Source organism: Marinobacterium sp. MBR-111 (genome assembly GCF_040547585.1).
GTDB lineage: Bacteria > Pseudomonadota > Gammaproteobacteria > Pseudomonadales > Balneatricaceae > Marinobacterium > Marinobacterium iners.
The window spans coordinates 1-55563 of the sequence record NZ_JBEPQA010000013.1 but is presented as its reverse complement, the minus strand read 5'-3'; the positions used below and the strand labels follow the sequence as shown (position 1 = coordinate 55563).

At 55.7% G+C, this 55563-nt stretch carries 59 protein-coding genes and 1 tRNA gene (1 of these 60 only partly in view); 34 read left to right on the top strand and 26 right to left on the bottom strand.

Going from position 1 to position 55563, the window contains the following annotated elements; genetic code table 11:
* Both ppk2 and ABIE61_RS10735 read left to right on the top strand, forming a co-directional pair.
* Nucleotides 1–728, top strand: partial view of a polyphosphate kinase 2 gene (gene ppk2, locus ABIE61_RS10740; RefSeq protein WP_354409331.1) — the 3' portion only. 82 nt of this gene lie to the left of the window's left edge; 728 of the gene's 810 nt are visible here — the last part of the coding sequence; the start codon falls outside the window, past its left edge; its stop codon occupies nucleotides 726–728.
* 9 nt (nucleotides 729–737) lie between these two features.
* Entirely contained in the window at nucleotides 738–1298 is a 561-nt protein-coding gene (locus ABIE61_RS10735; RefSeq protein ID WP_091821686.1) for a cob(I)yrinic acid a,c-diamide adenosyltransferase, read from the top strand.
* Nucleotides 1299–1307: 9 nt separating this feature from the next.
* Here the strand turns inward: ABIE61_RS10735 and ABIE61_RS10730 are convergent, their stop codons facing one another.
* Nucleotides 1308–2852 (bottom strand): HDOD domain-containing protein, encoded by a 1545-nt coding sequence (locus ABIE61_RS10730; RefSeq protein ID WP_354409327.1) that lies wholly within the window; start codon nucleotides 2850–2852, stop codon nucleotides 1308–1310.
* 296 nt (nucleotides 2853–3148) lie between these two features.
* On the opposite strand from ABIE61_RS10730, the gene ABIE61_RS10725 reads away from it, so the two are divergent.
* Nucleotides 3149–3724 carry a Z-ring associated ZapG family protein gene (locus ABIE61_RS10725; protein ID WP_354409325.1) on the top strand — a complete coding sequence of 192 codons (576 nt, stop codon included), beginning with the start codon at nucleotides 3149–3151 and terminating at the stop codon, nucleotides 3722–3724.
* A gap of 34 nt (nucleotides 3725–3758) precedes the next feature.
* Here ABIE61_RS10725 and ABIE61_RS10720 read toward each other — a convergent pair whose 3' ends face one another.
* A complete protein-coding gene (locus ABIE61_RS10720; protein ID WP_354409322.1) occupies nucleotides 3759–4520 on the bottom strand; it encodes a Nif3-like dinuclear metal center hexameric protein in 762 nt (253 codons plus the stop codon).
* Between the two features lie 85 nt (nucleotides 4521–4605).
* On the opposite strand from ABIE61_RS10720, the gene ABIE61_RS10715 reads away from it, so the two are divergent.
* Entirely contained in the window at nucleotides 4606–5754 is a 1149-nt protein-coding gene (locus ABIE61_RS10715; protein ID WP_206839358.1) for a Do family serine endopeptidase, read from the top strand.
* Between the two features lie 72 nt (nucleotides 5755–5826).
* Here the strand turns inward: ABIE61_RS10715 and hisD are convergent, their stop codons facing one another.
* From hisD to ABIE61_RS10670, 9 genes are all read right to left on the bottom strand, one after another.
* Nucleotides 5827–7131, bottom strand: coding sequence for a histidinol dehydrogenase (gene hisD / locus ABIE61_RS10710; RefSeq protein WP_354409319.1), 1305 nt, complete (start codon nucleotides 7129–7131; stop codon nucleotides 5827–5829).
* Complete coding sequence (gene hisG, locus ABIE61_RS10705; protein ID WP_354409317.1) at nucleotides 7128–7778, bottom strand: ATP phosphoribosyltransferase; 651 nt, start codon at nucleotides 7776–7778, stop codon at nucleotides 7128–7130. The genes hisD and hisG overlap by 4 nt, the downstream gene beginning before the upstream one ends.
* Nucleotides 7779–7794: 16 nt before the next feature.
* The gene (gene murA, locus ABIE61_RS10700; RefSeq protein ID WP_091821708.1) at nucleotides 7795–9057 is read right to left on the bottom strand and encodes a UDP-N-acetylglucosamine 1-carboxyvinyltransferase; all 1263 of its coding nucleotides are present in this window, start codon (nucleotides 9055–9057) and stop codon (nucleotides 7795–7797) included.
* 19 nt (nucleotides 9058–9076) lie between these two features.
* Nucleotides 9077–9316: a BolA family protein gene (locus ABIE61_RS10695; RefSeq protein WP_091821712.1), complete on the bottom strand. Its 240-nt coding sequence runs from the start codon at nucleotides 9314–9316 to the stop codon at nucleotides 9077–9079.
* A gap of 85 nt (nucleotides 9317–9401) precedes the next feature.
* Nucleotides 9402–9704, bottom strand: coding sequence for an STAS domain-containing protein (locus tag ABIE61_RS10690; RefSeq protein ID WP_091821715.1), 303 nt, complete (start codon nucleotides 9702–9704; stop codon nucleotides 9402–9404).
* The gene (locus ABIE61_RS10685; protein ID WP_354409315.1) at nucleotides 9679–10353 is read right to left on the bottom strand and encodes an MlaC/ttg2D family ABC transporter substrate-binding protein; all 675 of its coding nucleotides are present in this window, start codon (nucleotides 10351–10353) and stop codon (nucleotides 9679–9681) included. The genes ABIE61_RS10690 and ABIE61_RS10685 overlap by 26 nt, the downstream gene beginning before the upstream one ends.
* Nucleotides 10350–10808, bottom strand: a complete 459-nt coding sequence (gene mlaD, locus ABIE61_RS10680) for an outer membrane lipid asymmetry maintenance protein MlaD (RefSeq protein WP_354409312.1) — start codon at nucleotides 10806–10808, stop codon at nucleotides 10350–10352. Before mlaD ends, ABIE61_RS10685 begins: the two co-directional genes overlap by 4 nt.
* Nucleotide 10809: 1 nt before the next feature.
* Nucleotides 10810–11592: a lipid asymmetry maintenance ABC transporter permease subunit MlaE gene (gene mlaE, locus ABIE61_RS10675; protein WP_354409419.1), complete on the bottom strand. Its 783-nt coding sequence runs from the start codon at nucleotides 11590–11592 to the stop codon at nucleotides 10810–10812.
* A 2-nt stretch (nucleotides 11593–11594) separates the two neighbouring features.
* Entirely contained in the window at nucleotides 11595–12407 is an 813-nt protein-coding gene (locus tag ABIE61_RS10670; RefSeq protein WP_206839346.1) for an ATP-binding cassette domain-containing protein, read from the bottom strand.
* A gap of 203 nt (nucleotides 12408–12610) precedes the next feature.
* Between ABIE61_RS10670 and ABIE61_RS10665 the strand changes: the two genes are divergently transcribed.
* Genes ABIE61_RS10665 through yjgA form a run of 12 tightly spaced genes read left to right on the top strand, consistent with a single transcriptional unit; the run spans nucleotide 12611 to nucleotide 21375 of the window.
* The gene (locus ABIE61_RS10665) at nucleotides 12611–13582 is read left to right on the top strand and encodes a KpsF/GutQ family sugar-phosphate isomerase (protein ID WP_091822833.1); all 972 of its coding nucleotides are present in this window, start codon (nucleotides 12611–12613) and stop codon (nucleotides 13580–13582) included.
* Nucleotides 13582–14121, top strand: coding sequence for a KdsC family phosphatase (locus ABIE61_RS10660; protein WP_091821725.1), 540 nt, complete (start codon nucleotides 13582–13584; stop codon nucleotides 14119–14121). The genes ABIE61_RS10665 and ABIE61_RS10660 overlap by 1 nt, the downstream gene beginning before the upstream one ends.
* On the top strand, nucleotides 14122–14685 hold the full coding sequence (gene lptC, locus ABIE61_RS10655) for an LPS export ABC transporter periplasmic protein LptC (RefSeq protein WP_354409308.1): 564 nt from the start codon (nucleotides 14122–14124) through the stop codon (nucleotides 14683–14685). It begins immediately after the preceding gene.
* Entirely contained in the window at nucleotides 14675–15187 is a 513-nt protein-coding gene (gene lptA / locus ABIE61_RS10650; protein ID WP_091821731.1) for a lipopolysaccharide transport periplasmic protein LptA, read from the top strand. The genes lptC and lptA overlap by 11 nt, the downstream gene beginning before the upstream one ends.
* Nucleotides 15187–15912 carry an LPS export ABC transporter ATP-binding protein gene (gene lptB / locus ABIE61_RS10645; protein ID WP_091821734.1) on the top strand — a complete coding sequence of 242 codons (726 nt, stop codon included), beginning with the start codon at nucleotides 15187–15189 and terminating at the stop codon, nucleotides 15910–15912. The genes lptA and lptB overlap by 1 nt, the downstream gene beginning before the upstream one ends.
* A gap of 51 nt (nucleotides 15913–15963) precedes the next feature.
* Entirely contained in the window at nucleotides 15964–17469 is a 1506-nt protein-coding gene (locus tag ABIE61_RS10640) for an RNA polymerase factor sigma-54 (RefSeq protein ID WP_354409304.1), read from the top strand.
* A gap of 51 nt (nucleotides 17470–17520) precedes the next feature.
* Nucleotides 17521–17811: a ribosome hibernation promoting factor gene (gene hpf / locus ABIE61_RS10635; protein WP_091821741.1), complete on the top strand. Its 291-nt coding sequence runs from the start codon at nucleotides 17521–17523 to the stop codon at nucleotides 17809–17811.
* Between the two features lie 21 nt (nucleotides 17812–17832).
* Nucleotides 17833–18294 (top strand): PTS sugar transporter subunit IIA, encoded by a 462-nt coding sequence (locus ABIE61_RS10630; protein ID WP_091821745.1) that lies wholly within the window; start codon nucleotides 17833–17835, stop codon nucleotides 18292–18294.
* Nucleotide 18295: 1 nt separating this feature from the next.
* Nucleotides 18296–19180, top strand: coding sequence for an RNase adapter RapZ (rapZ, locus tag ABIE61_RS10625; protein WP_354409300.1), 885 nt, complete (start codon nucleotides 18296–18298; stop codon nucleotides 19178–19180).
* Nucleotides 19173–19442 (top strand): HPr family phosphocarrier protein, encoded by a 270-nt coding sequence (locus ABIE61_RS10620; RefSeq protein WP_354409297.1) that lies wholly within the window; start codon nucleotides 19173–19175, stop codon nucleotides 19440–19442. Before rapZ ends, ABIE61_RS10620 begins: the two co-directional genes overlap by 8 nt.
* A gap of 53 nt (nucleotides 19443–19495) precedes the next feature.
* Nucleotides 19496–20845: a magnesium transporter gene (gene mgtE, locus ABIE61_RS10615; protein ID WP_091821753.1), complete on the top strand. Its 1350-nt coding sequence runs from the start codon at nucleotides 19496–19498 to the stop codon at nucleotides 20843–20845.
* Between the two features lie 11 nt (nucleotides 20846–20856).
* Nucleotides 20857–21375 (top strand): ribosome biogenesis factor YjgA, encoded by a 519-nt coding sequence (gene yjgA / locus ABIE61_RS10610; protein ID WP_091821756.1) that lies wholly within the window; start codon nucleotides 20857–20859, stop codon nucleotides 21373–21375.
* Nucleotides 21376–21380: 5 nt separating this feature from the next.
* On the opposite strand, the gene ABIE61_RS10605 is transcribed toward yjgA, so the two are convergent.
* The 6 genes from ABIE61_RS10605 to ABIE61_RS10580 are packed head-to-tail and all read right to left on the bottom strand — an operon-like array spanning nucleotide 21381 to nucleotide 29502.
* Complete coding sequence (locus ABIE61_RS10605; protein WP_354409292.1) at nucleotides 21381–24956, bottom strand: YhdP family phospholipid transporter; 3576 nt, start codon at nucleotides 24954–24956, stop codon at nucleotides 21381–21383.
* Nucleotides 24957–24968: 12 nt separating this feature from the next.
* Nucleotides 24969–26441, bottom strand: a complete 1473-nt coding sequence (gene rng, locus ABIE61_RS10600; protein ID WP_091821762.1) for a ribonuclease G — start codon at nucleotides 26439–26441, stop codon at nucleotides 24969–24971.
* A 34-nt stretch (nucleotides 26442–26475) separates the two neighbouring features.
* Entirely contained in the window at nucleotides 26476–27057 is a 582-nt protein-coding gene (locus tag ABIE61_RS10595; protein WP_206839321.1) for a Maf family protein, read from the bottom strand.
* 7 nt (nucleotides 27058–27064) lie between these two features.
* The gene (gene mreD / locus ABIE61_RS10590; protein WP_091821768.1) at nucleotides 27065–27550 is read right to left on the bottom strand and encodes a rod shape-determining protein MreD; all 486 of its coding nucleotides are present in this window, start codon (nucleotides 27548–27550) and stop codon (nucleotides 27065–27067) included.
* A complete protein-coding gene (mreC, locus tag ABIE61_RS10585; protein WP_242530091.1) occupies nucleotides 27543–28415 on the bottom strand; it encodes a rod shape-determining protein MreC in 873 nt (290 codons plus the stop codon). Before mreC ends, mreD begins: the two co-directional genes overlap by 8 nt.
* 49 nt (nucleotides 28416–28464) lie before the next feature.
* A complete protein-coding gene (locus tag ABIE61_RS10580; protein WP_091821774.1) occupies nucleotides 28465–29502 on the bottom strand; it encodes a rod shape-determining protein in 1038 nt (345 codons plus the stop codon).
* A 211-nt stretch (nucleotides 29503–29713) separates the two neighbouring features.
* On the opposite strand from ABIE61_RS10580, the gene gatC reads away from it, so the two are divergent.
* From gatC to gatB, 3 genes are read left to right on the top strand one after another with little or no spacing between them, the layout of a single operon-like run.
* Nucleotides 29714–30001: an Asp-tRNA(Asn)/Glu-tRNA(Gln) amidotransferase subunit GatC gene (gene gatC / locus ABIE61_RS10575; protein WP_091821777.1), complete on the top strand. Its 288-nt coding sequence runs from the start codon at nucleotides 29714–29716 to the stop codon at nucleotides 29999–30001.
* Between the two features lie 27 nt (nucleotides 30002–30028).
* Nucleotides 30029–31486 (top strand): Asp-tRNA(Asn)/Glu-tRNA(Gln) amidotransferase subunit GatA, encoded by a 1458-nt coding sequence (gene gatA, locus ABIE61_RS10570; protein WP_354409287.1) that lies wholly within the window; start codon nucleotides 30029–30031, stop codon nucleotides 31484–31486.
* 2 nt (nucleotides 31487–31488) lie between these two features.
* A complete protein-coding gene (gene gatB, locus ABIE61_RS10565; protein ID WP_354409284.1) occupies nucleotides 31489–32943 on the top strand; it encodes an Asp-tRNA(Asn)/Glu-tRNA(Gln) amidotransferase subunit GatB in 1455 nt (484 codons plus the stop codon).
* Nucleotides 32944–33087: 144 nt separating this feature from the next.
* Here gatB and ABIE61_RS10560 read toward each other — a convergent pair whose 3' ends face one another.
* Together ABIE61_RS10560 and rpe are read right to left on the bottom strand one after the other, a co-directional pair.
* A complete protein-coding gene (locus tag ABIE61_RS10560) occupies nucleotides 33088–33768 on the bottom strand; it encodes a phosphoglycolate phosphatase (RefSeq protein WP_354409281.1) in 681 nt (226 codons plus the stop codon).
* Nucleotides 33768–34442, bottom strand: coding sequence for a ribulose-phosphate 3-epimerase (gene rpe / locus ABIE61_RS10555; RefSeq protein WP_354409278.1), 675 nt, complete (start codon nucleotides 34440–34442; stop codon nucleotides 33768–33770). Before rpe ends, ABIE61_RS10560 begins: the two co-directional genes overlap by 1 nt.
* Between rpe and ABIE61_RS10550 the strand changes: the two genes are divergently transcribed.
* Entirely contained in the window at nucleotides 34429–35607 is a 1179-nt protein-coding gene (locus ABIE61_RS10550) for a DUF3530 family protein (RefSeq protein ID WP_354409275.1), read from the top strand. The two genes, rpe and ABIE61_RS10550, sit on opposite strands and share 14 nt — an antisense overlap.
* Nucleotide 35608: 1 nt before the next feature.
* On the opposite strand, the gene djlA is transcribed toward ABIE61_RS10550, so the two are convergent.
* The 3 genes from djlA to ABIE61_RS10535 are packed head-to-tail and all read right to left on the bottom strand — an operon-like array spanning nucleotide 35609 to nucleotide 38162.
* Nucleotides 35609–36427: a co-chaperone DjlA gene (gene djlA / locus ABIE61_RS10545; RefSeq protein WP_206839306.1), complete on the bottom strand. Its 819-nt coding sequence runs from the start codon at nucleotides 36425–36427 to the stop codon at nucleotides 35609–35611.
* An 11-nt stretch (nucleotides 36428–36438) separates the two neighbouring features.
* Nucleotides 36439–37116, bottom strand: coding sequence for an N-acetylmuramate alpha-1-phosphate uridylyltransferase MurU (gene murU, locus ABIE61_RS10540; protein ID WP_502915054.1), 678 nt, complete (start codon nucleotides 37114–37116; stop codon nucleotides 36439–36441).
* 8 nt (nucleotides 37117–37124) lie between these two features.
* Nucleotides 37125–38162 carry an aminoglycoside phosphotransferase family protein gene (locus ABIE61_RS10535; protein ID WP_354409271.1) on the bottom strand — a complete coding sequence of 346 codons (1038 nt, stop codon included), beginning with the start codon at nucleotides 38160–38162 and terminating at the stop codon, nucleotides 37125–37127.
* Nucleotides 38163–38279: 117 nt separating this feature from the next.
* Here ABIE61_RS10535 and ABIE61_RS10530 point away from each other — a divergent pair, with 117 nt between their 5' ends.
* The 5 genes from ABIE61_RS10530 to apaG are packed head-to-tail and all read left to right on the top strand — an operon-like array spanning nucleotide 38280 to nucleotide 44737.
* Nucleotides 38280–41234, top strand: coding sequence for an LPS assembly protein LptD (locus ABIE61_RS10530; RefSeq protein WP_354409268.1), 2955 nt, complete (start codon nucleotides 38280–38282; stop codon nucleotides 41232–41234).
* Complete coding sequence (locus tag ABIE61_RS10525) at nucleotides 41221–42513, top strand: peptidylprolyl isomerase (RefSeq protein ID WP_206839278.1); 1293 nt, start codon at nucleotides 41221–41223, stop codon at nucleotides 42511–42513. The genes ABIE61_RS10530 and ABIE61_RS10525 overlap by 14 nt, the downstream gene beginning before the upstream one ends.
* Before the next feature lie 2 nt (nucleotides 42514–42515).
* On the top strand, nucleotides 42516–43508 hold the full coding sequence (gene pdxA, locus ABIE61_RS10520) for a 4-hydroxythreonine-4-phosphate dehydrogenase PdxA (RefSeq protein WP_354409266.1): 993 nt from the start codon (nucleotides 42516–42518) through the stop codon (nucleotides 43506–43508).
* Nucleotides 43509–43511: 3 nt separating this feature from the next.
* The gene (gene rsmA / locus ABIE61_RS10515) at nucleotides 43512–44315 is read left to right on the top strand and encodes a 16S rRNA (adenine(1518)-N(6)/adenine(1519)-N(6))-dimethyltransferase RsmA (RefSeq protein WP_354409264.1); all 804 of its coding nucleotides are present in this window, start codon (nucleotides 43512–43514) and stop codon (nucleotides 44313–44315) included.
* On the top strand, nucleotides 44312–44737 hold the full coding sequence (apaG, locus tag ABIE61_RS10510; protein ID WP_502915053.1) for a Co2+/Mg2+ efflux facilitator ApaG/CorD: 426 nt from the start codon (nucleotides 44312–44314) through the stop codon (nucleotides 44735–44737). Before rsmA ends, apaG begins: the two co-directional genes overlap by 4 nt.
* A gap of 3 nt (nucleotides 44738–44740) precedes the next feature.
* On the opposite strand, the gene ABIE61_RS10505 is transcribed toward apaG, so the two are convergent.
* Nucleotides 44741–45598, bottom strand: coding sequence for a DUF72 domain-containing protein (locus ABIE61_RS10505; RefSeq protein WP_354409262.1), 858 nt, complete (start codon nucleotides 45596–45598; stop codon nucleotides 44741–44743).
* 76 nt (nucleotides 45599–45674) lie between these two features.
* Between ABIE61_RS10505 and ABIE61_RS10500 the strand changes: the two genes are divergently transcribed.
* The 4 genes from ABIE61_RS10500 to ABIE61_RS10485 all read left to right on the top strand — a co-directional run bounded on the left by ABIE61_RS10500 (nucleotide 45675) and on the right by ABIE61_RS10485 (nucleotide 47791).
* Nucleotides 45675–46499, top strand: coding sequence for a motility protein A (locus ABIE61_RS10500; RefSeq protein WP_354409260.1), 825 nt, complete (start codon nucleotides 45675–45677; stop codon nucleotides 46497–46499).
* Entirely contained in the window at nucleotides 46496–47293 is a 798-nt protein-coding gene (locus tag ABIE61_RS10495; RefSeq protein WP_354409257.1) for a flagellar motor protein MotB, read from the top strand. The genes ABIE61_RS10500 and ABIE61_RS10495 overlap by 4 nt, the downstream gene beginning before the upstream one ends.
* Nucleotides 47290–47661, top strand: coding sequence for a PilZ domain-containing protein (locus ABIE61_RS10490; protein ID WP_091821828.1), 372 nt, complete (start codon nucleotides 47290–47292; stop codon nucleotides 47659–47661). The genes ABIE61_RS10495 and ABIE61_RS10490 overlap by 4 nt, the downstream gene beginning before the upstream one ends.
* 53 nt (nucleotides 47662–47714) lie before the next feature.
* Nucleotides 47715–47791, top strand: a tRNA-Met gene (locus ABIE61_RS10485).
* A gap of 339 nt (nucleotides 47792–48130) precedes the next feature.
* On the opposite strand, the gene ABIE61_RS10480 is transcribed toward ABIE61_RS10485, so the two are convergent.
* Nucleotides 48131–48385, bottom strand: a complete 255-nt coding sequence (locus tag ABIE61_RS10480) for a helix-turn-helix domain-containing protein (protein ID WP_354409255.1) — start codon at nucleotides 48383–48385, stop codon at nucleotides 48131–48133.
* Between the two features lie 124 nt (nucleotides 48386–48509).
* Between ABIE61_RS10480 and ABIE61_RS10475 the strand changes: the two genes are divergently transcribed.
* The 5 genes from ABIE61_RS10475 to ABIE61_RS10455 all read left to right on the top strand — a co-directional run bounded on the left by ABIE61_RS10475 (nucleotide 48510) and on the right by ABIE61_RS10455 (nucleotide 53289).
* Nucleotides 48510–48746, top strand: coding sequence for a hypothetical protein (locus ABIE61_RS10475; protein WP_206839263.1), 237 nt, complete (start codon nucleotides 48510–48512; stop codon nucleotides 48744–48746).
* Nucleotides 48739–49950 (top strand): Arm DNA-binding domain-containing protein, encoded by a 1212-nt coding sequence (locus ABIE61_RS10470; protein WP_354409252.1) that lies wholly within the window; start codon nucleotides 48739–48741, stop codon nucleotides 49948–49950. Before ABIE61_RS10475 ends, ABIE61_RS10470 begins: the two co-directional genes overlap by 8 nt.
* Nucleotides 49951–49963: 13 nt before the next feature.
* Entirely contained in the window at nucleotides 49964–50626 is a 663-nt protein-coding gene (locus ABIE61_RS10465; RefSeq protein ID WP_354409249.1) for a TraI domain-containing protein, read from the top strand.
* A 359-nt stretch (nucleotides 50627–50985) separates the two neighbouring features.
* Complete coding sequence (locus ABIE61_RS10460) at nucleotides 50986–51606, top strand: hypothetical protein (RefSeq protein WP_354409247.1); 621 nt, start codon at nucleotides 50986–50988, stop codon at nucleotides 51604–51606.
* Nucleotides 51607–51750: 144 nt separating this feature from the next.
* Entirely contained in the window at nucleotides 51751–53289 is a 1539-nt protein-coding gene (locus ABIE61_RS10455; RefSeq protein ID WP_354409244.1) for a plasmid pRiA4b ORF-3 family protein, read from the top strand.
* Here the strand turns inward: ABIE61_RS10455 and ABIE61_RS10450 are convergent, their stop codons facing one another.
* Together ABIE61_RS10450 and ABIE61_RS10445 are read right to left on the bottom strand one after the other, a co-directional pair.
* Nucleotides 53290–54966, bottom strand: coding sequence for a sigma 54-interacting transcriptional regulator (locus tag ABIE61_RS10450; protein ID WP_354409241.1), 1677 nt, complete (start codon nucleotides 54964–54966; stop codon nucleotides 53290–53292).
* Nucleotides 54967–55064: 98 nt separating this feature from the next.
* A complete protein-coding gene (locus tag ABIE61_RS10445; RefSeq protein WP_354409239.1) occupies nucleotides 55065–55460 on the bottom strand; it encodes a hypothetical protein in 396 nt (131 codons plus the stop codon).
* Nucleotides 55461–55563 lie beyond the last annotated feature (103 nt).

Below are 55563 nucleotides of genomic sequence, written 5' to 3'. Positions count from 1 at the left end.
AAATTGAGTTGCTCAAGGTACAGCGCTGGGTACGAGAAACGGGGCAGAAGATTCTGATCATATTCGAGGGGCGCGATGCCGCAGGCAAGGGAGGTACCATCAAACGCTTCATGGAGCACCTCAATCCGCGTGGCGCCCATGTCATTGCACTTGAGAAGCCAACCGAGCGTGAGAGGTCGGAATGGTATTTCCAGCGCTATATAAAACACCTTCCCGCTGCTGGTGAGATCATCCTGCTCGACCGTTCATGGTACAACCGCGCAGGCGTCGAGCGTGTAATGGATTTCTGCACCCCGTCGGAATACCTGGAATTCATGCGCGAAGCACCGGAGCTGGAACGCATGTTCGTGCGCAGTGGCATTCGACTGTTCAAGCTGTGGTTTGAAGTCAGCCGAGAGGAACAGTTCACTCGTTTCCAGTCACGCCGTACCGACCCGCTCAAGCACTGGAAACTGTCTCCGGTTGATCTGGCATCGCTGGACAAGTGGGATGCCTATACCGAAGCCAAGGAATCGATGTTCTTTCATACCGACACGGCAGACGCCCCCTGGACCATTATCCGCTCTGATGACAAGAAACGGGCACGCCTGAACGCAATGCGCCATATTCTCAGTCATTTGCCTTATCCGGATCCGAATCCGGACATTCAGATCGAACCCGACCCTCTGATCGTACAAGCGGCACACATCAGCCTGCAACAGCGAAGCCCATCAACGGAGCAGAACTAAGGAACCCACATGAGTAATCGTCTCACTCGAATCTATACTCGCAGCGGCGACAGCGGTACTACCGCTTTGGCCAACGGCCAACGCATCCCAAAATATCACCCGCGCATCGAGGCACTTGGTGATGTGGATGAACTCAACAGCCTGCTGGGGCTGCTGCTGGCTGAGATTGACATGCCGGACAGCCTGTCACCGCTGTTGCAGCGCATTCAGAATGACCTGTTTGATATCGGCGGCGAGCTTGCCGTAGCGGACCCGGATTACACTGTAATCACACAGGAAGTGGTTCTATGGCTTGAGCAGCAACTGGATAGCCTCAACACCGAATTGCCGCCACTGGAGGAGTTTATTCTGCCCGGCGGCAACCGTGCAGCCGCTCAGGCTCACCTCTGTCGCTGTGTGTGTCGGCGCGCCGAACGCCGGGTTGTTGAACTGGCCGGTACCGACAGTGTCAACCCGCAAAGTGCAGCTTACCTCAACCGACTCTCAGACCTGCTGTTCGTGTGTGCCCGTACACTGAGCCGCCTCAATAGTGGTACTGAAGTACTTTGGCAGCCACGCCGACCAAAGTAGGCGCAGGTATTAACGCCGATGACGCAGGACCTCCAACCCAAGACGGGCCTGCACCAAAAACTGGTTGAATACCCGAAATTCCTGATCCTCGACAATACTCCCCGGTGTGATTTTATCGGCATAGATTAAGCCGATCACCCTGTCATTAACGACCAGAGGCGCCATGATGAAACCACGTGGATCCACCTGTTGCATGAACTCGGCTGGCAGCCGGTCACGCCAGCCCGGCTCATCGGTATCAGGCACCAGCAAGGTCATACGCTTATCCATCAGACGAAAGAACAGCGTAGCCCACTCATCATCGCGCCTTAGCTGAAAAAAATGACGCAGCGGTCGTCCATCGAGTCCCGACACCAGTTTTGCCCTGAGTTCCTTGCCTTCAGAACCGAGCATACAGAACGCCGAACGCTCCAAAGCACAGCTTTTTACAATCGCATCGACAGCCACTTCCAGCAGACTGGTGGCACCGGCCTGCTCACTGATGAGTTCGTTCAGCCGCTGCAGATAGATAAGCTGTTGTTCCATCCAGTGAGCTTTTTCATCCAACTGAGCCGATTCAAGCGGGGCCGGCACAACGTCAGGGTCGCGTCGGCGAGCCTCTCGGGAGTGGACATAATAGGCCAACTTGCGGGTAGCTTCGTCCAGTGGCGCATCTTCAGACGCCTCGACGCGAGGACTGATGGTACTGTTCCTGAGACCGTACTCATCAGCCAAATCACACACCTGACGAAACGCTTCGCTGACATGCAGATCCAGGCTGTCCACCGGTTGCCGGGTAGCTGATGCCAGATCCAGCATCAGCTCAGTGTAATCCAGGTCACCGGAAGTATCACGTCGATAGATCAATTCCAACAGATCATGACAGCCGGCGGCCAAGCGATGATTCAGCTTGTCCTTGCCGTGCAGTTGATCGGCTGACAGCGGATCCATCGCCTGTACTACGGTTTTTGGAAAGCCCCAGCTTTGCGCCAAATCCTGGCCTATGTCACTGAAGTGCCCACCCAGCGCCTGTAGCTGGATACGTGGCCACCCCTCTCGCTTGAGGGCACGCTGGCGCAGCATGTCGCGATAGGTATCCGGCAAGGTGAAGGCAACGATAATCTCCCCCAGTCCGTAGAGCAAACCACAGATATAGGTTTCCTCTATATCAACAGCCCCGGCCGCAGCGGCCATTTCCCGGGCGATGGACGCATTGAGAAAGGCACTGATCAGCAGCTGCTCGATCCCTGTATCCGGTTGCTCATCCCGAAAGCTTTCGATCAGCTTGAGGGTCATGCAGAGATTGTGAATCCGCTCAAAGCCAATCAGTACAACCGCTCTGGAAACGGCGCTTATTTTGCCCTGGCCTCGATTGTAGGTGTGGGTATTGGCTATCTTGAGCAGTTTGGCTGACAGGTTGGCATCTTTCATCACTGCCATGGCCAGAGCCATGGCATCACTTTGTCGGGAGCTGCTGACCTGACGAATACGATTCACCGTAGCACTGAATACAGGCAGGTCACCCAGACGATCCAGGCGGGCATAAATAGCGTTAAGTGTTTCCTGGTATTTCAATCTAGGCTGTCCTCACCGCAATATACTGTCGCAATTGGACGGCATTGTATCAGAGTTACCCGCCGATCACGCCTTGATCCAGCGGGTACAGAAGAGTCTCTTCTAAGCTGCACAACGGATACTCGCTGTGACTGACATCAAGCCAAGGCGCACTTGCACAGTATAGCTGAGGGCTACTCGACCAACCGCCTATGGACACGACTCTTGCGACAAGAATAATGGTTGATGCATGGGTTTCAGGATCGCTTTACTTTAATATGAAGGCGTTAACAGATTTTGTGAATGAGGACTGAGGCGTGGAACAAAGCAACATATGGATTATCACACTGATTGCCCTGGCGATCGGCGCCCTCATCGGTTATCTGCTGGGTCGTGCCGGTGGCTCTTCGAATCGCGAGCAAGAGCTTGTGGATGAATTGGACAGCGCCCGCAGCGAGCTTGAGCAGTACAGGACCAAAGTTGGTCACCATTTCGAGGAAACGGCCGAGCTGGTTAATGGTCTGAGCGAACAGTACCGCAAGGTGCACCAGCACCTCGCCAACAGCGCAGAGTCGCTTTGCCCAGGGCTACCGGCCTCAATGGCACTGCAGCATGAGGCACCGCCCAAACTGGGCCAGGACATTCCAACCGTGACAGATGCGCTTGATAACAGCGAACAGGAAGAGCTCCCGGAGCCACCGCGTGATTACGCTCCGAAGAAGTCCGACGAAGCGGGCACCCTGTCTGAAAGTTACGGCTTGAGCCGTAAAGAGCAGGCAGAAGCGGAAGAGCACACGAAAGCGCCTGCCGCCCATGATCCGACTGCTTACGGTGATGATGCACCGGAGGATGATTCCCATAAGCGTTCTTCAGAGCAGAAGCCAAAAAACTGACCCTTCCGCCCGCTTTATTAGGGTACTTCAGGGCTTACACCGGGTTGTCGATATCGACAAACCGGTGTTCCAGCCCGAACTGCTCAGCCAGATGTTCCCCAAGGGCCTGCACACCATAACGTTCGGTTGCATGATGGCCCGCACCGATGTAGTGAATTCCCGCTTCGCGCGCAATGTGCACCACCGGCTCTGAAATCTCGCCGCTGATGTAGGCATCCGCACCCTGTGCCAGCGCATGCTCAATCATCCGCTCTGCAGCCCCGGTACACCAGGCGACCGTTCGAATATCATGACTCCCGCCACTTATAACCTGCGGACTGCGACCCAATACATGGCTGATGCGCTGCTCCAGTGCCTGCAGTGAAAGACTTTGTGGCAGTCGACCCACATTCCCAATGGCCGGAGCAGAGCCCGGCTCAAGCGGCCCTTCTACCTCGAAACCCAGCAGCTCAGCCAATCTGGCGTTATTGCCCAACGTCGGATGCGCATCAAGTGGCAAATGATAAGCCACCAGGTTGATATCATGCTGCAGCAAAGTTTTCAGGCGACGCTGCTTGATCCCCGTCACAACCTGAGACTCGCCCTTCCAGAAGTAGCCATGGTGTACCAGTACCAGATCAGCCTGCCACTCAACAGCGACATCCAGCAGCGCCTGACTGGCTGTCACCCCTGTGAGAATACGGCTAATCCGGGAACGCCCTTCCACCTGCAGGCCGTTGGGACAATAATCGCGGAAACTGCCGACCTGAAGCAGCTGGTCACAATATTTCACCAGCTCATTGATATTCATCGACATCAATTCCTCCATCAATTTTCAAAACAGCTCGCGCAGCCGTATAATCAGTCCAGTCTGAAATGATGTACAGGTGCAATCAAGCAAGATGCGCAGAGTATCCTATCTCATCTGGCCAGTAGTAACCGGTATTCTTGCCGCTCTGCTGATACTGCAATTTTATCCACAGCTGATCTCACCGCCCGTCACCACTGTCGAGATCCGCGAGGCCGCCTCCTCTGAACTGACACTGCCAGCACGAGAAGGCGTGGTGTCCTATGCTGACGCGGTCGACAAAGCAGCTCCTGCCGTGGTGAACATCTATACACGCACACTGGTTCGCCAGCCAGTCAACCCTCTTTTGAATGATCCTTTCTTCCGCAATTTTTTCAATGCCGAGCAACTGCCACAACGCGACCGAATAGAGTCCAGCCTTGGCTCTGGCGTTATTCTTAACGAACAAGGATATGTCGTCACCAATAATCACGTTATCAGCGGGGCTGACAGTATCGTGGTGGCACTGCGTGATGGCCGAGAGGCACAGGCCAGCGTTGTCGGCCTTGACCCGGAAACGGATCTCGCCGTCCTCAAGATAGAGCTTACAGACCTGCCCAGCATCACTCTGGCGGCCAATGACGAGCTGCGCATCGGGGATGTCGCACTGGCGATAGGCAACCCCTTCGGCGTTGGCCAGACCGTTACCATGGGGATCATCAGTGCCACCGGTCGTAACCGCCTTGGCTTGAGCACCTATGAAGACTTTATCCAGACCGACGCCGCGATCAACCCCGGAAATTCTGGCGGGGCGCTGGTGGATGCACACGGCAACCTGGTTGGCATCAATACCGCCATTTTTTCCAAATCCGGAGGCTCGCAGGGAATCGGTTTTGCCATCCCCTCATCGTTGGCAAGACAGGTGATGCAGGATTTGATCAGCCATGGCCGTGTAATCCGTGGCTGGCTCGGCGTAGAGATTCAGGAACTGACCCCTCGGCTCGCCGAGTCATTCGGTGTTGGTGAGCGGCCTGGCCTGATTGTGGCGGGAATCTTCCGTAACGGCCCGGCCCACCAGGCAGGACTCCAGCCCGGCGATATTCTGCTGCAGGTTGAAGGCGAGCCGGTCTCCACCAGTCGCGCCACCATGAATCGTATCGCTCGCTTCAAGCCTGGACAGAAAATTGCTCTGGGTGTCCTTAGGGACGGTCATGAGATGATGGTTACAGCCAGCATTGGTGAGCGCCCACCCAGCCGTAACTGACACATCCGCCACTGAAACAGATAAAGGCTCCCTCGGGAGCCTTTATTGTGCACGCTGCATGCTGTTTTCGGATCAGTTCTTGATCCTGTACTCGGCCGAGCGCGCATGAGCGGTCAGGCTCTCGCCACGAGCAAGCACCGACGCCACCTTACCCATTTCCGATGCCCCATCGGCTGAGAACATGATCAACGATGAGCGTTTCTGGAAGTCATAGACTCCCAGAGGAGACGAGAACCGCGCCGTACCAGAGGTCGGCAGTACATGATTGGGACCGGCACAGTAATCTCCCAATGCCTCCGCTGTGTAGCGTCCCATGAAGATAGCCCCGGCATGACGAATCTGAGGCAGCAGTGCAACCGGGTCTTCCACAGACAGCTCCAGGTGTTCCGGCGCAATACGATTGCTCAGCTCTGCCGCCTGTTCCATATCGGCAACCTTGATCAGCGCAGCACGGTTCTGCAGCGAAATTTCGATAATCTCGCGCCGTTCCATGGTTGGCAGCAGCTTGTTGATACTGGCCTCAACCTGGTCCAGGTAGTCTGCATCCGGGCAGATCAGAATCGATTGCGCATCCTCGTCATGTTCAGCCTGCGAAAACAGGTCCATCGCAACCCAGTCCGGGTCTGTTTTGCCGTCGCATACCACCAGGATTTCGGAGGGACCGGCAATCATGTCGATACCAACAGCACCAAAAACGGCACGCTTGGCTGTCGCGACAAAAATGTTGCCCGGACCCACGATTTTGTCTACCCGCGGCACCGTTTCAGTGCCATAGGCCAGTGCAGCCACCGCTTGAGCGCCACCAATGGTAAACACACGGTCGACACCTGCCAGCGCTGCCGCTGCCAGTACCAGTTCGTTGAGAACGCCTTCAGGGGTGGGCACAACCATTATGATTTCACGCACGCCTGCCACATGGGCCGGCAGTGCATTCATCAGCACCGAAGAGGGATAGGCCGCCTTGCCACCGGGAACATAGATGCCAACACGGTCCATCGGCGTGATTTGCTGGCCCAGCATGGTGCCATCGGCTTCAGTATACTGCCAAGACTCACCCTTCTGCCGTTCATGGTAGCCACGCACACGGTCGGCTGCCTTTTCCAGTGCAGCGCGCTGCTCAGCCGGCAGGCCATCCAGTGCCTGCTGCAAACGCGCCTGCCCCAGTTCAAGATCCTGCATCGACCGGGCATTGGTGCGGTCAAAGCGGTTGGTGTACTCGACCAGTGCAGCATCGCCTTCGGTACGTACACGGCCAATCACTTCATTGACGATCGTGTTGACCTTGTCATCTGACACACTTTCCCACGCCAGCAAGCGGCTCAACTGCTGATCAAAATCGGACTGCGCCGCATCCAGACGTTGAACGGAGATACTCATGCTGCTCCCTCCCGACGTGCGTCGATCGCCTGCTGCAACTGATCCAGAATCGGCTGAATCAGTGCGTGCTTCATTTTCATTGACGGCTGGCCAACCACCAGACGAGAGCTGATATCCGCAATGTGCTGCATCGGCTCCAGGCCGTTGGCGCGAAGGGTGTTGCCGGTATCCACGATATCCACGATTCGGTCGGCTAGCCCCATGATCGGCGCCAGTTCCATCGCACCGTAGAGCTTGATGATGTCGACCTGCTGCCCCTGACGGGCAAAGTACTCTCGAGTCAGGTTGACGAACTTGGTCGCCACCTTCATACGCCCCTCAACCGCGGACGCATTCTTCATCCCGGCTACCATCAGCTGACATTTGGCAATTTCAAGGTCCAGTGGCTCATACAGTCCCTCACCACCATGCTCCATCAACACATCCTTGCCTGCCACTCCCATATCGGCACCGCCGTATTCAACATAGGTGGGCACATCGGTCGCCCGAATGACCACCAGCTTGATATGCGAATGATTGGTATCGAAAATCAGCTTGCGACTGCTGAATATGTCCTCAGCCGGGACGATATCGGCCGCTGCCAGCAGCGGCAGGGTCTCTTTCAGAATGCGCCCCTTTGACAGGGCGATGGTCAGCTGTTGTTTCATTGGCCTCTTCGCTCACTCAGCCCGGGACGCGGCGAATACGCGCGCCCAGCAGCTGCAATTTCTCTTCGATGCATTCATAACCGCGGTCAATGTGATAGATGCGGTCAATTTCGGTTTCGCCTTCCGCCACCAGGGCTGCAATCACAAGGCTGGCCGATGCGCGCAGATCGGTCGCCATCACAGGTGCACCTTGCAGCTTTTTGACACCTTCAATAATGGCTGTATTACCTTCTATGGAGATGTCCGCGCCCATGCGGATCATCTCCTGCATGTGCATGAAGCGGTTTTCAAATACGGTCTCGCGGATCTTGCCCACACCGATCGCAACCGCATCCAGTGCTGCAAACTGTGCCTGCATATCGGTCGGGAATGCAGGATAGGGAGCGGTTGTAACACTGACCGCTTTCGGCCGCTGTCCATGCATATCCAGGCTGATCCAGTCTGCACCGGTTTCAATCTCGGCACCGGCCTCTCTCAATTTTTGCAACACGGCATCGAGTGTATCCGGCCGTGTATTCTTGCACTTGACCCTGCCTCCGGTCGCGGCCGCAGCCACCAGGAAGGTGCCGGTTTCAATTCGGTCCGGCAATACCGAGTAACGACAACCCTTGAGTGATTCCACACCATGTACGGTAATGGTGTCGGTACCGGCCCCGCGCACATCCGCCCCCATCGCATTGAGGCAGTTGGCAAGATCGACCACTTCAGGCTCACGAGCAGCATTTTCGATGATGGTTTCACCTTCTGCCAGTGCCGCTGCCATCAGGATATTTTCTGTCCCGGTTACGGTTACCACATCAAAAAATACACGCGCGCCCTTTAGACGACCGTTGCTGCTGGCACGGATGTATCCGTTTTCAACGACGATATCGGCCCCCATGGCCTCAAGGCCGCGGATATGCAGATCAACCGGGCGGCTGCCGATGGCACAGCCCCCTGGCAGGGATACTTCTGCTCGACCGAAGTGTGCCAGCAAAGGCCCAAGTACCAGAATCGAGGCGCGCATGGTTTTTACCAGCTCGTAGGGCGCGCACAGATCGGTAATGGTACTGGCGTTGAGCTCAACGCTCAGCTTTTCATCAACAGTCAGATCCACTCCCATGCGGCGCAAAAGCTCCAGCATGGTGGTAATATCATGCAGATGGGGCAAATTGCATATAGTGACCGGCTCATCCGCCAGCAAGGTCGCGGCCAGGATCGGCAGTGCCGAGTTTTTGGCGCCGGAGATACGGACCTCTCCATTGAGGCAGGCACCGCCTTCGATAATCAGTTTGTCCATCGGTATTCCTGCTGGAAACTCAGTTCAGTGCGGCCCATTGTTCCGGGGTATAGGTCTTGATGGTTACGGCATGAATGGCGCCGCTGGCGATCTGTTCGGTGAGGCAGCCGTATACCAATTGCTGCTTCTTGACCGGTGTAAGGCCAGCAAATACATCACCGACTACGGTCACCTGAAAATCACAGCCTTCCCCAGCCGTGTAAGCGGTGCAACCGTCAAGCTGCTGTTCCAGAATCTGTTTTACTTCATCGGCCTGCATTCGCTACTCCCGTGCTGCAACGTGGTCTGTACTCTTAAAACTGGCGCTGATGATAACGAAAAGGGGGACAAAAGGCGATTGACCCTCAGCGCCGCACACCCTCAAGCCCGACCAACTCGGCAATCGAACAAAGATCTTGCGGCGGACTTTCCAATATCAGATTGACCCCTCTGCGTTTCGCTTCACGCTGGCACACCAGCCAAAGCGACAGCGCCGAGCTGTCGACGCGCCCCACGGCCTCCAGATTCAGTCGACGCTCCCCCTCGCGGGCAAAGAGTTCCTGCAGCAACGGCTCGCGCAGCGCCGGAACGGTCTGGAACGTCAAGTCACCGGAGACCCGGATAACGCCGTCGTTGCTGGTATCAAGCTTCGCTACTGTCAGTTTCATCCTGCCCGCCCGGCTGCTCCTTCAGGTTGACATCCTGCATCTGGTCAGCCCATGCCTCGATTGTGGCTGACATGGACCGGTTACGCTCATACAGATCAGCAAACTGATTACGGAAGGTGATACGCAGATTGATGCCATCCACCATCACGTTCACCAGCGTCCAACGATCCTGCTGACGCAACATGTAGTAGACCAGTGTGTAGGTCTGACCATTAGCGGCCTGCATATTGACGCTCACGACCTGTTTGTCAGGCTCGGGGCTTTCAGAGTCCGGAACCTGCATGTCGTAGTTACGCAACTCAAAGCCGGAAATCGATTTGGCATAGGTGCGCAGCAGGGTTGTCTTGAACACATCCGCAAAGCGATCACGCTCCTCATCAGATGCACGACGGAAATACTTGCCCATGACTTGACGCGCGATGTAGGGGAAATCAACCACCGGCGAGATGATGGTTTCGATTTCGCCCATCATCTTTTCGATGTTCTCTTCTCCGGTCAGGGCATCATTGTCCATCAACGCCAGCATGTCTCGGGTAGCGCTGTCGATTACAGCACTGGCCTCATTCCAGCTGCCCTCTGCCACCGCCGGCTGAATCACCAGCACCAGCAATGCAACCAGGGCATTCCTGCAGACTTTAACCATCATCATTCACCCACCTTGTTGAACAAGAACTTGCCGATCAGCTCTTCAAGCACTAAAGCCGATTGTGTATCTTCAATGTAATCACCGTCGCCAAGCACTTCTACATCCGCGCCCGGCACAACACCGATATATTGCTCACCCAAAAGTCCAGCCGTCAGAATACTGGCCGAACTGTCAGTAGTGAGGTAATCAACTTCGTTGAAAATCTCCATCTCGACTTCAGCCATCAACATGCGTGTATCAATACGGATCGCGGTCACCTTGCCGATCTGAACACCAGACATCGATACCTTGGCCCTTGGGGTCAGGCCACCTATGTTTTCAAAACGAGCATATATCTTGTACCCCTTACCCTGTTCAGACAGGTTCAGACCACTGACGTTCAACGCCAGCACAAGCAGGGCGGCGATACCCGCCAGCATGAACGCTCCCACACCGATTTCTACGGTTCTCATGCGCATTTCAGAGTTCTCCAAACATCAAAGCTGTCAGTACAAAATCGAGCCCCAGCACCGCCAGCGACGAGTACACAACCGTACGGGTCGTTGCCTGACTGATTCCTTCCGAGGTAGGGATACAGTCGTATCCCTGGAATACCGCTATCCAGGTCACCACCAGACCAAAACAAACGGCCTTGATAACGCCGTTGACAACATCATCGTAAAAACTGACCGACTGCTGCATGTTGGCCCAGAAAGAGCCTTCATAAATGCCCAACCAATCTACGGCGACCAGAGAGCCGCCCCAGATGCCCACAACGGCAAAGATCATGGCCAGCAATGGCATGCAGATGAACCCGGCCCACAGGCGTGGTGCGACAATACGGCGCAACGGGTCAACCCCGATCATCTCAAGACTGGCAAGCTGTTCGGTGGCCTTCATCAGACCGATTTCCGCTGTCAGTGCCGAACCTGCCCGACCGGCAAACAGCAGAGCCGCCACTACCGGTGCCAGTTCGCGTACCAGGCTCAGCGCAACCATCTGGCCAACCGCCTGTTCTGATCCGTAATCGACCAGGATGGTATAGCCCTGCAGCCCCAGCACCATGCCGATAAAGCCGCCGGATACGACGATAATCACCAGTGACAGCACCCCGACAAACCAGATCTGCTTGAGCACCAGTGGCAACATCACCAACGGCTGCGGCCTGGCCACCAGGGACTGGAACAAAACTTGGCTCGCCCGCCCAAGCGCCGCAAGTCTCGACAGGGACCGATGGCCCAGCCGCTGCAACATATTCAGCATCATTACCGTGTTTCTCCCAGCAGGTCCTGCATATAGTCCGGCGCCTTGTAATGGAACGGCACGGGTCCATCGGGCAGCCCCTGCATGAACTGGCGCACTTTGTCGGAATCCACATCGGCCAGTTCCTTCGGGGTGCCGCTGGCAATAACCTTGGCATCCGAAAGGATGTATATATAGTCCGCGATCCCGAGGGTCTCCTTGATATCGTGCGACACAATGATACTGGTATGCCCCAGCGCCTGATTAAGCCTGCGAATCAGGTTTACCAACACACCCATCGCAATAGGATCCTGCCCGGTAAAAGGTTCGTCATACATTACGATATCCGGATCCAGTGAGATGGCGCGCGCCAGGGCAACGCGACGCGCCATACCACCTGACAACTCACTTGGCATCAGTTCACGTGCTCCCCGCAGCCCTACCGCCTGCAGTTTCATAAGCACGATATCTCGGATCATTTCTTCGGGAAGATCGGTATGCACTCGCAGCGGAAAAGCCACGTTTTCAAACACATCCATGTCGGTAAAAAGCGCTCCGCTCTGGAACAGCATCCCCATGCGTTCGCGCACCTCGAACAGTTCACGCCGGCCCAGAGTCGGAATATTAAGATCATCCAGCAGAATATCGCCACGATCAGGGCGCAGCTGGCCACCGATCAACTTGAGCAAAGTTGTTTTGCCGGTACCGGACGGCCCCATGATAGCCGTCACTTTGCCGCGTGGTATTTTGATATCCACGCCATCAAAAATTGGCCGATCGCCACGGGAGAAACTCAATCCGCGGATATCAATAATGGCATCGCTTTCAGGCTTCATAGCGTCAGCATGGCTCCAGCTTCCGTTCAGATTCAGGCCTCTGTGACGGGCCCGCAATCCATACACAAAGGTGGGCAATATACCACAGCGACGGTTAAACTTGAACGTCTTCCTCAGGCTTGTCAGACATGCGTTAGGCGCCCCGGCCACTCTGGGGTAGAATGCCGTTTTTGGCAGACACAACTGATCAGGTGATACCGACCATGACTCAAAGCGACTACCTCCGATCCGGCCAGCAGACCATCCGCCTGGAACTGGAGGCGGTACAGGAGTTGCTGAACCACCTTGACGAGCATTTCAGCCAGGCCTGTAATCTGATGTTCAATTGCAAGGGTCGTGTCATTGTGACAGGTATGGGCAAGTCTGGGCACATCGGCAACAAGATAGCCGCCACCCTCGCCAGTACCGGCACTCCGTCGTTTTTCGTTCACCCTGGCGAAGCCAGTCACGGTGATCTCGGCATGTTTACCGGCAACGATGTCGTGCTGGCCCTGTCCAACTCAGGCGAAACCGCTGAACTCATTACCATTCTGCCGCTGATCAAACGAATGGGAGCCCCCATGATCAGCATTACGGCGAATGCCGATTCCACCCTCGCGCACAGCGCGGATGTCAATCTGCACATCCCCGTCGATCGTGAAGCCTGTCCACTGGGGCTTGCTCCAACTTCCAGTACAACGGCACAGCTGGTATTGGGTGATGCATTGGCCATTGCGCTGCTCGAAGCCCGCGGCTTCAGCAGCGAAGACTTTGCCTTCTCACACCCAGGTGGCAGTCTTGGCCGACGGTTATTGCTGAAAGTCGACGACATCATGCACACCGGTGAGGACATTCCTCAGGTCCAGGCCAGCACCTCGGTGCGTGAAGCACTGCTGGAAGTCACACGTAAACGCTTGGGCATGACGGCCGTGACCGATCCACAGGGTAAATTGCTGGGTGTCTTTACTGACGGTGACTTGCGCCGCACACTGGATCAGGAGATCAACCTCGCCAGCACACCCATTGCTGACGTGATGACAACCGAATGCACACGTGTATCTCCCGGCATTCTGGCCGCCGAAGCCCTCAGCCTGATGCAGCAGCGCAAAATCAACGCATTGTTGGTAGTTGACGAGCATGATCGGCCGGTCGGCGCCCTCAACATGCATGACATGCTGAAAGCGGGAGTCATCTGATGCATCTGGACAATTTTCCCACCTCATTGCGTGAGGCACTGAGTAATATCCGCCTGGCAGTGTTCGATGTCGACGGCATTCTGACAGATGGCCGCCTCAACTTTCTGGCTGATGGCCGCGAAGTCAAAAGCTTTCACACCCTCGACGGCCTCGGTATCAAGCTGCTGCATCGCTGTGGCATCGAGACGGCCATCATCACGGGGCGCCGTTCGCCCCAGGTGGAGCAGCGAGCTGAAGCGTTGGGCATCACCTATCTGCGCCAGGGACGAGAAGACAAACTGGTCGCACTGGATGAACTGTGGCAAACCAGTCGACACAGCGCCGCCGATACCGCCTATATCGGAGACGACCTGCCCGACCTTGCCGCCATTCGCGCCTGCGCCTTTGGCGCCTGTGTACCCAACGGTCACCCACTGGTGCGCAAAGAGGCGGATTGGTGCAGCAGTGCCGCTGGAGGCAAGGGAGCCGCACGGGAGTTTTGCGAGTTGATTCTGGCCGCACAGGGTAAACTCAGCGCCATCTACGACGAGTACCGCTGAATGCTGCAAAGTCGACTGAGACTCTCCATCGCCTTGATCCTGCTGCTGGTGCCCCTGCTCTGGTGGGGGTTTGCCTCTACCCGGCTGAACGACGAGCCTTTACTGGACAAGGGTGCCGCTCGGATCGACTTTTTCGTCCGCGAGGCCCGGATCACGCGCTGGAACCAAAGCGGCGAAATGGCACAGGCACTGAGTTCTCCTCTGATGCGCCACTACCCTGAGCCAGGTGAGATGCTGCTGGACAACCCAACCACCCTAATACCCCGCGAGCAGAGTGGTGAGTTCCGTATTTTGGCACAGGAAGGCCGTATGCCCGACTCACAGGAACGCATAGTACTTGCAGGGGATGTACAGCTTCATGATAATCCGCCTTCAGGCAGTGCCAGCGAGATGCTGACCGAGCGACTGACACTCTACCCTCCACGCGACTATGCCCACACAGACCTGCCAGTCAGGGTAATACGCGGCCTGGACCATATGGAAAGCCAAGGCATGGAGGTCTTTTTTGACGAACAGCGGGTTGAGCTGCTGTCCGAGGTAAAAGGTACATACCATGCGAATTAACCGCCCTGTGTTGCTGACCACCCTGCTGCTGAGCCTGTCCGCCAGCGTGCAGGCACTGCCCGAGGATCGCAATCAGCCAATCAACGTCTCGGCTGACCGCGCCAGCATGAATGAGCGTACCGGTATCACCGTATACACAGGCGATGTGGAAATAATTCAGGGCAGCATGGAAATTCGTGGTGAGCGCGTTGAACTGCACCGTGCAGCTGACGGCAGCATTGACCGCATTATCTCCACCGGCAAGCCGGCCAGATTTCAGCAGCAGCCATCTGCCGATCAGCCCCTGACCAAGGCCTACGGTGAAAGGATGGAGTACCGGGTCAAGCAACAAGAGGTTACCATCACCGAAAATGCACGCGTCGATCAGTCCAAGGATACCTTCACCGGAGAGCGGATCGTTTACAATATGGCGCGTGCGGTGGTGAACGCTTTCGGCAGCGACCGCGAGGGCGGCGAACGGGTCAAAATGGTGATTCAGCCCAAGCCGACGGGGACCAACTGATGGCGACACTGGAAGCCTTGCACCTTGCCAAAAGCTACAAGGGGCGCCAGGTGGTACAGGATGTATCCCTGCAGATGGAAACGGGCCAGATCGTTGGTCTGCTGGGACCCAACGGTGCCGGCAAGACCACCTGCTTTTATATGATCGTGGGGCTTATCCACGCCGACCGGGGACAAATCCGACTGCACCAGGACGACGTTACCCGCCTGCCCATGCATGAGCGCGCTCGCCGCGGTATCGGCTATCTGCCTCAGGAAGCTTCGGTGTTTCGGAAGCTGAGCGTACATGACAACCTGATGGCCATTCTGGAAACTCGCAAGGAGCTGAACACCTCGGATCGTAAGGCATTGCTGGAGCAGCTGCTGGAAGAGTTCCACATTACTCACCTGCGCAATAGTCTGGGTATGGCCCTGTCTGGCGGAGAGCGTCGACGTGTTGAAATCGCACGGGCCTTGGCAACCGAGCCTGACTTTATCCTGCTGGACGAACCCTTTGCCGGCGTTGATCCAATCTCGGTCAGCGATATCAAACAAACCATTCGCCACCTACAGTCTCGCGGCATTGGCATTCTGATCACCGATCATAACGTGCGCGAGACACTCGACATCTGCGAACGAGCATATATCGTAAGTGAAGGGGGGATACTCGCACAGGGCACACCGGCCGAGATCCTGGCTAACGAACAGGTTCGCCGTGCCTATCTGGGCGAGCAGTTTTCCCTTTGATCCTGAGTCGTCAATCATGTACATCCACTCCGTCCACCTGGCAGCTCTGATATGAAGCAATCGTTACAACTCAAGATCGGCCAGCATCTGACGATGACACCCCAGTTGCAACAAGCAATACGTCTGCTGCAACTGTCAACGCTGGACCTGCAGCAGGAGATCCAGGAAGCCCTGGAGAGCAACCCACTGCTGGAAGTCGAGGAGGAACTGGACAGCGCCGAAGAGACCCAGACTGAAGCCCGTGATGATCGTCACGACGCCTCTGCCGACAGCCTCTCTAACGACACCGCTGACGAGGACAGCTGGGACGAAAACGCACTGGAAGAGCGCTGGAATGATGAAATCCCTCGTGAGCTGTCCACCGACAGCAACTGGGATGATACCTTCCAGCACCAGAGTACACCCGGTCCTGCCCGTGATGATGACTGGGAACCCGGTGATAACGATTCGGCCGAAGACAGCCTTCAGGATCACCTGCTGTGGCAGCTCAACCTGACCCCCATGAGTGACCCTGACCGTATGGTCGCCATGGCCCTTATCGATGCTGTCGATCCGGATGGCTATCTACGCACGGACGTAGATGAAGTTCTGGAACACTTCACCCGGAGCGAACCCCAGCTGTTTGCAGATGCCGAGCCTGAAGAGATTGAAACGGTACTGCACCGCCTGCAACAGTTTGACCCGCCCGGTGTCTGCGCACGAGACCTGAGCGAATGTCTGCAGATACAGCTGCGCCAGCTGCCTGAAAACACTCCGATGCTGAAAGAGGCATTACGCCTGGTACGCGATCACCTGGGTCTGCTCGGCAATCATGACTATCGTACCTTGATGCGCCGCATGCGCCTGAAGGAAGAGGCCCTGCAACAGATCATCAGTCTGATCCAGTCGCTTAATCCAAAACCGGGCACCAGCATCAGCAGTGAACAGTCAGAGTACGTTATACCCGACGTCGTGGTGCGCAAGGTGCGGGGGCAGTGGAATGTAAGCCTCAACTCAGAGGCATCCCCCAAGCTGCGTATCAATACCGACTATGCTGATCTTATAAGACGGGCCGACAACAGCGCTGACAACACCTATCTGAAAAACCATCTACAGGAAGCGCGCTGGTTTCTGAAGAGCCTGCTGAGTCGCAACGAAACCCTGCTCAAGGTCGCCACCGAGATCGTGGCCCGCCAGATCGATTTTTTCGAGGAAGGTGAAGAGGGTATGAAGCCGATGGTTCTGCATGACATCGCTGAAGCCGTAGAGATGCACGAATCAACCATTTCCCGTGTCACTACCCAGAAATACATGCATACGCCCCGAGGCATCTTCGAGCTGAAGTATTTTTTCTCCAGCCATGTGAGCACGTCAGACGGAGGCGCTGCCTCCTCTACCGCCATTCGTGCCTTGATCAAGAAGCTGATCAGCGCGGAGAATACCGCAAAACCACTCAGTGATAACAAGATAGCCGACCTGCTGAAAGAGCAAGGATTTAACGTAGCCAGACGCACAGTGGCAAAATATCGTGAAGCGATGAACATTCCGCCTTCTAATGAGCGCAAGCGTCTGGTTTAATGAGACTACAGGCACGCCGGAAGAACGTGCTTTATGACGAGGAGAAAACCTATGCAGATCAACATCACTGGCCATCACGTCGAACTGACTGACGCCCTGAACGAATATGTACGTACCAAGTTCGACCGACTGGAACGCCACTTCGATAACATCACCAATGTACAGGTCACCCTCAGTGTCGAGAAGCTGCGCCAGAAGGCCGAAGCCGATATCCACCTGGCCGGCGGTGAAGTATTCGCAGCGCATGAGCATGATGACATGTATGCTGCAATTGATGGCATGGTGGACAAGCTTGACCGCCAGATCATCAAGCACAAAGAAAAACTCAAATCCCACAAATAACCGGTAGCAGCACGTCACGACATGCAACTATCAGAACTGCTGACCTCATCCCGTACACTCTGCCACGTCGATGTGGTCAGCAAAAAGCGAGCGCTTGAGCTCGCCAGCCAGACTATCGCCGAGCAGCTGGACGGCATGGCCGCTGAAGATATCTTCAGCGGCCTGATCAACCGAGAACGCCTTGGCAGCACCGGTATCGGTGAAGGCGTTGCCATTCCTCATTGCAGAATTCCAGGTGTTACAACAGCCATCGGATTACTGATGACGCTGTCCAGCCCGATTGACTTCGATGCCATCGACAACCGTCCAGTCGACCTGATCTGCTTCCTGCTGGTTCCCGAAGACGGCGCTGAAGAGCACCTGCAGACACTGGCAGGGTTGGCAGAGCTGTTCAACGACTCCAGCACCCGTGAATCACTGCGCAGCTGCGAAGATTCCTCAAGCCTGCTGGATCGCGTCCAAACTCTCTGCAGAGGCGCCTGACATGCGACTGGTCGTCATCAGCGGCCGCTCCGGCTCAGGCAAAAGCACCGCCCTGCAGGCACTGGAAGATGTCGGTTTCTACTGCATCGACAACCTGCCGGCCCTGCTTCTGCCCGAGCTGATCCGACTGATGCTGGCTGAGGAAAACCCTAATCGAGAAATTGCCGTCAGCATTGATGCTCGCAACCTTCTGAGCAACCTGAAACAGTTCCCCAGTGTGATGTGCACTCTGCGTGAACAGTCCAAGCTGAGCACCGAAACCCTGTTTCTTGATGCTGGTGAAGCTACTCTGCTGCGACGCTATAACGCAACCCGGCGGCGTCACCCACTCACCGATAAACAACAGAGCCTGCAGCAAGCAATTCGAACCGAACGCAGCCTGCTCGAGCCCATCGCCAATCTCGCTGATCTGCGCATCGATACTACGCGGCTATCACTTTATGAGCTGCGTGACGAAGTCAAACTGCGTGTTGCCGGGCGCAGTGAACAGGTTCTGTCACTGCAGTTTGAGTCATTTGGCTTCAAGCATGGCGTACCGCTCGATGCCGATTTCACCTTCGATGTACGGGCCTTGCCCAATCCCTACTGGGTCCCTGAATTGCGCCGTCATACCGGCCTCGACACCGAGGTGATCGAGTTTCTGCGCCAGTCGCCCGAGGTCACCGAGATGGTGAACGACATACAGGCCTTCGTAAGCAAGTGGCTGCCTCAGTTCCAGGCCAATAACCGCAGCTACATCACAATCGGAATTGGCTGCACCGGAGGCCAACACCGCTCGGTCTATATTGCCGAGCAACTGGCTGGTTATTTCCGCGGGCATATGGATAATGTGCAGGTGCTACACCGAGAACTGAGTCAGCCTGCCGCAGGACCACACCATGATTGAAACGCGACTGACCATTATCAACAAGCTGGGCCTGCACGCCCGCGCCGCTGCCAAGCTGGTCACGCTGGCCAATCAGTTCAATGCCAACATCCGCATCAACAAGGATGGCCGCGAAGTGGATGGCAAGAGCATCATGTCCGTGATGATGCTGGCCGCCAGCAAAGGTACTGAAATCGCGCTTGTCGCTGAAGGGGATGATGCCCCTGAGGCGCTTGATGCCATCACCGCATTGATCAACAATCGCTTTGACGAGCCCGAATAAGATCGCGCTCCCCCTTTCTCCGGACAAGCGCCCACCTCCGATCGAGATCCGCCATGAGTCAGCAGGAAACCAAATCCAACCTGGAAGCATTGAGCGCCGCGCTTGAGGTCGGTGAACTGCAGCAATTGAGGTTCATGCTCAACAAGGGGCTAAAGCCGGTTGAAGTGGCGCACCTGCTGGAAAAGACACCTCCTCGCGAGCGCCAGATTCTGTGGAACCTGCTCAACCAGGAGCTGGAAGGTGAGGTATTGCAGTACCTGGGGGACGATGCCCAGACCGAAATCCTGAGCCGCATGGAGGCTTCAGAAGTACTCGCCATTACCGAGTCGCTGGAAACGGACGACATGGCTGACATCCTGCAGCAGCTGCCCGAACGGGTCATGAAGGAGCTGCTGCAGATCATGGACCAGCAGAATCGTGAGCGGGTCGAGGAAGTACTGGCGTACCCGGAGGATACCGCCGGCGGTCTGATGAACACGGATACAGTGACTATCAGACCCGACATCAATGTGGAAACGGTACTGCGCTATTTGCGCCGCCACAAAGATATCCCGGAAATGACTGACACCCTGTTCGTTGTGAGCCGCAAGGACTCCTACATTGGTGTACTGCCACTGACCCGCTTGCTCACGGCAGATCCCGGCGTACTGGTGCGTGAAATCATGCAAACCGATGTAGAGCCGATTCCGGCCGACATGCCGGATGAAAGCGTCGCCCGCCTGTTCGAACAACTGGACCTGATCTCGGCCCCAGTAGTCAATGAAGAGGGCCGCCTGCTGGGCCGTATCACCATTGATGACGTAGTCGATGTCATCCGCGAAGATGCTGATCACTCACTGATGAGCATGGCCGGCCTTGATGACGACGAAGATACCTTTGCGCCGATCATGAAAACCACCCGCCGGCGTGCAGTCTGGCTTGGTATCAACCTGATAACCGCCTTTGCGGCATCCGCGGTCATCGGTCTTTTTGAGGCCACGATTGATAAAGTTGTCGCGCTGGCCGTACTGATGCCGATTGTTGCCTCTATGGGGGGCATCGCCGGCAGCCAGACACTGACACTGGTGATCCGCGGTCAGGCCCTGGGGCATATCGAGCGCTCCAATATCGGCTGGCTGTTCAACCGAGAGCTGGTGGTAGGGCTGTTGAACGGGATGCTTTGGGCATTGGTCGTTGCCGTAGTGGCTGTACTCTGGTTTCAGGACATGACGGTTGGTATCGTGATCGCCATGGCATTGGTAATCAACCTGATTGCCGGCGCCATGGCCGGCACCCTGCTGCCAACGATATTAAAATCAATGGGTATAGACCCTGCGCTGGCCGGAGGCGTCCTGCTGACAACCATCACTGACGTGGTGGGCTTTTTCGCCTTTCTGGGACTGGCGACCCTGTTTTTTGCCTGATGGAAACTGTTATGAGCGATTTTGACCACCTGCAGCATGATGACGAAGAACAGCTGCCGCCAAGCAAGTCCCAGCTCAAACGTGATGCAGATGAGCTACAGAATTTGGGTCAGCGGATGACTGAACTGCGCCCGGACCAGCGAGAGAAACTGCCGATTGATGACCGCCTGCGTGCCGCACTGGATGAATACAGTCGCATAAAGGCCAATGGAGCCAAGCGACGCCACCTGCAATTCATTGGCAAACTGATGCGTACAGCGGACGCGGACGCAATCCGCGAAGTGGTTGACCGCTTCGACTCCGCTACGGCAGCCCACAACCAGCTGTTTCATGAGCTGGAGCGCTGGCGTGAACGCTTGATCAGCGAAGACAACGAAACGCTGCAAAGTTTTATCGCTGCCCACCCGGGAGCGGATATTCAACACTTGCGCCAGCTGGTACGCAATGCCAAGCGCGAACGCCAGCTGGAGAAGCCTCCCGTGAATGCGCGCAAACTGTTCAAGTATATTCGCGAGCTAAACGAAGTCTGACAGACTCAGTCACCGGAGCCAGTCAATAGCTCGAGCTCCGGATTTTCCCAGCTACCACTGAGTCGATAGCGCAGTGTCGAGAAGCGCTCCAGCCGATCGCCAATCAATTTATCGATCACGAATACAGCACCGGCTACTTGGGGCGCTCCAAGCAATACTGCTGCCAACGGCACATTACTGCTGATTGGCAAGGCCACCTCGACCTCCTTGTCCAGAGTACCTTCGGCCAGATTCACCTGCCCCTGAATACTCATATTGGCAGACGGACCCGCCATGACCAGAGGCTCAACGGTGGCAGCAACCCCCTGCTGCAGCCGGTAATGTCCATCCAGACGATCAAAGCTGACCCCTTTCTTCAACAGATCGCTGAAATCGAGTCGAAGTCGACGCGCCAGTGAGTTGAAGTTCAGTATCCCGAAAACCCGCAGCAGATTGGTGCTTTCAGCCGTTTCTATCAGACGCCCCTCTCGGGTCGAGAACTGCAGCTCGCCATTCAGGCGATCCAGTTTTACGTCCCAGGGTGCACCTTTCCAGTTGAGCTGCAACAATGATTCCACCTGGCTTGTTTCAAGTATACGACCATAGTGCCAGCGCTCAAGCAGCGCACCGATATCATCCCCCACCAGCCTTAGCGTCAGCTCAGTTTGCTGCTCTTCCTGCTGGCTCCAATGTGCCTCACCACGCAATATGAGTTGATCCAGGTAGGCCTCCAGTGAAGATATGCGGGTACCTCGCTCATCCGGACGCAGACTGAAACGCCAGTCACCCAGTACCTTTTCACCCAACCAGAGTGAATCCACTCTGACATCGGCTGCAGGCAGGCGCGTACGCCCCAACAACTGTGGATAGAAATCGTCCCTTTCCACCGCGGCTTCGGTCTCGAGCACTTCATCCTGCATCAGTGCATTCAGCTGCAACCGCTCAAGATGGATCTTCAGCGGCTCATCCGCATGCGGCAGTAACACCTTACCCTGCAGGTCAGCACCTCTGATTTCAACCCCAAGCCCGGAAGCCTCGTTTGCGCCGCGGAGTTTAATGGTTTCGGCCGTTGTACCGACGCGCGCAAGTTCCAACTCAACTTCCTGTATCTGAACCGGCGTACTCAAATTCAATTTCAGGTTCAGAGGTGCTGCGACCTCTGCCGGCTTGAACAGGACACCGGGCAACGGCAGCTCCACCCCAACCAGATTGCTGCTTAGCTCAAGGCTCGGACACGTGGTATCAGCACAGAGCAGCAGCTCCCCCTGCCAGTGGGCCGCACCCGTCACCATATCCAGAAGTGGCTGTTCCAGCCAACGGTTCAGGGCCTTCAGGTCAGTCTGCCCCTGCAGACTGACGCTCACTCTATCACGCTCGGTAGTCACGCTGGCGCTGACCGGGCCTCCCCATGCCCTCGCGTGGATATCTCGGGCACTGAAGCCACGGGCATTGGTATACGTGAAGTGTCCTTCGACATCATCCAGCTCAAGCCCGAGAGCCTGTGAACCAAAACGCCCCTTGTGGAGATCCACGGCAACACGTACATCGGGTGGTTGATCTTCAACAAGCGGAATGCTCAGTCCCAGCCGGGTGTCAGCTTGCCCTTCCAGCTGCCATCGCTGCAGCTCTTGCCCCACTAGATTGGCCAGTGGAGTGGTTTTGAGTACCTGGTCGATATCACTGGCCGGACCATCCAGCAGAGTTTCAATCTCCAACTGTCGACTGCCCGGTGGCAGGTAAGCCCAGCCAGAGGAGATATCGCTGTCGAGAAGTGTAGCCCGGTTGATATTGATCGCCAGCCCCTGATCCTTTACAAGTACAAACAGATCACCCTGCTCAATGGCTGGCCAGCCCGGCTGATAATCCAGCCGTGCATCCTCGATATCAAAAAACAGCTGGACCACAGGGGTCGAGCTCTTGCCAAGAGATCGAGTACCGGTTCTGAGTAACATGCCTGCCTGACGCAACCGCCCTGCCTTGACCGCACGTTCAAGCCAGCTGTACAGGCCGGTGCCTACCTCTTTTTCAGGGGTATAGAGTGGTGCCTGACTGCCGTCACTGTCTGTCATCCCGATCATCAGGATCAGGTCAGCCTGCTGTTCAGGATCAAAGGGCAGATCAATACTGAAACGCCCCGCTGCATTGGTCTGCTGATTATGCAGCTGCAGTTGTTCGCCGCTGACCCTGATGCCAGCCTCATCCCTCTGCCAGCGGATTTCACCACTGGCTTGCTCATAGCTCCAGCCCTGTGGATAAAGCTCAGGGAAGTGCATATCAAAGGTCTGGCTATCAAGCCGGATCAAGCCAGCATCGAGGTTGGCAAGCAGCTCCCCACTGACACCCTCCAGTGCCGGAGCACCGTGCCAGCCATTGACCCCAACCTCGTCAAGCTCTGCGCTCAGGGTCAGATCACTCCAGTTACCATCAACGGGTTTTTTGAGCCTCAACTGTCGCAACACGCCTCGGGGCTTCAACTGCTGCAGCAGCTTGACAAAATTTGGGGCGATACCATCTGCAATACCAAGCCAGGTTTCGGTTGCTGTAAGATCCAGCTCCGATATGAAGGCGTGCCTGAAATCAAGTTGCCGCTCTTGCCAGCCAAAATCAGCTACCAGCAGGGGCAAGGTCAACTGCGCCTGTTCATGCACCAGGGTAATCGGCTGTAACTGAAGCTGGTATCCCTGATCATTCTGTAGCAACGCCGCTGTAAAGCGCCCCGCCTGAGGTTGAGATAGAGCAGGATCAGTTAACTGCAGCTGTTCAAAGCCAACTTCAGCCTGCAGACTTTGCAATTGCTGATTACGAACATCGGCCCAAAGCTCCAGGTCCAGATCCAGCGCCGCCAGCTCAGGCTCAAGCTCAAGCATTTGAAACAGCTCCGGCCCCAGATCCTCGACCTGTAGATAAAAACGGTAGCGGGCCTTGAGTGGGTCCGAAGTTGCCAGATCGGTTTCAATCGCAAAATGCACGCCCGCATCGGCGCCCAGTTCCGGCATACGGAACAGGCCACTCAGGCGATGTTCCTGAGGGGCGTTCTCCAGCTCCAGATCAGCCGGAGTAATAACAAGCGGCCCCCCCTGCTCCGGTATCAGAGTAATGTGGACATCCCGAATGACTGCATAGGGCTGACGGACCAGCAAACCAACCAGCTGTTCCCAGGCGGATGGCGACACCCCCTGATCTTGCCTGCCGGGCGCAGCACCCGGACGATGCAGCCAATGCCCTTCGCGCTGGTGCCAGCGCAGATCTACACCCTCAACTTCAAAGCGTTGAAAGATCGGCATTCCCTCCAGCAAGGAAGCAAGCAGATCCAGCTCAACTTCAAGCCTGTCAATCTGCAGCCTGCCGCCAGCACCGGGATCATCGGCAGAAGTGCTTGCCGAAATACCCTGAACCTCCATTACCGGATAGGCATAGCGCCAACTGCCCTGCATACTGCCAAGCTGTACCGGAAGCGCCAGTACTTCACTGAGCCAGCGTTCAGCCTGCGGACGAAAGCGATCCGCAGACTCCAGCGCCAGCCTCGCAGCCGTCAGCAGCAATGCCAACAACAGCAACAGCAGCAAAAAAAACCACCAGGCACGACTCAAATGACGACGCATCGACGCTCCGTATCAGCGCAGTACAACATCAAACTGTTCCGGGGTATACATCGGCTCAACCTGGAACCGTACCGTCTTGCCGATAAAGGCCTCCAGCTCTGCCACATGGTCAGACACCTCATCCAGCAGGTGATCCACCACCGACTGTGCTGCCAGTACCAAATAGGTCTCGGTGTCATACGCCCGATGCTGGCGCAGGATTTCACGGAAAATTTCGTAGCACACCGTCTCTGGCGTTTTCAGTGAACCCCGCCCCTGACAGTGACTGCAGGGCTCACACAGCACCTGCTCCAGGCTTTCACGCGTGCGCTTGCGGGTCATCTCAACCAGACCCAGCTCTGACACACCGGTCACCTTGCATTTGGCGTGATCCTTCTCCAACACCCGCTCAAGGGTGCGCAATACCTGGCGTTGGTGGTCGGGGTCTTCCATATCGATAAAGTCGATGATGATAATGCCGCCCAGGTTACGCAGGCGTAACTGACGACCGATGGCTGTAGCCGCTTCAAGATTGGTTTTGAAGATGGTTTCTTCGAGGTTGCGATGGCCCACAAATGCGCCCGTGTTCACATCTACCGTTGTCATCGCCTCGGTCTGATCAAAAATCAGATAACCACCGGACTTGAGTTCGACCTTGCGCCCCAGTGCCTTCTGCATCTCTTCTTCAACATTGAACATATCGAAAATGGGACGCTCGCCAGGGTAATACTCCAGCTTTTCCTCGATTTCGGGTACGAGTGCCTGAACGAATTCCTGTGCACGCTGAAAGGTTTCGCGTGAGTCGATTCGGATCCGTTCAACACCGGCATGTGCCATGTCTCGCAAGGCACGCATATTCAGCGGCAGATCCTCATACACGATGGCAGGCGGCTTGACCTGCTTGATTTTGTATCGAATGGATTCCCACAGACGTCGCAGGAACTGCAGATCACTCTCCAGTTCAACCTCAGTCACACCTTCTGCCACAGTGCGCAGGATCACACCCCATTCCGGGGTGGCGGTTGCCTCTGTCTGCATCAATCCTTGCATCTGGTTGCGCAGACGTTCTCGCTCCTGCGGATCTTCTATGCGTTGCGAAATTCCGATGTGAGTACTGCCAGGCATTAAGACCAGATAGCGCGACGGAATAGAGATATGAGTGGTCAGACGCGCACCCTTGGTCCCGATTGGGTCCTTGGTCACCTGTACCAGCAACCCCTGCCCTTCACGCAGCACCTGCGAGATAGAGGTCGAATTACGCTGCTCAGCCGGCAGGCTCTGATCCACCACTTCATCTACATGAATAAACGCGGCACGCTCAAGACCGATATCGATAAACGCCGCCTGCATGCCGGGCAACACGCGGGCAACCTTGCCCATATAGATATTACCGACGATACCACGCCGCTTGGCACGCTCCACGTAGATCTCCTGGGGCATACCGTTTTCGATCACTGCCACGCGCGTTTCCATTGGCGTGAAGTTAATCAGGATCTCCTCACCCATCCTCTGTGTCCTCGATCAGCTGATTCTTTATAGTTCAGTTTGGCTGCCATACCGGGATATCAAACTTCTGCAGCATTGCAGCCGTTTCCATCAACGGCAAGCCCACAACGGCCGAATAACTGCCATTGATGCTTTTGACAAACACCGCCCCCAACCCCTGTATGCCATAGGCACCGGCTTTGTCGCAAGGCTCACCGGTACGCCAGTACTGGCGACAACGCGCATCATCCAGCTCAATGAACTCCACATCCGTTCCTACACAGCAGACTTCGATTATCCCCTCTGCGGCCAACGCTACAGCGGTCAACACCTGATGGCGCCTGCCAGACAGCTGCATCAACATTGTCACAGCCTCATCCTCATTGGCAGGTTTGGCCAGAATATGATCATCTATGGCTACGGTAGTATCAGAACCCAACACCACCGAATCGCCACCCGCCTGTTCCAGTCCAGCCAATGCCTTCTCTTGTGCCAGGCGAGTCACATATTCACGAGCGGACTCCTGCTGCAGAGGATCTTCACAGATATCAACGGGACGACAGTCGAAATGGACGCCGATCTGCTCAAGCAGTTCACGTCGGCGCGGGGAGGCTGAAGCCAGAATCAGATGTGGCATAACAGTTTCACTGTATGTAGAAGGTGTGACGAACGGCCCGCAGCAGCAGGTACAGCCAGGGCCAGACCAGCGCGCTGACCAGCGATGGCAGCAGAAACAGTAATGACTCGCCCGTGGTGCCGGTAACACTTTGCATCCAGTGAAACAGCAGCTGATTGATACCCACCAGCACCAGTACCATCAGAGACTGCTGCCAGAGCGGGAACATGCGCAGGCGCTTGTACAATACCAGCACCAGAAAGGCGATCAATGTCAGTGACAGGGCGCTGAGGCCAAGCACGCTGCCACGCACCACATCCAGCAGAATGCCGAGCATAAAGGCACTGCCGAGACCCACCCGGTGTGGCAAGGCCATAACCCAGTAGATCAGCATCAGCACGACCCATTCAGGCCGAGCCCATACCAGCAGGTCCGGCAGCGGCATCTGGCTCAGCACCAGCCCTACCAGAAAAGTGGCAAAGATGATTAAACCTCCGCCACGCACCTCACTCATCCGCAACCTCTTCCTGCGGGGCGGGCAGCGCCGGATGATACTCGACCAGTAACAGGTGGCGGCTGCGGTCCAGTCGCGCCGATGGCTCCGCTTTCACCAGCGTGAAGGGGCGTCCCGGATCGCGGATCACTTCCGTCACTCGGGCAACAGGATAGCCGCGCGGAAAACGTCCACCCAAACCAGAGGTCAGCAGCAGATCATCCACACGAATGTCAGCCGTATCGGGCACATGCTCCAGCTCCAGTTCGTTCAAGACGCCCTTGCCAAGCGCAATGCCACGGTAGCCATTTCGATTGACTTCAACAGGAACCGCAGAGCGGGCATCCGTCACCAGCATAACCCGGCTGGTATAGTGCGCCAGCGATACCACTTGCCCCATGACACCACCGGCATCCAGTACCGGCTCGCCAATAAAGACGCCGTCTTCCGAGCCGCGATTGAGGATTACTTCATGCTGAAAGGGGTCAGGGTTTACGCCTATGAGCTCCGCCAGACGAGTGGGTGCCTCTACGCGCTCACCGGCGCTGAGCAGCTCACGCAGGCGAATATTCTCGGCTGTCAGTGCTGCCATTTGCTGCACTTTGCGCTCCAGTACCAGCGCCTCCGCTTTCATGCTCTGGTTTTCACGCACAAGACTGGCACGCTCCACCACCACATCTGACAGGCTGTCAGCTAGCCGGGATGGTATATCCACCACCCACTGCAATGGTGTTACAACAAGGGAAAGCCAGGCACGACCTTCCTTCATTTTGGGCCAGTTGAGGTCAGCCACCATCAGCAGCACAGCCAGAAACACCAGCAACAGAAACAGTCGACGCGGTGAACCGCCACGGAAGATCGGTTTAATAACCCACCTCCCGAACAACCGGGCGCAGGCGGCCGAGGTTACTCAACAGTTGCCACTGCACCCGCTGTCACTCGTAGGTCAGCAGTTCAAAGGAGTGCTTATCCAGCATTTCGAGGGCCTTGCCGCCGCCACGGGCAACACAGGTCAGCGGATCTTCCGCCACAATTACCGGCAGACCGGTTTCTTCGCTGACCAGACGGTCGATATTGCGCAGCAATGCACCACCGCCGGTGAGCACAATACCGTGTTCAGCAATATCAGCGGCCAGCTCAGGCGGGCATTGTTCCAGGGCACTCTTGACCGACTGCACGATGGCAGACAGTGGCTCCTGAAGCGCTTCCAAAATTTCGTTGCTGTTGAGCGTAAAGCTGCGGGGAATACCCTCTGCCAGATTACGACCACGCACATCGATTTCGAGAATTTCGCTGGAAGGGTAAGCCGTGCCCACCTCCTGCTTGATGCGCTCGGCGGTGGCGTCACCGATCAGGCTGCCGTAGTTGCGACGCACATAGGTCACAATTGCTTCGTCAAAACGGTCACCACCGACGCGCACAGATTCCGCGTACACAATGCCGTTAAGGGAGATCACGGCAATCTCAGTAGTACCACCACCGATATCAACCACCATGGAGCCGCTGGCTTCTTCAACCGGCAGACCCGCGCCGATCGCCGCCGCCATTGGCTCTTCAATCAGATAAACTTCACGAGCACCGGCACCGATAGCGGATTCCTTGATGGCGCGACGTTCAACCTGAGTCGACTTGCAGGGCACACACACCAGCACTCGTGGGCTGGGGGTCATGAAGCTGTTGTCATGTACCTTACTGATAAAGTACTGCAGCATTTTTTCAGTGACATGGAAGTCGGCGATCACGCCGTCTTTCATAGGCCGGATGGCGGTAATGTTACCCGGAGTACGACCCAGCATGCGCTTGGCATCAGACCCCACCGCTGCCACGGATTTCTGGTTGCCGTTGACACGAATGGCGACCACCGAAGGCTCGTTCAGCACAATGTCCTTGTCACGGACGTAAATCAACGTATTGGCGGTGCCCAGATCGATGGACAGATCGCTGGAGAACAGGCCTCGAATTTTCTTAAACATGATGACGTGGTTACCCTGAAATTGCCTGACAGGCCTTACCGAACTGGCCGCATTTCTGAAAGCACACAACTCTAACAACGGCAGGGATTTTGGGCAAGGTTCAAACATGTTATCTTATGCGCCATTCACCCTTTCCAAACCCTACTGTTGCGAGGCCTGAGTATTCAGCCGCCCTTAAGCCAACAGACTGATCAGAGCGAGAAGCGGACCTATGTCACTGGACCGATCCGATGTGGAACAGATTGCACATCTGGCACGGCTGCAGATCGATGCGGCCGATATCGACGGCTACAGCCAATCCCTCAACAGTATTCTGGGCCTGGTTGACCAGATGCAGGCCACCTGCACTGAAGGCGTCGAGCCGCTGGCGCATCCACTGGATGCCGTTCAGCGCCTGCGTCGTGACGAAGTCACCGAGCCCAACCAGCGCGAAGCCCTGCAGGCCATCGCACCGGCCACAGAAGCCGGACTGTTTCTGGTTCCCAGAGTGATTGAGTAATGCCTACGGCAGCAAGGATTACCGATAATGTTTGAATTGACACTGGCTGAACTGGCCCGCGGGCTGGAAAACGGCGACTTCAGCAGTACCGAACTGACACAGGCCTACCTGCAGCGCATCAAGTCGCTGGATGGCCAATACAACGCATTCATCACCGTTACCGAAGAGCAGGCACTTGCGCAAGCCAAGGCCGCCGATGAGGCACGTGCCGCTGGCAAAGCCGGTGCGCTCTGCGGTCTGCCGATCGCGCACAAGGACCTGTTCTGTACCCAGGGCGTGCGCACCTCCAGCGCATCCAAAATGCTGGACAACTTTATCTCTCCCTACGACGCCACCATCGTCAGCCGTCTGAAAAACGCCGGCAGCGTGATGCTCGGCAAACTGAACATGGATGAGTTCGCCATGGGCTCCTCCAACGAGAGCAGTTTCTACGGCGCCGTACGTAACCCCTGGGATACCGACCGTGTACCCGGTGGTTCCTCGGGTGGCTCCGCTGCTGCTGTTGCGGCACGATTAACGCCAGCTGCGACCGGTTCCGATACTGGCGGTTCCATCCGTCAGCCTGCTGCTCTGTGTGGCATCACCGGCATCAAGCCGACCTACGGCCGCGTCTCGCGCTACGGCATGATCGCCTTTGCCTCCTCACTGGATCAGGCAGGCCCCATGGCGCAGACCGCCGAAGACTGTGCCATGATCCTCAACGCCATGGCCGGTTTCGACCCTCTGGACTCCACCAGCGCCGAGCGTGACACCGAGGACTACACCTCCGCGCTGAACCAGCCGCTGGCAGGGCTGAAGATCGGTCTGCCCAAGGAGTATTTCTCCGCCGCACTGGATTCAGGCGTCGCTGAACAGGTGCGCAATGCCGTCGCCGAGTTCGAGAAGCTGGGCGCGACCGTGAAAGAGGTCAGCCTGCCCAACACCGAGCTGTGCATTCCGGCCTATTACATTCTGGCCCCGGCCGAAGCTTCCTCCAACCTGTCCCGCTTTGATGGCGTACGCTATGGCTACCGCTGCGACAACCCGGTGGATCTGGAAGACCTGTACAAGCGCAGCCGTGGCGAAGGTTTCGGCACCGAGGTCAAGCGCCGCATCATGGTGGGTGCTTACGCGCTTTCTGCCGGTTACTACGATGCCTACTACCGCAAGGCACAGCAGATCCGTCGCATGATCCAGCAGGATTTCGTCAATGCGCTCAACGACGTCGATGTCATCATGGGTCCGACCACACCGCATCCGGCCTTCAAACTGGGAGAAAAGAACAGCGACCCAGTTTCCATGTACATGGAAGATATCTTCACCCTGTCACTGAACCTGGCCGGCCTGCCGGGCATCTCCATCCCCTGCGGTCAAACCCAGGGCCTGCCGGTGGGCCTGCAGATCATCGGCAACTACTTTGCCGAGTCCAAGCTGCTCAACGTGGCGCACCAGTTCCAGCAGGCAACTGACTGGCATAAACAGATTCCGGCCGGAGTGGAGGTGTAAGCATGGAATGGGAAGTTGTTATCGGACTGGAAATCCACGTCCAGCTGTCGACCAAAACCAAGATTTTCTCCGGCGCCAGCACCGCCTTTGGTGCCGAGCCCAACACTCAGGCCTGCGCCGTTGACCTGGCACTGCCAGGCACCCTGCCGGTATTCAACGAGAACGCCCTGCGGATGGCGGTGATGTTTGGCCTTGCGGTCAACGCCGAGATCGGCAAGCGTTCGGTGTTCGAGCGCAAGAACTACTTCTACCCGGACCTGCCCAAGGGCTATCAGACCACCCAGCTGGCCGAGCCGATCGTTGGCCCGGGCTTCATCGACATTGAGACCGATGACGGCGCACAGCGCCGCGTGCGTATCCACCACGCCCACCTGGAAGAGGATGCAGGCAAGTCCCTGCACGAAGACTTCCACGGCATGTCCGGCATCGACCTGAACCGCGCTGGCACCCCGCTGGTGGAGATTGTCTCCGAACCGGACATGCGCACCTCCAAGGAAGCGGCGGCCTACGCGCGCAAGATCCACGCCATCGTCACCACTCTCGGCATCTGCGACGGCAACATGGCCGAAGGCTCCATGCGCTGCGACTGCAACGTCTCCATCCGCCCGAAGGGCCAGGAAGAGCTTGGCACTCGCACCGAGCTGAAAAACATCAACTCCTTCCGCTTCATCGAGCGCGCCATCGACACCGAAGTGGCGCGCCAGATCGATCTGATCGAAGACGGCGGCCGCGTGGTACAGGAAACCCGCCTGTACGATCCGGACAAGAACGAAACCCGCAGCATGCGCTCCAAGGAAGAAGCCAACGACTACCGTTACTTCCCCTGCCCTGACCTGCTGCCGGTCATTATCGATGACAGCTATATCGATGCGATCCGCGAAACCCTGCCGGAACTGCCGGATGCCCGTCGCGAGCGCTTCATCAGCGAGTACAGCCTGTCCGAGTACGATGCAGGTGTGCTGTCAGCCTACCGTCCGCAGGCCGACTACTACGAGCAGGTAGTCAAACTGTCCGGCGATACCAAGCTGGCAGCCAACTGGGTGATGGGTGAACTGGCCAAATTCCTTAACCAGAACGACACCGACATCAAAGACAGCCCGGTTTCTGCCGAGCAGCTCGGCGGCCTGCTGGTACGCATCAAGGACAACACCATCTCCGGCAACATTGCCAAGAAGGTGTTCGAGCTGATGTGGAGCAAGGGCGGCAGCGCCGATGAGATCATCGAAGCCGAAGGCCTGAAGCAGGTCACCGACACCGGCGCCATCGAGAAGATCGTTGACGAAGTGATAGCCAATGCCGACAAGCAGGTGGAGCAGTACAAAGCCGCCGAACCGGACAAGCGCGGCAAGATGATTGGCTTCTTTATGGGACAGGTGATGAAGGCTACGGGCGGCAAGGCCAACCCGGGCGCCGTCACCGGCATCCTGAAGCAGAAGCTGGATGCGCTCTGCGACTAAGCTGACGTCAGCGGAAGGTCGAGCAGCGCTTTACGGACAGTCTGCGGCCAGGACGGCCGCAGTCGAGCCTACAGGGATGTATTTACTGCGTATCCGGAAAGCGCTGAACGACCAGCCCAAGCTCGGTTCAATGCTTGAGCAGACTCACATCAACTCAGTAAAACTGTCCACAACCCGATCCGGCGAGCAGTTCTCCACCGACTCACCGTGGTTGTAACCGTAGCTGACACAAACCACCGGGCAGCCGGCGGCGCGGGCGGCCAACACATCGTTGCGCGAATCCCCCAGCATCAGTGCCTGTTCAGGCTGACAACCCAGGGTTTCCATCACCACCCGCAGCGGCAGCGGATCAGGCTTCTTCACCGGCAGACTGTCACCGCCTAATACCTGATCAAAGTAATGATCAATTTTCAGCGCCTGCAGCAGCGGCGTGGTAAATGCCATCGGCTTGTTGGTCACCACCGCCATGAGCACACCGGCGTGCTGCAGATGCAACAGCACTTCTTCAACACCCGGATAGAGTTTGCTGTAGCGCCCATTACTCTGGGTATAGGCCGACAGGAACACCTCGAACGCCGCCTGAAACAGTTCCGGCTCGATGGCATCATCCGCCGGATACATCTCGCCCGTGAGTGCACGCATCACCAAAACCGGTGCGCCGTTGCCGACCCACTGGCGCACCTTGTCCTCACCAGCCGGCTCACGCCCCAGCGCCTGCAGCATGTTATCCACAGCGGCCGTCAGGTCCAGCGCACTGTCCACCAGCGTGCCATCCAGGTCGAACATCACACAGGCGGGCAACTCGCCATTGAACAGACTGCGCATCAGCCCGCGACCTTCGCCAGTTCGTCGCGCATCTGCGCAATCGTCGCTGCGTAGTCATCGGTATTGAAAATGGCGGAACCGGCGACAAAGGTGTCAGCACCGGCAGCCGCAATCTCGGCAATATTACCGATACCCACGCCACCGTCCACTTCCAGACGGATATCAAAGCCACTCTCATCGATGCGCTGGCGCACCTGACGCAGCTTGTCTAATGTAGCCGGAATAAACTTCTGGCCGCCAAAACCGGGGTTAACCGACATCAGCAGGATCATGTCCACCTTATCCATTACATGATCCAGATAGTGCAGCGGAGTGGCCGGGTTGAACACCAGACCGGACTGGCAGCCGCCATCACGGATCATCTGCAGCGAACGGTCGATATGCTCGGAGGCCTCGGGATGGAAGGTAATGTAGGAGGCACCGGCCTTGATAAACTCGCTGATCATGTGATCCACCGGCTTCACCATCAGATGCACATCGATCGGCGCTTCGATGCCGAAATCTCGCAGCGCCTTGCACACCATCGGGCCGATGGTCAGATTGGGCACGTAGTGGTTGTCCATGACATCAAAGTGGACAATGTCCGCACCGGCTGCCAGTACGTGTTCAACCTCTTCCCCCAGACGGGCAAAATCGGCGGAGAGAATGGAAGGAGCAATCTTGAAATCGGCCATGGGAACTCGTTCGTTGGTTAACAATGCGTCTATTGTACCCAAGCTGCCGATGCTATTCAGCACCCGCACCAGTAATCCGCTTGCGGCCATGCAAGTCAGCCTCGATAATCAGACCATGCCTATTTATTTGAAGCTCATCACATTCATGCTCGGTACTCTGATCCCCTTCGCCTTTGCGCAAGCGCAAACAGAGACCCCGGGCGATGATACTGCCCCTGCACGCCATGCGGCGGGTAGTCTTGATGAGGCTGAGCTACTGCTCCTGCAACTTGAAGCGAATGCAGAACTGATCTCCCTGGAGCTGGAAGAGACTGCCTTTTTTTTGATTTTCCGTCCGGGTGTTGCCCCTGTTCCAGTTGGCAATTTGGTGATCATGCCGGATACAGGTGTTGGCGCAGGCTGGGCCGAGCAAGGTACGGCCATCAGCCGTTATCTTTCGGCGCATGGCTGGAATACTCTGATATTACAGCCCCCAAGCCCTCCCAACCCTGCTCTGCCCAAGCGCACGCTGCCAAGCATGCGGGCGATTAGGGCCGGCACAACGCCAGACACACCACCCACTCCCCAGACTGAAACTGAACCAACGCAACCCGGATCAGAAGACACGGCCGAAGCAACACCCGAGATGCCTTTCGCTGATCAGGTACGCCAGCGACTGTCCCTGGCACGGACTGAGTTACAGCAGAGAAGCCATGAGGACACCGAAATTAACGCAATATTAGGCATAGGCAGCAGTGCCCCCTGGGCGGCAGCCCTTGCAGCCGAGCTGGGGGAGGAATGGGATCTGGTGATGATCAATCCGCGTCCGAGTGAAGCCTCCGAAGCCAGCCTGACTGAACTGTTGCCACGGATTAAAGGCAGAATTATTGATCTATATTACCTGCCACTGCCCGGCTACCCGGAAGCCGCACCTGACGCGCAACTGCGTCGCCAACTGGCCATTCGCACGGAGATGCTCGACTATCATCAAAGCCGACTGCCCGGTGTATTCAGAGGCTGGCAGCACGAAATGCCACAGCTGGTACGTCAACTGCGCGGCATCATGGAGCGGATACTGCTGACCGAGCCGAAAGTGCCGGAGTCAAAACAGTTACCAGCACCCGAAACCCAGACCGCGCCGGGCATGCGCAACCCACGCCCGGCGAGCGGCCCCGGAGCGGTATGAGTCACCTCATGCCACGCGCCGCCTTGATGCGGTCATAGGCAGCCTGAATTTCCTGGGTTTTCTCTTTGGCAAGCTGAACCATGTCCTCTGGCAACCCTTTGGCAATGAGTTTGTCTGGATGATGCTGACTCATAAGCTTGCGCCAGGCCTTTTTGACATCGGCATCACTGGCTTCGGGGCTAACTCCGATTACACCATACGCATCCGCCAAAAGGCCTGCCTCGTTATAGCCAGGCTGCTGATGCGATTCCCAAGAGTGGCGCCTGAAAGCATCTTCTGCCCTCATGCGTGACATCAGCAGCTCCATTTCCTGCTGCGTGAAACGCAGTTCCGAAAACACCTGCTGCAGTACAGCTTGCTCTGCCGGGCTAATTTCGCCATCTGCCATCGCTGCCTGCAGCTGAATCTCGACGAACATCAATTTCACGGTCGGCCGCTGGCGCAGCACAATGGCAAGTGGCCTCAATACGGCGGCGATATCAAAATCGTCCTGCTTACCTTCCGTGAAATGCTCAATCGCTTCACGTCGACGCGCCTCGCTCAGGCTCATTCGGGTCATGACTTCACGGGCAAAAGCGATCTCGTTTTCGGTTACACGCCCATCCGCCTTGGCCACCTTGCCCATGACACTGAAGGTACCGCGAAAAAACAATTGCTGCGGATTATACGCCTGCAGTTTGCCGCTCAGGCTACGCTGAATCAGAAAGCCGACCGTACCGCCGATCAGTAAACCCAGAGGGCCGCCACTGAGCAGCCCAATCAAACCGCCAGTGATTGCCCCGGCCCGGTAACGCCGCAACTGTTGCAACAGGTTTTCCATAATTCCCTCCCCTAAATCCTGCCGTTACGCAGGCGTTGATCCAGTTGCGTCAGACGCTCTGGCGTACCAACATCTTCCCACCAGCCCTGATGACGCTCACCGTTGACCCGTCCACGCGCCATTGCTGCACGTAACAAGGGGGCCAGTGCAAAAGCGGTCTCGGTCACCCCCTCGAACAGCTGGGGAGTAAGCACACTCATGCCGCTGAAGGTCAGTCGTGGCTCACCCTGCTCACTGATTTGACCAGACGCCTGAAGTACAAAATCCCCTGCAGGATGCCAGGGTGGGTTGTCAGTCAACACCAGATGTGCCCCACCCTGAGCAGGCGCGACTTGAGCCAACTGGTGCAAGGGATGAGTACTGAAAACATCGCCGTTGAGTACCAGAAAAGGTTCATCGCCTCGCTCACACAACAACGGCAGAGCCTGCAGAATCCCTCCGCCCGTTTCCAGTGGCTCAATTTCGGGCGAGTACTGAATCCGTGCCCCGTAGCGACTGCCATCCTGAAGGTAATCCTCAATCTGCTGACCCAGCCAAGCGTGATTAATCACGATATCGGTAACACCGGCGGCCACCAGCCGCTCAATGGGATACTCGATCAGCCGCTTGCCACCCACGCTGAGCAGCGGTTTGGGGGTTGTCAGGGTCAGCGGTCGCATACGCGTCCCTAACCCTGCCGCAAGAATCATCGCTCGCATCACTGCCACCAACGCTCGATCTGCTTGCCGGCAAAATGCGGATGCGCCACGAAGGCAGGTACCACTCGCCGATCCAGCCAGCGCACGAACGGCGCCAGCTCCTCATAGCGTGAAGCGACCCGGTAAAGATAGGCAAAGGTTCTGGGCAGGTCATCCAGGTATCCAGCCTTGCCGTCACGTAGCCAAAGCCGGGCGAAAATACCCAGCACCTTTATATGGCGCTGCATGCCCATCAAATCGAACTGCTGCTGAAACAGCCCCTGCTCCGCAACATCAAGACCATCCTGTTTCAGGCGCTGACGGAACGCTTCCACCCAGAAGCGCACCTGTTCGTCTGGCCAGTCGATATAACAGTCACGCAACAGCGAGACCAGATCATAGGTAACAGGCCCCGATACGGCATCCTGAAAATCGATAATGCCCAACCGGCCATCGTCGATCAGCATCAAATTGCGCGAGTGGTAATCTCGGTGCACACTGACTTGTGGCTGCGCCAGCGCGGATTCAATCAGCAGCTTGGCCACCAGACCAAGGAGGTGGTATTCCTCTTCCTGCAGCTCCAGTCCCAGTAAACGTGTCAAAAACCACTCGGGAAACAGCGCCATCTCGCGCGCCAGCATCACACGGTCATAGGGGGGTAATGCAGGCTGATCGGTTGTACGCTGAATCTGCCGTAACGCTTCGAAGGCTGCGGCATAATGCTGCTCTACCGTTGTTTCGGAAAGCTGGGGTAGTAGAAGCTGGTCCCCAAAGTCCTCTAGCAGCATAAAGCCCAGCTCAAGGTCGCTGGCAATCACCCTCGGTACCGCAATGCCCTGTGCATGCCAGGCCTGAGCTATGGCCAGAAAAGGCTCACAATCCTCATGCTCGGGCGGCGCATCAACGGCAATCCAGCTCCCCTCAGGGCCTGTGGCTCGAAAATAACGGCGGAAACTGGCGTCACCGGAGACTGCCTGCAGCTCAGCGTCCACCTCCATTTCCTGCGCAGCGGCCTGCTGCTGTACCCATTCTGAAAGCTGTTTCAGCCGTTGCCCCATTCGCCCTTATCCTCTAGCACTTGAAGTTGTGAATGCTTTATCATGCATGGCTCGGTATGGTACTCGACTTACGGGCTGGCGTGAAACCGGCCACGACCGCAACTGGATGGCGATCTGATGCCCTTTAACACCCGCGCTGCATTCAAACTCACCCTTGCCATTGCTGCTGCCATCTGTACTCAGTCAGTACAGGCACAGGAGAGCAACGAACGACTCTGGAGCTGTAACCTGACTCCATCTGGAGAATGGGACTGTGAAGTCAATGAAGCCCTGATGCAGCAACAGGAGGGCACACCTTCTGCCAGTCAAGCAACGGCGGAAACCGACTCCACAACCGGGCAGGACACCCTCCAGCCCAGTGAGTCGTCTACAGCGGATACAACTGTAACGGCTACCACACAGAAAGAAGCGGCAGCTGAAACAGGCGCAGAATCCGTCAGCATCAGCACTGTATCTGCAGCGCCGCCCGTTACTGACACAGAGTTGAGAACAGGCGCACCAGCGACCATACAGTGGCCTGAGCCTGCAGCGGCTACACTACGATCGAAGCCCATCATGGCTCAAACACAGATTGCAGCGACCCCCACCACCTCTGGGGACTGGAGCTGTGTCGCTGTCGACGGTGAGTGGGACTGCAACCGCCAAAGTGATACCAACGGTCCTCGCCCAGGCATGGCCATTGCGGGATCGAGTGCTGCAATGACCGGCAAGCCGGAGTGGAGCTGCGAAGCTGACGGCAATGAATGGGCCTGTCAGCAGGTCGCCACTCAGGCCCCCTCTCAGCCTGCGGCCCAGGGCGCTCGCATCGCGACCCCTGCCAATCAAGCCGCGCTGGACTGGTATGCCTACGCACCCGGTGAGGCACCTGGTGCCTGTACTGGCCGCTACATTGAACCTGAATTTGCCTTTCTGGAAGATAACCGCCCCTTTGATCAACAGCCGGTCTATATCAATGCGCTCAGATCCAGCACAGAGCTTGGCGGCATTACCCGACTGGAAGGTGGTATCGAAATACAACGCGGTGGCCGCCTGTTTACAAGCGCCAGTGGCGAATTTGACCAGGGCGCGCGCGTTGCTCGCCTGATTGGTGGCGTTAATTACCGGGAAAAAGGCCTGCTCCTTCTGAGTGAGCAGGCCGAAGCGAACATGATCAGCGGTGAGACCCGATTCAATGGCGCTCAATATGTGATGCATGAGCAGCACATGCGTGGCAGCGCTGACAACATCACTCGCTTCGGTGATCGTCGTATTCTGTTGAACGAAGGCGCCATCACATTCTGCGAGCCTGGCAGCAATGCCTGGCAAATCGCAGCGGAATCCATTGAGCTCAACCCCGAGGCCGGACGAGGTGTCGCCCGGCATGCCACATTTGATGTTGCTGGCGTCCCCATCCTGTACACCCCTTATCTGTCATTCCCGATTGATGATCGTCGCCAGTCAGGCTTCCTCTACCCCAGCCTTGGTTACTCGGAAAGCAATGGGATCGATATCGCCATTCCCTACTACTTCAATCTGGCAGAGAATTTCGACGATACACTGACCCCACGCTACATCGGTGAACGCGGGCTGCTGCTGGAAAATGAATTCCGTTACATGAACCGCTGGTCACACAGCACTCTGAGTACAGCTTGGATGTCCGATGACAGTCGTTATAACGACAGTCGCTGGCTTTTTGGCGTCGAGCATAAGGGTACCCCTTATGACAACCTCTACAGCCGTATCGACTTCACCCGCGTCAGTGACGATGATTACTTTGAAGACCTTGGCACATCACTCGAAGTTCAGCGTGACGACCACCTCGATCAGCTGTTTGAGCTACGCTATCTGCAGCCAGGCTGGAATCTTGCACTGCGTACCGAAAGCTATCAGACCATTGGTGGTTCCACCCCCTATGAACGTTTGCCGCAGCTGTTGCTGACAGGCCATCAGAACCGCCTTGCCGGCATATTGGATCTAAGCTATCAGGCCGAATACACACGCTTTGAGCGTGATCTCGACAGTATCTACGCACCAGCAGGTGATCTGGCAGCGACTGTTGGCGACCGTGTACATCTGCGCCCCAAGCTAAGTCTGTCTCTTGACCGTCCCTGGGGGTTCATCCGTCCGGCCGTTACACTTTGGCACTCATCCTATGAGCTCGAAAACGAGCGCAATGGCGCCTTGGGAGGTAGCCAGTCAATCACTGCCAGTATTTACAGCCTGGACAGTGGACTGGTACTTGAACGTGATTTTGGCCTCGCTGAAAGCAACTATACACAAACGCTTGAACCTCGTTTATTCCTGCTGCATTCGGACGCCGACGCGCAGCCGGATTCACTGATACCCCGATTTGACTCGTCACAACTCGGCTTTACCTACTACAACCTGTTCCATGAAACCGGCTGGAGCGGTAACGACCGGGTAGCTGACACAACGCAGGCAACCATTGGTTTGTCCAGTGCCCTGTATAATGATCTAGGTATGGAAAAGCTGCGCGTGGGTGTGGCTCAGGCACAGTATTTTGCTGATCGTGAGCACGCGGGTCGTCCGGGTGATAACATTACAGGCTCTACTGCAGGCAGCTCCAATTTGGCCACTCTGGCCAACTGGAGTATCACGCCCAGCCTGAAGCTGAGTCATGATGGCGAAGTTGATCGCGACAGTTACGAGTTTCTGGAACACAACTACAAGCTAAGCTATCTGCCGGGTGACAAGCGCCTGCTCTACGTGAGTTATCGTGACAGTATCGAAAAGGATCTCAATGAAGGTGTTAAGCAGCTGGATGTAGCCTTTCGCTGGCCTCTTAACAAAAGCTGGACCAGTTACGGTCGCTGGCAACATGACCTGGACAACAGCGAAAACCTTGAAACCCTGCTCGGGGTCGAATACGCCAGCTGCTGCTGGAAGATGCGCCTTACCGGTCGCAGCTGGGTAGTTGATCCCAATACAGTTGCCCAAAACCAGTTTGAAACCGATACAGGCATCTTCCTGCAATTCGTTTTCCGAGGCCTTGGCGCCTTTGGACAAGGCAGTGGCCGCGAGTTCCTGGAAGATATCACCGGATATGATGAGGATGAAAATGGCTCTTTCTAAACTGAGGCACCCCCTGGCGGCCTTGCTACTGTTGGCCCTGCCGCTGACCTCCGTCAACGCCGAGTTACTCGATCGTGTAGCCGCCATCGTGAATGAAGATGTGGTTCTGGAAAGCGAGCTTGAACAACGGTTGGAGCTGGTGACTGAACAGATCAATGCCCGCGGTGAAGACACGCGCCTGCCACCCGAAAATGTCCTTAAACAGCAGGTGCTGGACCGCTTGATTCTGGAAAGCATTCAGACACAAATTGCCCAGCAGCAGGGCATCCGCGTCTCCGACCGCCAGCTGAACGATGCTCTGGAACGCATCGCGCAGCAAAACAACATGACGCTGGGACAGTTCCGCGAAGCACTGATTGCCGAGGGCCAGGATTACAACGCTGCTCGTGAGCAGATTCGGCGCGAAATTCTGCTCAGCCAGGTGCAGCAGAGTAACGTCAACCGTCGCATCAGTGTCTCTGACCAGGAGGTACAAAACTTCCTTGATTCAGAGTTGGGACAGCAGGAAATTCAGGCGGAATTTCAGCTGCGCAACATCCTGATCGCACTGCCTGACGGCGCTTCGCCCCAGATGATTCAGCAAGCCGAGGAGAAGTCACGCGACCTGTATCAGCAACTGCAGGAGGGTGCAGACTTTGCCGAACTCGCACTGGCGGTATCCAATGCCCCCAATGCGCTGCAGGGTGGGGAACTGGGCTGGCGGCGCGAGTCCGAACTGCCTGAACCACTGGCTGCAGCCATCGGCAAGCTGAGCCCTGGTCAGATCAGCCAGCCAGTTCGCACTCCCGGCGGCTTTCATATCCTCAAAGTTGAGGACAAGCGTGGTGGCAAGGTCCAGCTGGTGAATCAGGTTAAGGTACGCCATATTCTGCTGACGCCAAATGAGATTCGCAGCCCCGAACAGACCCGCCGCCTGATCGACGAGCTGTACCGCCGCCTGCAGGATGGCGAACCCTTTGATGAACTGGCCCGTCGCTACAGTGACGATGCCGCCAGCGGCTCGCAGGGCGGTGACCTGGGCTGGACCCAGAATGGCCAGATGGTGCCTGAGTTTGAGCAGGTGATGAACAGCACCGACAAGGGTGAGATCAGTGAGCCCTTCCAGTCCCGTTTCGGCTGGCACATTCTGCAGGTACAGGACTATCGTACACAGGATATGGGTGAGGAGATGCTGGAATCTCAGGCACGCAACAGCATTCGCCAGCGTAAGTTCTCAGAGGAATTGAACAACTGGCTGCGCGAGATTCGATCTCAAGCCTATATTGAGCGCAAGATTTGACTGTGAGTTGCCCACGCCTTGCCATCACCCCCGGGGAGCCTGCCGGTATAGGCCCTGAGCTCTGCGTACAGCTGGCCCAGCAGGCGTTTCCCTGCCAGCTGGTTGCCGTAGCGGACCCGGAGCTACTGCGCCAGCGTGCTGCAGCCCTGGGGCTTGAACTTGAAGTACTCCCCTTCAACAGTGTCGAACCTGCTGCGCCCGCTCAGCCTGGAGCCATTTACTGCCAGCCGGTACAGCTCACGGCCAAAAGTGAACCCGGCCTGCTGAACCCGGCCAACGCTTCCTATGTGCTGGAAACGTTGCGACAGGCAACGCTGGGCTGCCTTTCCGGCAGTTTCGATGCGCTAATAACGGCACCTGTACACAAGGGCGTAATCAATGACGCCGGCATCGCCTTTACCGGCCATACCGAGTTTCTGGAAGAGATGACCGGCAGTCACAAGGTCGTGATGATGCTGGCCACTGAAGGACTGAAAGTCGCCCTGGCTACCACTCACCTGCCTCTTTCCGCCGTATCCGCCGCCATCACCCAACCGCTGTTGCGTGATGTCATTACGGTGCTGCTGCATGATCTCAAGCGGTCATTTGGCATCAAGCAGCCTCGCATACTGGTGGCCGGGCTCAACCCCCATGCCGGTGAGGGTGGCCACATGGGCCGCGAAGAGATCGATGTGATCGAGCCGATACTGGCGGAATTCAGACAGCACAGAGCTGACCTGGTGGGCCCCCTGCCCGCTGATACGCTGTTCACCGAACACCATCTCAAGGATGCCGATGCGGTGCTGGCCATGTATCATGATCAGGGACTGCCCGTCCTCAAGTACAAGGGATTCGGTCGAGCGGCCAACATCACACTGGGGTTACCGATCATCCGCACCTCGGTTGATCACGGTACGGCGCTTGACCTAGCCGGCACTGGGCTGGCCGACATTGGCAGCCTTCAGACCGCGCTGCGTTTTGCCCTCGACATGGCCCGCCATCAATCAGGTAACTGATCAATGAGTAAAAAACCCGTTGGACACAAGGCGCGCAAGCGTTTTGGTCAGAACTTTCTGCACGATCAGGGCGTCATAGGACGTATCATCCGTGCCATTAACCCCCAGCCGGGCGAACATATGGTCGAAATCGGCCCGGGGCTTGGGGCTCTGACTGAAGAACTGCTGGACGCCTGCAATGGCGAACTGGATGCCGTGGAGCTGGATCGGGACCTGATTCCGGTCCTGCGCACGCAGTTTTTCCGTTTTGCCGACACCTTCACCATCCATGAAGCCGATGCACTCAAGTTCGATTTTGAGAGCCTGAAACAGGATGAACGGCCGTTGCGCATTGTGGGTAACCTGCCCTATAACATCTCGACACCGTTGATCTTTCACCTGCTCAGCTTCAATGGCCTCATTAAGGATATGCACTTCATGCTGCAAAAGGAGGTCGTTGAGCGCCTGGCCGCAGGTCCGGGTGAAAACCACTACGGCCGACTGGGGATTATGGCCCAGTATTATTGCCGTATAGAGCCTCTGTTTATCGTGCCTCCGGAGGCTTTTTCGCCAGCACCCAAGGTCGACTCAGCCATCGTTCGTCTGGTCCCCTATGCAGACCCCCCGGTTCCGGCAAAGGATGTGCACCTGTTGCAAACAGTCGTGCGTACCGCCTTCGGTCAGCGCCGTAAAACACTGCGCAACAACTTGAAAACGCTGATTGATGCCGATCAGCTGGAACAGCTGGGCATCGACCCGGGACTACGCCCGGAGCGGCTGACACTGGCACAATTTGTCAGCATCAGCGATGCTTTGACTGCGTCATGAGCCCTGCTCACAAGCAAGAGGAAACCGAAAAACTGATGCAAAATCTGGACTACAGTCGAAACATCGAGATCCGTGTCGACACCGCCTACCTGCCGGAACAGTCCGAGCCAGAGGCGCACCGTTTTGTTTTTTCCTACCGAATCAGCATTACCAACAACAATACCGAAAGTGTTCAGCTATTGAGCCGACGCTGGCGCATCACCGACGGCAATGAACATGTTCAGGAAGTTGAGGGTGAGGGCGTGGTTGGAGAAAAACCAGTCATCGAACCTGGCCATACCTACGAGTACACCAGCGGCACCGTGCTTGCTACTGAGGTTGGCAGCATGCAGGGACACTACCATATGGTAACGGGTGACAATCAAGGCTTTGACGCTCAGATCCCCCCGTTCACTCTGGCTCAGCCCAACGCACTGCACTGAGTGTCAGAACAGCCCCGGTTGACGCCGGGGCTGCGTTGCCCAGTCGACAAAGCCACAAATCCCGGGCCGCTGTTGCTCCAGCCTCTGTGCAAACCAGCGCGCCAGCTCAGGCGCCCTCGCATTATCGGGCGAGTGCATGAATATGAAGGGGGTCCTGCCCTCATCAATCCATTTCAGTACCTGTCCAACCCAGGGTTCAAGCCACTGATAGCCCTGCTCCAGTGCCAGCGGTGCAATGAATCTCACCATGGGTGTTAACCCTGTCGCCAATACTCTCAGCGGCAGATCCGGTTTCTGCTGAAGTGCCTCTCGACTGACAGGGTCAGCCGCCGGGTTGGCAAACAAAGCTCTGGTATCAAAACTGATCCGATTGATCCCCGTTTCCATCAGCAGTCTGTTCAGACAGCGCTCCGGCTCTCCGCCCTGAAAAAACGCCTGATGCCGAACCTCTACCCCGTAACGCACGCCGGCTGGCAGCTGCTGCAGAAAGCGTTCAAGCAGAGTCAGGTCGCTCGGCCCGAAGCTGGCGGGCAGCTGCAGACAGAGCATTCCCAACCGCTGCTCCAGCAACAGCATATGATCCAGAAACGCACCCAGTTCAGCTCCGCAACTGCGCAGACGCGCTGCATGGCTGATGCTTTGGGGAAATTTGAAGCAGAAACGGAAATCTGCAGACGTTTGGCTCTGCCAACGCAACAACGTATCGCGCCCGGGAAGCCCATAGAAGGTCGTATTACCTTCCACTGAATTGAAGCAGGCGGCATACTGGGCCAGATCGGATTGCTGTGCATCCGTCTGGAAACTGTTATCCCACTGCGGATGTTTCCATTGCGGCAGGCCAATATAGTAGTCTGACGACATCGGTAGGGTCTTGTTATACTGCGACTTCACATTCCAGTGCCGACATTGGCACGGCTGTACAGGGTACTCAAAAACAATGGATTTCGCCTCACTTCTCGGCATTTTTTCAGGCATTGCCCTGATCGTCAGCGCCATCCTGTTGGGCGGAAACCCCGATGTATTCGTCAACGTCCCCGGCCTGATGATCGTAGCCGGCGGGACTATTGCAGCCACACTGCTGACAGTACAGTTCAAGGATGTACTGAACGCCTTTAAGGCGGCCTGGATCGTATTCACCCAAGACAAAACCAATGCGCAGGAAATGATCGATACCATGCTTGAGCTGAGCCGGGTATCACATCGCCATGGTCTGTTGAAACTGGGGGATGTGGAAAGTGATTCTCACGTACTGAAGCGCGCCTGCAACCTGCTGGCCGAAGCCGCATCCGAGCAAGTAATAAGGAACACCCTGCAGAATGAGATCGATTCACTGATCGCACGTCATCACTCGGTACAGGACGTGTTTCGCAAGATGGCAGCCTATGCACCGGCTTTCGGCATGCTGGGCACCCTGATCGGTCTGATCCAGATGCTCAGTCAGTTGAGCAACCCGGAAACCATTGGCCCCGCGATGGCCGTTGCTCTTTTGACAACCTTCTATGGTTCGCTTCTGGCCACCATGGTGTTCCTGCCCATTGCCGGCAAACTCCACGCGCGCACCCTGTCTGAGGTCACCAATCTGGAGATTATTCGGGAAGGCTGCATCAGTATCCTCACCAATGACCATTACATGCATGTCTACGAACAGCTGGCCTCCTACCTGCCCGAAGCCCAGCGCAAGCCGATTAAAATCGGCAAGGCACAAAAGCCCGGTGAAGAGAATGCCAAAGCAGCTCGCAAGAAGCCTGAGGCTTCGCGGTGAGCAGTCGTCGACGTGAACTGACAGACGACTCCGGCTCTCCAGGCTGGTTGATGACCTACGCCGACCTGATGACGTTGCTGCTTGTGTTCTTTGTTTTGCTGTTCTCCATGTCCAACCTGGAAAAGGAACGCTTTGCCGATGCAATGCGCTCATTTCAGACAGCTTTCCAGCGTGCCGTCTCCGGTGCGCCCAACAGTATCGTTCCACTGGAACACAACGCCCCAACCACTGACTCAACCGAAATTAACGATACCATTTTGCAAACGCCGGAAGAGCGTCCACAGTCCGATCAGGATTCTGATGCAGACCAGGAAGCACGCGCACTGGAGCTTGAGTGGCAGCAACTGACGCGTGACATGCAGCGAGCGTTTGAGCTGATGCAGATGCAAGATGCGGTCGAAATAGGCGCACCCAAGGATGGCAAGCTGTCTCTGCGCGTCAAGGGAGCAGCCCTGTTTGGCTCCGGCTCTGCCGAGTTCAATCGCGCCATGCTGCCGATGCTGGATGCACTGCTTGAGACGCTGGTGATCAACCCAGGCTACAAGCTGGAAATTCAGGGTCATACCGATGATATTCCGATCAGCACAGCTCAGTTCCCGTCAAACTGGGAATTGTCGGCCGTACGTGCCACCACAGTACTGCGCTATATGGTCGATGCAGGTATCAACCCCAAACGGCTGACGGCAACCGGCTATGGCTCTTCGATTCCGCTTGTACCGAACATCTCGCCAGAAAACAGGGCCATTAACCGCCGCATTGAATTCGTTTTGGAAAAACGGGCTGTAGAACAATGAAACCAAGGATCCATATTCCAGAGCTGGCCGACAACGGACGCAGGGCGTATCGCCTCAAGGTAAACGAGGACGACCCCATCTGGGTTGAAATACAGGGTATGAGCGTACACCTGGAAGACCTGTCTGAAACCGGCATCGCCTTTTTTGCTGAAGCAGACCTGTCGCTCCAATGCTATCCGGTCAGGCTGAAATTCCAGATTAATGATCGCGCATTCAGTTTTGACTGCTCACTCCAGCTGGTGCGCCAGGTAAATGAACTCTGGTGTGGCGACCTGTCGGGCCTGTCCGAGTTTGAGCACAGAATGCTGTCGCAGTTCGTAACCTGGTGCCAAACACGTGCCATCCGACGCGATAGAATGAAAACGTAATAAACTCTTGACCTTAGCTTAATCCGTGCGTAGTATACGCGTCATCAAGTTGATGCGGGGTGGAGCAGTCTGGTAGCTCGTCGGGCTCATAACCCGAAGGTCGTTGGTTCAAATCCAGCCCCCGCTACCAAATTTTAAGAGGCAGATCAGGTACTTACCGATCTGCCTTTTTTCATTGTGTGCCCAGAACACTGTCATGTGACAAATTGTGACAAACCCTGTGACATAAAAACGCTCCCATCCAACTGGTCACTTTTTGACCTGACCTTAAGGCGTCCTTGCCTCACATCTGTACTCTTGGCGCTTCATGCGAACCAGTGCCGGGTTTTGAGTGCTCCTTCCTTACACTGATCGCCCGTCTGCTCATCCAGTGTGAATTCGAGGAAGTCTCCCTATATTGCTCCACCTCCAGACCTTCGTGACCACAGCGGCTCTAGAGGCCTGAACACACTCCGTACTGGCTACCACTCTACTCCTGAGCCAGAGGGTCGCCCTCTCCCCCCTCATCTTTGACATGCGTTATGAGGCTCTCAATCTCACAATTGAAGTAGAAGCAGAGCTTATCCAGATTATCCGTCACCGTACTACTGCCTTGGTGGTTCAACATCTTTGACAGGGTCATCCTGTTGATTCCCGTTTCCTTAGCAATCTCAGAAACAGTAATCCTTCTTTTCTCCTGGAATTCCTTTTCGGCGATCAGTTCCTTGAGGTGATAACGAATCATGCATACCTCTGATAAAAACAATTATCACAAGATGCTTGAAATAATCATCTGATGCGTTATATTAACAATCAGATGATAATTTAAATCATCAAACGATAGCTTAAAGACGAAGAGGCATGATCTCATGAACAACACATACCTGACAACGGAAGAGCTGTCCTCCCGCATCAAGTACGACCCTCGCACTATCCGGCAGAACCTGAAGGACTCAGTGCTTATTGAAGGCAAGCACTACATTCGCCCTTTCGGTGGCCGGAAGATCCTCTACATCTGGGAGACCATCGAAGAAGACATGCTCAACGTTACACATGCGAGCAGCCTGGAGATCCCGATGGCAAACGGCGGGGTGTGCTATGGGTAAGGTCCGGGCACGGAAAGAAACAGGCAACCTCTACATGGATTTCAACTACATGGGTGTGCGCTGCCGGGAACAGACCGCCCTGCCCGATACCCCGTCAAACAAGAAGAAGGTGGAGGCTTTGCTGAAGCGCATCGAAGCATTGATTGTGCTCGACCAGTTCAACTATGCGGATTTTTTCCCAACCAGTAAAAATGTCAAAAAGTTTGCTGAAAAGCCTAATTTTGTTGCAGCAACTGAGAGCAACGAGAAGAACAACGGCAGCAGCTGCCCTCTCTTCTCTGAGTTTGCCGAGCAGTGGTTCTCTGAGGTCAAAATTGAATGGCGTAACTCGCATATCCGCAATGTGCGCTCACTGCTGGACAGTTCTATCTTGCCGTTTTTTGGTGAAAAACCGCTCGATCAGATCACCAAGGGCGATCTGATGGAGTATCGCAGCCAGCAGTCAAAGCTGCCAGGACGCAACGGGAACACGTTCATCTCAGCCAAAAGCCTGAACAACCGCATGGGTCTGGTGAAGCTGATCATGGACGAAGCATCGGATCGCTTCGGTTTTGAGAATCCTTATCGGAACATCAAGCCACTCAGGTTGCAAAAGGTACACATCGAGCCGTTCTCGCTGCTTGAAGTCAACCGCATCATTGAAAACGTGCGTGAAGACTACCGCAACTACTACACCCTGCGGTTCTTTACCGGCATGCGCTCTGGCGAGATCGATGGTCTCAAATGGGAATACATCGACTTCGACAAACGCCAGATTCTGGTTCGAGAGACCTTGATCGCTGGTCAGACGGAATACACCAAGACCGATGGCTCGCAGCGGGAGATTCCGATGCTCGGCCCTGTGTATGACGCGCTGAAAGACCAGTTCCAGAGTACCGGCAGGTTGAGCCCCTATGTGTTCTGCAACACCGAAGGCAAGCCATTGGACCAAAACAACGTTACCAAGCGTGTCTGGTATCCGCTCCTGCGTTACCTAGGACTCAAAAAGCGCCGTCCTTATCAGACCCGCCATACCTGCGCCACGCTGCTGCTGGCATCCGGCGAGGTCGCAGAGTGGGTTGCACGATTCCTTGGGCACTCCTCCACGGAAATGCTGTTCAAGGTCTACTCGCGCTATATCCCTAACCTGACGCGAATGGACGGCTCTGCATTTGAAAACCTTGTTCGCACTCACAAAGACAAGAACGACCAGTCATCCGACTGACAGGAGAAACGTTATGAACATTTCTAACACCTTGGCTGACCATACACAGCCGTATCACGACCTTCTGCGCATCACCAGCCTGGTCACCCACACCGATCAGGACGGAGAACCTGTTCATGAGTTGAAACTCAGCTGCTGGAGCATGACATATACGGCATTTGCCAACGCACAGTGCTGGATCGAGGCCGATGCATTAGGTCACCTGTCGCTGGTTGAGGTAATGGGGCACTGTGTCTGGGAGGATCAAATCCCCGTGCTCTACCTGACCTATATTGGCAAGCCCAAGCTGGACCAGTTTATGTCTCTTCCCTGCTTCTATACTCTGCCTCGGGACCTCTGTCCTTTGCCGGATATTTCAGACCAGCTGGTACATGCAGTTGTTGGCTTGAAAACCAAGCCCCTTCAGCACTTCGTGAAGCTGGTACTTGAACGCCGTGATCGCCTTCAAGCGTTCATGCAACTGCCGGCCAGTCAGAATGATCATCACGCCTACCCAGGGGGATTGCTTGAACATTCACTGTCGGTTGCACGTAATGTAATTGGCATGATCCAACTGAACGAGCCCGAAATGCCGATCGAGATGCAAGAAGCTGGATTTATCGCCGGGCTCCTGCACGACATTGGTAAGACGGGACCTATCGCAAGGGTGGCTTTCAGCAACCCATGGCATTGCTAATGGATCATGACCAGCTGACTCTTGAGCTGTGCGCCGTCGGGTTATCCTACCTGGATCGTGCAATACCGGAAATTGCAACAATGTTGCGGCATGTTTGGACCTGTGCAACACCCGGGGCACGCTATGGAAAACCCGCAATGACAACTCTGGCTCGGTATCTCCGGGATGCCGATGGCCAAAGCGCCATGAGTAACACCCATAAGCGGGTTTCACGCAACTATTCAAAGCGGGGCATGCTCAGCAGCAAGCACCAGCGCCTTTGGCTCCCCGCCACCAATCAACCTGTGTACAAGTCAGCTTGAATTTTTATCTGAGTACTGCTGCATGGAAACCCGTATTAACTTTTAAGGATAACGTCTATGTCCGATAAAGATCCCGCCATGAAGAATATTACCGAAGTCGACTCAGGGTTCATGGTTCGTAAACACGTCAACGGCAAGCGCCATCAGCTGTTTTTCGGCAATGCTGCCTACGGTAGCCGAGATCAAGCACTGGCAGCGGCCATGCGCGCGCGCGATGAGCTAGTCTCCTCACTGGAAGAGAAGCGCGTACTGCCAACCTACAATTACCATAATCCAACCGGGCTGACGGGGATATCATGGCACTGCAAAGCCAACCCTCACCGCAACGGCAATATCTCTCATCAATTCCGTGTGCAGGCACCTAATACAGCAGGTGGAAAAGCATTTAAAACCAGCTTCTCAGTCAAAGAACACGGACTCTGGAAAGCATACCTCAATGCCGTTGTCTGGCGGATTGAACACACATTTTCTCTGCTGGAAGAAGCACCGAATACCGCCCGTTCGTTCCGGCATTTTATGACTCATTATCTGGATACGCTTACTCATTCAGCGCCAGGACCACACCGAGATGAATTGAATCTTCGCTTGAGCGCACTACTCGCAGATACCACTACACCAAAAACCATCTGCATAATGGTGATCGAGTTGCTGGTGGCCGAACGGCGGTACGCTGCCTGAAGCGCCTTTTACTCCCCGGGCCAGTCATACCGGCATGACCGGCCCGTAACACCTCCCTCAATACACCCTGAAGTTCCACTCTCTCGCTCTCACATTTCCACAACCGTCTGGTACGATAGTGTTTTTCACCAGTCGGATCTGCCAATGGCCACCCAGTCCAGCACACTCTATCAACTTCATATTGAACTGGAACATGTTCGGCCCGCCGTATGGCGCCGCCTTCTGCTGCCCGCCGAGATGAGACTGAGTGAGCTGCACCCCATTTTACAGGCCGCGATGGGCTGGCAGGATCTGCACTACTACTGCTTCGTCACGGCTGATCAGCGATTCTTCACTGATGAAGAAGTCATAAACCAGGGCTTTGAGGAATGGCAGGACGATACAACGGCTCGTTTGCAGGATGTACTGACGACGACCAAGCCGGAGCTGTTCTACGAATACGATTTTGGTGACGGCTGGCGACATCGTATTCGTCTGGAAAAATCACTGCCATTAATTGGCGCACAACCAAGTGAGGCACTCTGCCTTGCCGGTGAAAACGCCTGCCCACCCGAGTCTTGTGGTGGGATACCGGGCTACGATCACCTTATCGCTATCCTGAAAGACCCTCAGCATGATGAGTATGACGAGCTATGTGACTGGCTTGGCACTGACTCCTTTGATCCTGCTCACTTCGATAAAAAGTCTGTTAATGCCCGATTGGAGGCGATGCACCACTACAGCCCGTTGCTGGTTCACGATGAGCTCTTTGAGGCCTTCAAGTCCGTACAGCCTGAAATTGACCGGCTGTTACAGCAGGGTGAGTTTGAGTCCGACATGATCAGACAGGCATTTATTGATCAGTTTTTGCTTCACATCATGGAGGATGATGAGCAACCGCTGGTTGAGCTGCCGATGTCGCCTCACCTGCTGCATCAGCTACTCTATCACCCCTTTGAAGCCCCGGAAGTGCTGCAGTTTAACCCTACAGCGGCTACGCCTGAAAACTCGCCACTGTTGGCGCTGTTCAAGACGCTGGCCGAGTGCGCTGAGGAAAAGGGCATCAAACTGACCAAAAAAGGCAACCTGCCACTGGCCGTGGTGCGCAAAATGGTCGATGCAGTCGATCCCGATCTACTGCACTACAATCAATTTATCTGGCAAAGAGGGTATCGCTCCGAAGAGGATGTGCCACCCGTAAATTACAGCCGCATCATCGCAATCGTGAGTGGCCTGTGTCGGGTCGTGAAAGGTCAGTTAGTGCTCACACGAAAAGGCCGGGCCATTCTGAAAAAGCAGGACTGGGCTGCTGCCTTCCACACCCTGATGCAGGGGCTGTTTACCCAATTCAACTGGGCCTATGTGGATAACTATCCGGCAATGCCATCAATCCGATTAACGGCATTGGTTTTGCTTTACCGTCTGCACACACAGCAGAGCAAGCTCAAAAGCGTTGATGCAGCCCGGTACCTGAGAGAGCTTTTCCCGCACATGATGGCTGAGCTCGAAGAAGAAGGCTTCCGTATCTACCGAGAACCCGGTGAAGTATTCACTGATGTAATCAAACATCGCCTGGCGACACTGCTCACGCTGGCGGGGCTGATCGAGCTCGAGCAGGATCAAAAAACCGTTATGCTTGAAAAGGATGATTCATGCTTGGAGTTGAGCCCGCTTGGCAAGAAGTATTTCGAGTGGAAAAGTTAATTAAGTCCGATTAACTCTTTGCACTCGATAGGCTACTTGACGCCTGGTAACGCCCAGTATCTTCGCTGCTTGAGTAAGATTACCACCTGCTCTATCAACAGCTAATTGGTAGATTCGATTTAGATGGGTTTCCATGTCGACCGAGCTATCAATCAGTGATTCGTATAGATTATCCATGCGCCCCTCATCTATTTTGCACAGGTGTCCTCCTGAATCGAGTCCAGCACCTACAATGGATAATCCAACCTTACCCGGGAATAGATGTTCGATCTCTATATTCCCCCCCTCAGGGGCCAGAAGGACAGCCCTTTCGATAAGGTTCTCCAGCTCACGTATATTTCCAGGCCACTCGTAGTCACTCATGGCTTGAATTGCCCCATCAGTAATACCATTTATGGATTTCCCATAAAGCGGCAAATACTTATCCAACATCGCCTGAGCTAATAGTGGAATATCTGATTTGCGTTCACGCAGAGGTGGTATATTGACTGGGTAAGTCGCTATACGGTAAAAAAGATCTGCCCTGAAGGCACCGTCAGCTATTGCCTTTTCTAGATCTACATTAGTAGCAGCAATAAGCCTCACATCGACTTTTCGTGTCTCGTTGTCTCCCAACCGCTCGACCTCACCGCTTTGCAGTACACGTAGCAGCTTTACTTGTGCAGAGGGCGAAAGATCACCAACCTCATCAAGAAAAAGTGTACCGCCATCTGCCCGTTCAAAACGTCCTGGGCGAGACTCCTGGGCGCCCGTATATGCACCTCGACGTACACCAAATAACTCGGCTTCGATTAGCTCGTTTGGTATGGCAGCACAGTTGATTGCTACAAAAGGTTGCTCTGCACGATCACTGTTATCGTGTAACCATTTAGCAAACACCTCTTTGCCAACTCCTGTCTCACCGAGAAGCAGTACATTTATAGGACCACGACAAGCTTTATGTAGAAGATCGAAAGCCTTTACAAACCCGGAGGACTGTCCGACCAGGTTTCCTCTATTCAGGGGTTCAAGTTTAGGTCTGGAACCGCGAAGCTGTTGCAGCTGCTCTTCGAGATCACAGGCAGAAGTCTGGCCTTGATCCGTCCTAAACAAGTCGATATAACTGTCATCATTCCACTCTTCAGCAGGCTTCCCGATGACGAGGCAGTGAGAATCACCTTTGCAGGCACATTCAACTTCTCGAAAAACGATGAACCTCCGAAAAAAGGTACTGACATAACCTGAGGCATAGCCAACAAGCGTCCAACATCTAACATCGTCCCCAACACCAAACTGCTGGATATGTGCTTCTGCCTCCCATGAGCCCTCCATGCGGACGTGTCCATCAAAGCTGCCCTGCTCCCAGTCTATCTTTGCTTGAGTAATTTCAGCTTTAACATGCCCCTCAAATGCGTGAAGCTCAGGACCAATTTTGAATACATCATAATCATCACCCGCTCCATACAACTGCGTTGCAACCTGTGCATCCAATTGGCCAGCTCTGAATCCAAGGCGTATCAAAACCCCACGGGCACGAGCCTCGCCCATACTCGAAAACAGTTCATCTCTTAAGCCGCTCAATGCCTGAGTATGCAAGAGCAACATGCGATTTTCGCCCAACCAAATGTGGCCATTGTCGATGTTGAATTTGAGCTTCGAGCGGAGATTGAAATGCTCGATCAATCTTTTCTCACTCATACATTATCCACTCAAGTTACTTCTAATAATGGCGGCTCTGCTCGGCATCACCCCGCCACACTTGGAGCGGAGCTTGGCCTCTGGGAGGAAATACAAACCTAAGCCAGTGCCAAAATGGCCTCACATGCTTGCTTGACCTTCTGGTATGCCGGTCGAACCTGCTGTGCCCCCAGCTCTCGGGCCTTCAGCAACTCGCCTCGCTCAGCCAACTTGAAAATCACATCCCGAGAAGAGCGATAATCCTTGACAGCTGCACGCAATGTACTTACCAGTCGATCTTTCAACAAGGGATCCGTATTCATGTAGTTTGCACCGCCAATTCGATCCATCTGTATGTCGATAAAGCCATCAATTTGCCGAACTCGCTGTACAAATGGTACTACCTGACCAGAGTCTCGTACATTCATAATCATGATGTTATTCAATCGTATCTCTTCGATTAGATCCATGAGAATCGCTCGATCACTTGCCGTTACATCCAAGTCACTGGCCATATCTTTAACCTGATTCCGTGACTTAAAACTCAGCTTCGCATCTCCACACACCTGTAACCACGCGGCCTGCGGCGGTAATATGGACGCCATTCTCGATTCACCC

Excerpts from the sequence above, each read along its gene's own strand:
- mreD (WP_091821768.1), bottom strand. The coding sequence starts at position 27,550 with ATGAGTGAGGTGCGTGGCGGAGGTTTAATCATCTTTGCCACTTTTCTG.
- ABIE61_RS10465 (WP_354409249.1), top strand. The coding sequence starts at position 49,964 with ATGAACATTTCTAACACCTTGGCTGACCATACACAGCCGTATCACGAC.
- ABIE61_RS10460 (WP_354409247.1), top strand. The coding sequence starts at position 50,986 with ATGTCCGATAAAGATCCCGCCATGAAGAATATTACCGAAGTCGACTCA.
- ABIE61_RS10530 (WP_354409268.1), top strand. The coding sequence starts at position 38,280 with ATGCCCTTTAACACCCGCGCTGCATTCAAACTCACCCTTGCCATTGCT.
- ABIE61_RS10445 (WP_354409239.1), bottom strand. The coding sequence starts at position 55,460 with ATGGCCAGTGACTTGGATGTAACGGCAAGTGATCGAGCGATTCTCATG.
- gatB (WP_354409284.1), top strand. The coding sequence starts at position 31,489 with ATGGAATGGGAAGTTGTTATCGGACTGGAAATCCACGTCCAGCTGTCG.
- ABIE61_RS10620 (WP_354409297.1), top strand. The coding sequence starts at position 19,173 with ATGATTGAAACGCGACTGACCATTATCAACAAGCTGGGCCTGCACGCC.
- rapZ (WP_354409300.1), top strand. The coding sequence starts at position 18,296 with ATGCGACTGGTCGTCATCAGCGGCCGCTCCGGCTCAGGCAAAAGCACC.
- ABIE61_RS10695 (WP_091821712.1), bottom strand. The coding sequence starts at position 9,316 with ATGCAGGCCGATGAAGTAAAACAGATTCTGGAACAGCAGCTTGACGGT.
- ABIE61_RS10490 (WP_091821828.1), top strand. The coding sequence starts at position 47,290 with ATGAAACCAAGGATCCATATTCCAGAGCTGGCCGACAACGGACGCAGG.
- ABIE61_RS10505 (WP_354409262.1), bottom strand. The coding sequence starts at position 45,598 with ATGTCGTCAGACTACTATATTGGCCTGCCGCAATGGAAACATCCGCAG.
- ABIE61_RS10500 (WP_354409260.1), top strand. The coding sequence starts at position 45,675 with ATGGATTTCGCCTCACTTCTCGGCATTTTTTCAGGCATTGCCCTGATC.
- ABIE61_RS10630 (WP_091821745.1), top strand. The coding sequence starts at position 17,833 with ATGCAACTATCAGAACTGCTGACCTCATCCCGTACACTCTGCCACGTC.
- lptA (WP_091821731.1), top strand. The coding sequence starts at position 14,675 with ATGCGAATTAACCGCCCTGTGTTGCTGACCACCCTGCTGCTGAGCCTG.
- djlA (WP_206839306.1), bottom strand. The coding sequence starts at position 36,427 with ATGGAAAACCTGTTGCAACAGTTGCGGCGTTACCGGGCCGGGGCAATC.
- rpe (WP_354409278.1), bottom strand. The coding sequence starts at position 34,442 with ATGGCCGATTTCAAGATTGCTCCTTCCATTCTCTCCGCCGATTTTGCC.
- ABIE61_RS10685 (WP_354409315.1), bottom strand. The coding sequence starts at position 10,353 with ATGATGATGGTTAAAGTCTGCAGGAATGCCCTGGTTGCATTGCTGGTG.
- ABIE61_RS10670 (WP_206839346.1), bottom strand. The coding sequence starts at position 12,407 with ATGAAGCCTGAAAGCGATGCCATTATTGATATCCGCGGATTGAGTTTC.
- ABIE61_RS10525 (WP_206839278.1), top strand. The coding sequence starts at position 41,221 with ATGGCTCTTTCTAAACTGAGGCACCCCCTGGCGGCCTTGCTACTGTTG.
- ABIE61_RS10450 (WP_354409241.1), bottom strand. The coding sequence starts at position 54,966 with ATGAGTGAGAAAAGATTGATCGAGCATTTCAATCTCCGCTCGAAGCTC.
- mlaD (WP_354409312.1), bottom strand. The coding sequence starts at position 10,808 with ATGCGCATGAGAACCGTAGAAATCGGTGTGGGAGCGTTCATGCTGGCG.
- ABIE61_RS10715 (WP_206839358.1), top strand. The coding sequence starts at position 4,606 with ATGCGCAGAGTATCCTATCTCATCTGGCCAGTAGTAACCGGTATTCTT.
- ABIE61_RS10480 (WP_354409255.1), bottom strand. The coding sequence starts at position 48,385 with ATGATTCGTTATCACCTCAAGGAACTGATCGCCGAAAAGGAATTCCAG.
- ABIE61_RS10720 (WP_354409322.1), bottom strand. The coding sequence starts at position 4,520 with ATGTCGATGAATATCAATGAGCTGGTGAAATATTGTGACCAGCTGCTT.
- gatC (WP_091821777.1), top strand. The coding sequence starts at position 29,714 with ATGTCACTGGACCGATCCGATGTGGAACAGATTGCACATCTGGCACGG.
- ABIE61_RS10535 (WP_354409271.1), bottom strand. The coding sequence starts at position 38,162 with ATGGGGCAACGGCTGAAACAGCTTTCAGAATGGGTACAGCAGCAGGCC.
- ABIE61_RS10560 (WP_354409281.1), bottom strand. The coding sequence starts at position 33,768 with ATGCGCAGTCTGTTCAATGGCGAGTTGCCCGCCTGTGTGATGTTCGAC.
- lptB (WP_091821734.1), top strand. The coding sequence starts at position 15,187 with ATGGCGACACTGGAAGCCTTGCACCTTGCCAAAAGCTACAAGGGGCGC.
- rng (WP_091821762.1), bottom strand. The coding sequence starts at position 26,441 with ATGGGTGAGGAGATCCTGATTAACTTCACGCCAATGGAAACGCGCGTG.
- ABIE61_RS10605 (WP_354409292.1), bottom strand. The coding sequence starts at position 24,956 with ATGCGTCGTCATTTGAGTCGTGCCTGGTGGTTTTTTTTGCTGCTGTTG.
- apaG (WP_502915053.1), top strand. The coding sequence starts at position 44,312 with ATGAGCCCTGCTCACAAGCAAGAGGAAACCGAAAAACTGATGCAAAAT.
- murU (WP_502915054.1), bottom strand. The coding sequence starts at position 37,116 with ATGATTCTTGCGGCAGGGTTAGGGACGCGTATGCGACCGCTGACCCTG.
- lptC (WP_354409308.1), top strand. The coding sequence starts at position 14,122 with ATGCTGCAAAGTCGACTGAGACTCTCCATCGCCTTGATCCTGCTGCTG.
- rsmA (WP_354409264.1), top strand. The coding sequence starts at position 43,512 with ATGAGTAAAAAACCCGTTGGACACAAGGCGCGCAAGCGTTTTGGTCAG.
- ABIE61_RS10595 (WP_206839321.1), bottom strand. The coding sequence starts at position 27,057 with ATGCCACATCTGATTCTGGCTTCAGCCTCCCCGCGCCGACGTGAACTG.
- ABIE61_RS10455 (WP_354409244.1), top strand. The coding sequence starts at position 51,751 with ATGGCCACCCAGTCCAGCACACTCTATCAACTTCATATTGAACTGGAA.
- ABIE61_RS10475 (WP_206839263.1), top strand. The coding sequence starts at position 48,510 with ATGAACAACACATACCTGACAACGGAAGAGCTGTCCTCCCGCATCAAG.
- gatA (WP_354409287.1), top strand. The coding sequence starts at position 30,029 with ATGTTTGAATTGACACTGGCTGAACTGGCCCGCGGGCTGGAAAACGGC.
- ABIE61_RS10640 (WP_354409304.1), top strand. The coding sequence starts at position 15,964 with ATGAAGCAATCGTTACAACTCAAGATCGGCCAGCATCTGACGATGACA.
- yjgA (WP_091821756.1), top strand. The coding sequence starts at position 20,857 with ATGAGCGATTTTGACCACCTGCAGCATGATGACGAAGAACAGCTGCCG.
- ABIE61_RS10735 (WP_091821686.1), top strand. The coding sequence starts at position 738 with ATGAGTAATCGTCTCACTCGAATCTATACTCGCAGCGGCGACAGCGGT.
- mgtE (WP_091821753.1), top strand. The coding sequence starts at position 19,496 with ATGAGTCAGCAGGAAACCAAATCCAACCTGGAAGCATTGAGCGCCGCG.
- hisD (WP_354409319.1), bottom strand. The coding sequence starts at position 7,131 with ATGAGTATCTCCGTTCAACGTCTGGATGCGGCGCAGTCCGATTTTGAT.
- ABIE61_RS10470 (WP_354409252.1), top strand. The coding sequence starts at position 48,739 with ATGGGTAAGGTCCGGGCACGGAAAGAAACAGGCAACCTCTACATGGAT.
- ABIE61_RS10690 (WP_091821715.1), bottom strand. The coding sequence starts at position 9,704 with ATGAAACTGACAGTAGCGAAGCTTGATACCAGCAACGACGGCGTTATC.
- ABIE61_RS10660 (WP_091821725.1), top strand. The coding sequence starts at position 13,582 with ATGCATCTGGACAATTTTCCCACCTCATTGCGTGAGGCACTGAGTAAT.
- ABIE61_RS10580 (WP_091821774.1), bottom strand. The coding sequence starts at position 29,502 with ATGTTTAAGAAAATTCGAGGCCTGTTCTCCAGCGATCTGTCCATCGAT.
- hpf (WP_091821741.1), top strand. The coding sequence starts at position 17,521 with ATGCAGATCAACATCACTGGCCATCACGTCGAACTGACTGACGCCCTG.
- mlaE (WP_354409419.1), bottom strand. The coding sequence starts at position 11,592 with ATGCTGAATATGTTGCAGCGGCTGGGCCATCGGTCCCTGTCGAGACTT.
- ABIE61_RS10665 (WP_091822833.1), top strand. The coding sequence starts at position 12,611 with ATGACTCAAAGCGACTACCTCCGATCCGGCCAGCAGACCATCCGCCTG.
- murA (WP_091821708.1), bottom strand. The coding sequence starts at position 9,057 with ATGGACAAACTGATTATCGAAGGCGGTGCCTGCCTCAATGGAGAGGTC.
- hisG (WP_354409317.1), bottom strand. The coding sequence starts at position 7,778 with ATGAAACAACAGCTGACCATCGCCCTGTCAAAGGGGCGCATTCTGAAA.